The sequence below is a fragment of the Micromonospora sp. NPDC005194 genome (assembly GCF_040608335.1).
Classification (GTDB): domain Bacteria; phylum Actinomycetota; class Actinomycetes; order Mycobacteriales; family Micromonosporaceae; genus Micromonospora.
The window spans coordinates 1-54537 of sequence record NZ_JBEXIA010000040.1; the positions used below are offsets into that span (position 1 = coordinate 1).

Annotated in this window: 45 protein-coding genes and 1 tRNA gene; 25 read left to right on the top strand and 21 right to left on the bottom strand. The window is 72.2% G+C overall.

Annotated features, from left to right (window positions below):
* Positions 1-115: 115 nt before the first annotated feature.
* On the bottom strand, positions 116-988 hold the full coding sequence (locus ABZU53_RS26590) for an aldo/keto reductase (RefSeq protein ID WP_354862534.1): 873 nt from the start codon (positions 986-988) through the stop codon (positions 116-118).
* 213 nt (positions 989-1201) lie between these two features.
* On the opposite strand from ABZU53_RS26590, the gene ABZU53_RS26595 reads away from it, so the two are divergent.
* Positions 1202-5308: a CHAT domain-containing protein gene (locus ABZU53_RS26595; RefSeq protein ID WP_355068170.1), complete on the top strand. Its 4107-nt coding sequence runs from the start codon at positions 1202-1204 to the stop codon at positions 5306-5308.
* 48 nt (positions 5309-5356) lie between these two features.
* Here the strand turns inward: ABZU53_RS26595 and ABZU53_RS26600 are convergent, their stop codons facing one another.
* On the bottom strand, positions 5357-5869 hold the full coding sequence (locus tag ABZU53_RS26600) for a hypothetical protein (RefSeq protein ID WP_355068172.1): 513 nt from the start codon (positions 5867-5869) through the stop codon (positions 5357-5359).
* The gene (locus tag ABZU53_RS26605; protein ID WP_355068174.1) at positions 5866-6180 is read right to left on the bottom strand and encodes a hypothetical protein; all 315 of its coding nucleotides are present in this window, start codon (positions 6178-6180) and stop codon (positions 5866-5868) included. Before ABZU53_RS26605 ends, ABZU53_RS26600 begins: the two co-directional genes overlap by 4 nt.
* A gap of 298 nt (positions 6181-6478) precedes the next feature.
* Here ABZU53_RS26605 and ABZU53_RS26610 point away from each other — a divergent pair, with 298 nt between their 5' ends.
* From ABZU53_RS26610 to ABZU53_RS26625, 4 genes are all read left to right on the top strand, one after another.
* Complete coding sequence (locus tag ABZU53_RS26610; RefSeq protein ID WP_354862527.1) at positions 6479-6844, top strand: YciI family protein; 366 nt, start codon at positions 6479-6481, stop codon at positions 6842-6844.
* A gap of 131 nt (positions 6845-6975) precedes the next feature.
* Complete coding sequence (locus ABZU53_RS26615) at positions 6976-8358, top strand: FAD-binding protein (protein ID WP_355068176.1); 1383 nt, start codon at positions 6976-6978, stop codon at positions 8356-8358.
* Positions 8359-8557: 199 nt separating this feature from the next.
* Positions 8558-10006 (top strand): pyruvate kinase, encoded by a 1449-nt coding sequence (pyk, locus tag ABZU53_RS26620; RefSeq protein WP_354862523.1) that lies wholly within the window; start codon positions 8558-8560, stop codon positions 10004-10006.
* Positions 10003-10887, top strand: a complete 885-nt coding sequence (locus tag ABZU53_RS26625) for an acyl-CoA thioesterase II (protein ID WP_355068178.1) — start codon at positions 10003-10005, stop codon at positions 10885-10887. The genes pyk and ABZU53_RS26625 overlap by 4 nt, the downstream gene beginning before the upstream one ends.
* 61 nt (positions 10888-10948) lie before the next feature.
* Here the strand turns inward: ABZU53_RS26625 and ABZU53_RS26630 are convergent, their stop codons facing one another.
* Entirely contained in the window at positions 10949-11611 is a 663-nt protein-coding gene (locus tag ABZU53_RS26630; RefSeq protein ID WP_354863371.1) for a YceI family protein, read from the bottom strand.
* A 234-nt stretch (positions 11612-11845) separates the two neighbouring features.
* Between ABZU53_RS26630 and ABZU53_RS26635 the strand changes: the two genes are divergently transcribed.
* Both ABZU53_RS26635 and ABZU53_RS26640 read left to right on the top strand, forming a co-directional pair.
* A complete protein-coding gene (locus ABZU53_RS26635) occupies positions 11846-12310 on the top strand; it encodes an Rrf2 family transcriptional regulator (RefSeq protein WP_238647043.1) in 465 nt (154 codons plus the stop codon).
* Positions 12311-12774: 464 nt separating this feature from the next.
* Positions 12775-13782 (top strand): sulfite exporter TauE/SafE family protein, encoded by a 1008-nt coding sequence (locus ABZU53_RS26640; protein ID WP_355068180.1) that lies wholly within the window; start codon positions 12775-12777, stop codon positions 13780-13782.
* 14 nt (positions 13783-13796) lie between these two features.
* On the opposite strand, the gene ABZU53_RS26645 is transcribed toward ABZU53_RS26640, so the two are convergent.
* The gene (locus ABZU53_RS26645; RefSeq protein ID WP_355068182.1) at positions 13797-15236 is read right to left on the bottom strand and encodes a pyridoxal-dependent decarboxylase; all 1440 of its coding nucleotides are present in this window, start codon (positions 15234-15236) and stop codon (positions 13797-13799) included.
* Between the two features lie 250 nt (positions 15237-15486).
* Between ABZU53_RS26645 and ABZU53_RS26650 the strand changes: the two genes are divergently transcribed.
* Positions 15487-17772: a cellulose binding domain-containing protein gene (locus tag ABZU53_RS26650; protein ID WP_355068184.1), complete on the top strand. Its 2286-nt coding sequence runs from the start codon at positions 15487-15489 to the stop codon at positions 17770-17772.
* A 199-nt stretch (positions 17773-17971) separates the two neighbouring features.
* Here ABZU53_RS26650 and ABZU53_RS26655 read toward each other — a convergent pair whose 3' ends face one another.
* Both ABZU53_RS26655 and ABZU53_RS26660 read right to left on the bottom strand, forming a co-directional pair.
* A complete protein-coding gene (locus ABZU53_RS26655) occupies positions 17972-18994 on the bottom strand; it encodes an LLM class flavin-dependent oxidoreductase (protein WP_354861432.1) in 1023 nt (340 codons plus the stop codon).
* 33 nt (positions 18995-19027) lie between these two features.
* Positions 19028-19507: an Lrp/AsnC family transcriptional regulator gene (locus ABZU53_RS26660; protein WP_354861434.1), complete on the bottom strand. Its 480-nt coding sequence runs from the start codon at positions 19505-19507 to the stop codon at positions 19028-19030.
* An 83-nt stretch (positions 19508-19590) separates the two neighbouring features.
* Between ABZU53_RS26660 and ABZU53_RS26665 the strand changes: the two genes are divergently transcribed.
* A complete protein-coding gene (locus ABZU53_RS26665) occupies positions 19591-20769 on the top strand; it encodes an aminotransferase class I/II-fold pyridoxal phosphate-dependent enzyme (protein WP_355068185.1) in 1179 nt (392 codons plus the stop codon).
* Here ABZU53_RS26665 and ABZU53_RS26670 read toward each other — a convergent pair whose 3' ends face one another.
* The 3 genes from ABZU53_RS26670 to ABZU53_RS26680 form a co-directional block, all read right to left on the bottom strand.
* Positions 20770-21420: an NAD-dependent epimerase/dehydratase family protein gene (locus ABZU53_RS26670; protein WP_355068187.1), complete on the bottom strand. Its 651-nt coding sequence runs from the start codon at positions 21418-21420 to the stop codon at positions 20770-20772.
* A 153-nt stretch (positions 21421-21573) separates the two neighbouring features.
* On the bottom strand, positions 21574-22341 hold the full coding sequence (locus ABZU53_RS26675) for a transcriptional regulator (protein ID WP_354861440.1): 768 nt from the start codon (positions 22339-22341) through the stop codon (positions 21574-21576).
* 18 nt (positions 22342-22359) lie between these two features.
* Positions 22360-22434: transfer RNA gene (locus ABZU53_RS26680), tRNA-Leu, on the bottom strand.
* Positions 22435-22531: 97 nt separating this feature from the next.
* Between ABZU53_RS26680 and ABZU53_RS26685 the strand changes: the two genes are divergently transcribed.
* The 8 genes from ABZU53_RS26685 (at position 22532) to polA (ending at position 32588) form a co-directional block, all read left to right on the top strand.
* Positions 22532-23155, top strand: coding sequence for a response regulator (locus ABZU53_RS26685; protein WP_234584542.1), 624 nt, complete (start codon positions 22532-22534; stop codon positions 23153-23155).
* Positions 23156-23212: 57 nt separating this feature from the next.
* A complete protein-coding gene (locus ABZU53_RS26690; RefSeq protein WP_355068189.1) occupies positions 23213-24400 on the top strand; it encodes a hypothetical protein in 1188 nt (395 codons plus the stop codon).
* A gap of 365 nt (positions 24401-24765) precedes the next feature.
* Positions 24766-25917 carry a branched-chain amino acid ABC transporter substrate-binding protein gene (locus tag ABZU53_RS26695; RefSeq protein WP_354861444.1) on the top strand — a complete coding sequence of 384 codons (1152 nt, stop codon included), beginning with the start codon at positions 24766-24768 and terminating at the stop codon, positions 25915-25917.
* A gap of 64 nt (positions 25918-25981) precedes the next feature.
* Positions 25982-26965, top strand: a complete 984-nt coding sequence (locus ABZU53_RS26700) for a branched-chain amino acid ABC transporter permease (RefSeq protein WP_354861446.1) — start codon at positions 25982-25984, stop codon at positions 26963-26965.
* Complete coding sequence (locus ABZU53_RS26705; protein ID WP_355068191.1) at positions 26962-28119, top strand: branched-chain amino acid ABC transporter permease; 1158 nt, start codon at positions 26962-26964, stop codon at positions 28117-28119. Before ABZU53_RS26700 ends, ABZU53_RS26705 begins: the two co-directional genes overlap by 4 nt.
* Positions 28112-29053: an ABC transporter ATP-binding protein gene (locus ABZU53_RS26710; RefSeq protein WP_354861448.1), complete on the top strand. Its 942-nt coding sequence runs from the start codon at positions 28112-28114 to the stop codon at positions 29051-29053. The genes ABZU53_RS26705 and ABZU53_RS26710 overlap by 8 nt, the downstream gene beginning before the upstream one ends.
* Complete coding sequence (locus ABZU53_RS26715; RefSeq protein WP_354861450.1) at positions 29040-29753, top strand: ABC transporter ATP-binding protein; 714 nt, start codon at positions 29040-29042, stop codon at positions 29751-29753. Before ABZU53_RS26710 ends, ABZU53_RS26715 begins: the two co-directional genes overlap by 14 nt.
* A gap of 135 nt (positions 29754-29888) precedes the next feature.
* Entirely contained in the window at positions 29889-32588 is a 2700-nt protein-coding gene (polA, locus tag ABZU53_RS26720; protein ID WP_355068193.1) for a DNA polymerase I, read from the top strand.
* Between the two features lie 170 nt (positions 32589-32758).
* Here polA and ABZU53_RS26725 read toward each other — a convergent pair whose 3' ends face one another.
* The 4 genes from ABZU53_RS26725 to ABZU53_RS26740 form a co-directional block, all read right to left on the bottom strand.
* Positions 32759-33106: a DUF3140 domain-containing protein gene (locus ABZU53_RS26725; RefSeq protein WP_354863268.1), complete on the bottom strand. Its 348-nt coding sequence runs from the start codon at positions 33104-33106 to the stop codon at positions 32759-32761.
* Entirely contained in the window at positions 33093-33311 is a 219-nt protein-coding gene (locus tag ABZU53_RS26730; protein ID WP_354863267.1) for a DUF2945 domain-containing protein, read from the bottom strand. The genes ABZU53_RS26725 and ABZU53_RS26730 overlap by 14 nt, the downstream gene beginning before the upstream one ends.
* A gap of 36 nt (positions 33312-33347) precedes the next feature.
* Positions 33348-33899 carry a Uma2 family endonuclease gene (locus ABZU53_RS26735; protein ID WP_354863266.1) on the bottom strand — a complete coding sequence of 184 codons (552 nt, stop codon included), beginning with the start codon at positions 33897-33899 and terminating at the stop codon, positions 33348-33350.
* Between the two features lie 108 nt (positions 33900-34007).
* Positions 34008-34814 carry a class I SAM-dependent methyltransferase gene (locus tag ABZU53_RS26740; RefSeq protein WP_355068195.1) on the bottom strand — a complete coding sequence of 269 codons (807 nt, stop codon included), beginning with the start codon at positions 34812-34814 and terminating at the stop codon, positions 34008-34010.
* A 470-nt stretch (positions 34815-35284) separates the two neighbouring features.
* On the opposite strand from ABZU53_RS26740, the gene rpsA reads away from it, so the two are divergent.
* Entirely contained in the window at positions 35285-36784 is a 1500-nt protein-coding gene (gene rpsA, locus ABZU53_RS26745) for a 30S ribosomal protein S1 (protein WP_109819865.1), read from the top strand.
* A 439-nt stretch (positions 36785-37223) separates the two neighbouring features.
* On the top strand, positions 37224-38408 hold the full coding sequence (coaE, locus tag ABZU53_RS26750) for a dephospho-CoA kinase (RefSeq protein WP_354861403.1): 1185 nt from the start codon (positions 37224-37226) through the stop codon (positions 38406-38408).
* Positions 38409-38439: 31 nt separating this feature from the next.
* Here the strand turns inward: coaE and ABZU53_RS26755 are convergent, their stop codons facing one another.
* Positions 38440-40023: a hypothetical protein gene (locus tag ABZU53_RS26755; RefSeq protein WP_355068197.1), complete on the bottom strand. Its 1584-nt coding sequence runs from the start codon at positions 40021-40023 to the stop codon at positions 38440-38442.
* A gap of 398 nt (positions 40024-40421) precedes the next feature.
* Here ABZU53_RS26755 and uvrB point away from each other — a divergent pair, with 398 nt between their 5' ends.
* Both uvrB and ABZU53_RS26765 read left to right on the top strand, forming a co-directional pair.
* Positions 40422-42530, top strand: a complete 2109-nt coding sequence (uvrB, locus tag ABZU53_RS26760; protein ID WP_354861406.1) for an excinuclease ABC subunit UvrB — start codon at positions 40422-40424, stop codon at positions 42528-42530.
* A 152-nt stretch (positions 42531-42682) separates the two neighbouring features.
* Complete coding sequence (locus ABZU53_RS26765; protein WP_355068199.1) at positions 42683-43540, top strand: helix-turn-helix transcriptional regulator; 858 nt, start codon at positions 42683-42685, stop codon at positions 43538-43540.
* 113 nt (positions 43541-43653) lie between these two features.
* On the opposite strand, the gene ABZU53_RS26770 is transcribed toward ABZU53_RS26765, so the two are convergent.
* Positions 43654-43947 carry an antibiotic biosynthesis monooxygenase family protein gene (locus ABZU53_RS26770; protein ID WP_354861409.1) on the bottom strand — a complete coding sequence of 98 codons (294 nt, stop codon included), beginning with the start codon at positions 43945-43947 and terminating at the stop codon, positions 43654-43656.
* 387 nt (positions 43948-44334) lie between these two features.
* Between ABZU53_RS26770 and ABZU53_RS26775 the strand changes: the two genes are divergently transcribed.
* Positions 44335-45333 carry a TerC family protein gene (locus tag ABZU53_RS26775; protein WP_355068201.1) on the top strand — a complete coding sequence of 333 codons (999 nt, stop codon included), beginning with the start codon at positions 44335-44337 and terminating at the stop codon, positions 45331-45333.
* Between the two features lie 37 nt (positions 45334-45370).
* Here the strand turns inward: ABZU53_RS26775 and ABZU53_RS26780 are convergent, their stop codons facing one another.
* Together ABZU53_RS26780 and ABZU53_RS26785 are read right to left on the bottom strand one after the other, a co-directional pair.
* Positions 45371-46288, bottom strand: a complete 918-nt coding sequence (locus ABZU53_RS26780; RefSeq protein ID WP_355068203.1) for an NlpC/P60 family protein — start codon at positions 46286-46288, stop codon at positions 45371-45373.
* 59 nt (positions 46289-46347) lie between these two features.
* Positions 46348-47445 carry a dipeptide epimerase gene (locus tag ABZU53_RS26785; RefSeq protein WP_354861414.1) on the bottom strand — a complete coding sequence of 366 codons (1098 nt, stop codon included), beginning with the start codon at positions 47443-47445 and terminating at the stop codon, positions 46348-46350.
* Positions 47446-47489: 44 nt separating this feature from the next.
* Here ABZU53_RS26785 and ABZU53_RS26790 point away from each other — a divergent pair, with 44 nt between their 5' ends.
* Entirely contained in the window at positions 47490-48287 is a 798-nt protein-coding gene (locus tag ABZU53_RS26790; protein WP_355068205.1) for a tyrosine-protein phosphatase, read from the top strand.
* On the opposite strand, the gene ABZU53_RS26795 is transcribed toward ABZU53_RS26790, so the two are convergent.
* From ABZU53_RS26795 to typA, 3 genes are all read right to left on the bottom strand, one after another.
* On the bottom strand, positions 48256-48957 hold the full coding sequence (locus tag ABZU53_RS26795) for a lysoplasmalogenase (RefSeq protein WP_355068207.1): 702 nt from the start codon (positions 48955-48957) through the stop codon (positions 48256-48258). The genes ABZU53_RS26790 and ABZU53_RS26795 overlap by 32 nt on opposite strands.
* 55 nt (positions 48958-49012) lie before the next feature.
* Positions 49013-49864: a serine hydrolase gene (locus ABZU53_RS26800; protein ID WP_355068209.1), complete on the bottom strand. Its 852-nt coding sequence runs from the start codon at positions 49862-49864 to the stop codon at positions 49013-49015.
* Between the two features lie 113 nt (positions 49865-49977).
* Complete coding sequence (typA, locus tag ABZU53_RS26805; protein WP_354861421.1) at positions 49978-51846, bottom strand: translational GTPase TypA; 1869 nt, start codon at positions 51844-51846, stop codon at positions 49978-49980.
* 133 nt (positions 51847-51979) lie between these two features.
* Here typA and ABZU53_RS26810 point away from each other — a divergent pair, with 133 nt between their 5' ends.
* Together ABZU53_RS26810 and ABZU53_RS26815 are read left to right on the top strand one after the other, a co-directional pair.
* A complete protein-coding gene (locus ABZU53_RS26810) occupies positions 51980-53395 on the top strand; it encodes a DedA family protein (protein WP_355068211.1) in 1416 nt (471 codons plus the stop codon).
* Between the two features lie 33 nt (positions 53396-53428).
* The gene (locus ABZU53_RS26815) at positions 53429-54313 is read left to right on the top strand and encodes a lytic transglycosylase domain-containing protein (protein ID WP_355068213.1); all 885 of its coding nucleotides are present in this window, start codon (positions 53429-53431) and stop codon (positions 54311-54313) included.
* Positions 54314-54537: the final 224 nt, after the last annotated feature.

Consider the following 54537-nt stretch of genomic DNA (forward strand, 5'->3'; position numbering starts at 1 on the left):
CCCTCTTTCCCCCCCCCCCGCTCTCCCCGTCCCCCCCCCTCGCCGTGGCGTTTTGTGGGGCGTCGGGGTGGTCCCGGCCGGGACCACCCGCACGGCCTCGCTCAGCTCGCCTTGGTCAGCTCGCCTTGGTCAGCGCCTCGAACTCGTCGTCGGTGAGCCGCACGTCGGCCGCGGCCACGTTCTCCTCCAGGTGCGCCACCGAGGACGTGCCGGGGATCGGCAGCATCACCGGCGAGCGGCGCAGCAGCCAGGCCAGCGCGAGCTGCGCGGGCGTCGCGCCGTGCTCGGTGGAGATCGCGTCCAGCGGGCCGCCCGGCCGGGCCAGCTCGCCGGTGGCGATCGGGAACCACGGGATGAACGCGAGGTCGTTGCGCTCGCAGTACTCCAGGACGTCCTCGGCGCTGCGGTTGGCGAGGTTGTAGAGGTTCTGCACCGAGGCGATCGTGGTGATCGCGCGGGCCTGCTCGATCTGCTCGACGCTCACCTCGGACAGCCCGATGTGGCGGATCTTGCCCTCCTGCTGCAACAGGGCCAGCTCACCCAACTGGTCGGCCAGCGGCACCTGCGGGTCGATCCGGTGCAGCTGGTAGAGCGGGATGCTGTCCAGACCCAGGTGACGCAGGCTCAGCTCACACTGCTGACGCAGGTACTCCGGCCGGCCCACCGGACGCCAGTCGCCCGGGCCGGAGCGGGTCAGCCCGGCCTTGGTCGCGATGACCAGGTCGTCGGCGTACGGGTGCAGAGCCTCGCGGATCAGCAGCTCGGACACGAACGGGCCGTACGAGTCGGCGGTGTCGATGAACGTCACGCCCAGCTCGACCGCCCGGCGCAGCACCCGCAGCGCCTCGGCCGGGTCCTTCGGATCACCCCACACACCCGGCCCGGTGATCTGCATCGCCCCGTAACCGAGCCGGTTGACCGTGACGTCGCCCCCGATCCGGTACGTACCGGACGCCTTCGCGGGCTGCTTGCTGATGTCGGTGGCCATACGCGCATCCCCAATCGTCTTCGTCGCGGCGGGCAAGACAGACAACCCACCACCTCGTGATCATCCCCCGGGAGCCGGCCATCATGCCGCCGCTCGCCCGATTGTGTGCGCCGACACGGCAGCACGCGATCACTGTCGTCCTGCCGCTAGCGCCCGTCCTGTCCGGTCTGCTACGCCTGATCCGAGTCGGTGCGGCCGGCCGGGGGAGGCGCGATGTGGCGACGGTTCAGACCCGACCCGGTCGGTCGGCTGCGGGAGCGGCTGGACCGCTTCGACACCACCCGCGACCACCGGGCGGTCCTCGACTCCGGCGCGATCCGCGACGCCGAGGCCGTCGTCGACCTGGTGACCGCGACGCCCACGGACGGGCCGCTGCCCGAGCGGGTCGCCGAGGGTGTGTTCCTCCTGGCCTGCCTGCACTGGTACCGATACCAACTGCTGCCCCCGGGCGAGGACGCCGACGACCTCGGCCAGGCGCTCGGGCTCACCCAGTTCCTGCTGCGCTGCGCCCCGCAGCGGGTGTCGCCGGCAATGCTGGCCCTGCTGCACGCGCACCGACCGCCAAGCGGCGGCGGCCCACACGCCGACGCGCCGCCGACCCGGTCCGGCCCGCGGTCGGCCGGGTCGGGTGCCGACGCCGCCGGCGCCCGCTACGTCGAGGCCGTCATGCTGATGGCCGCCGCGGAGACCAGCCGCGACTACCGGGCGGCCGACCGGGCCGAATCGCTGCTGCGCCAGGCCCTCGACGGTACGCCGGCCGGTGCGCCGGAGCGGCTGCACTACCTGTCCGCCCTCGGCAGGGTCCACCGTGACCAGTTCCAGCACCTCGGCCGACGAAGGGCCCTCCCGGCGGCCGTGACGGCGCACCGGGAGAGCCTGGAGGCCACCGGCCTCGGGGACCCGGAACGTCCCGTGCGGCTGTTCAACCTCGGCAACGTCCTGGGCGACACGTACGAGGTCGACCGCGACCCGGCCGCGCTGGACGAGTCGATCACGGTGCTGCGCGACGCGGTCCGGGCCGCCGCGACGGGCACGCCGGTGCGCACGATGGCGCGGATGAACCTCGGCCAGCGGCTGCGCGACCGGTGGCGGCTGCACCGGCGCCCGGGTGACCTCGACGAGGCGATCGACGCCTTCGCCGCGGCTCGGGGCAGTGCCGATCCCCGGGTCGCCGCGCTGCACGGCGCGGCGCTCGCCGAGCGGTTCCTGCGCGACCGGACGCCCGCCGACCGGGACTCCGCGATCGAGGCGTACCGGTCGGCGCTGACCGGGTTCGGCGGGCTCGACCCGGAGCTGGCCGGCACCGCGCAGGTCGGGCTCGCCACCCTGCTCGCGGACCGGCACCAGGCCGTCGCCGATCCGGTCGACCTCGACGCGGCGATCGACGCGTACCGGGCCGCGGCCGGTTCCGGAGCGACACCCGGCGGGACGGATCGCGAGGAGCTGCGCCACGCCATGGCCGGTCTGCTGGCGACACGGTACGAGTTGCGGCAGCGGGCCGACGACGTCACCGAGGCGGTACGGGTGCTGCGCGCCGGCGTGGCCGCCGCCCGGGACCCCGGCCAACGAGCGCGTCGGCTCGCCGACCTCGGCTACGCGCTCGCGCTCGGTCACGCCGACCTCGGCGGGGTGAGCGCGCTGCGCGCCGCACGGGACGGGCTGACCGAGGCGGAACGCCTGCTTCCCCGCACCGACCCGCTGCGTCACCACGTGCTCAACAACCTCGGCAACACCCTGCGCGAACTCTCCGACCTGGCCGGAGAGCCGGCGCTGCTGGAGCCGGCCGCGGTTGCGCTGCGCTCGGCCGTGGCCGCCGCCGGGCCGGACGCCGCGTCCCTGCCCCGGTACCGCTCGAACCTGGGCCTGGTGCTGCAGGCGCTGTTCGCCTCGACCCAGGACCTGGCGACCCTGACCGAGGCGATCCAGGTGCTGGCGCAGGTGATCGACACGACGCCACCCGGGCACCCGGACCGGTTGCCGGCGCTGACCAACTACGGGGCCGCCCTGAACCGCCGGGTCGAACTCTTCCTCGACGGCGCGCTGCCCGCCGGCGGCGAGCCCGCCGACCAGGTCGCGGCCGGCGTCGCCCGGGACTCCGACGCCGCGGTGGCCGCCCTGCGCGAGGCCGCCCAGCTGGCCGAACAGGAGGCCACCCCCAGCGAGTACGCCCAGACGCTCGGCACCCACGCGCTGGCCCACCTGCTGCGGCACCGCCTGCACGGCGACCTGCCGGCGCTCGACACGGCGATTCGACTGCTCCGGCGACTGAGCGAGCGACAGTCGCTCGGCGCGGACCGCTACCGGATCCTCACCAACCTCGCCAACGCCCTGCTGCTGCGCTACCGCGCCGGTCACGCCGATGCCACCGCCACCGCGATGCTGGCCGCGTACCGTGCAGCGGTCGACGAGCTGACCCCCGAGCACCCGGCGCGCACCATGTGTCTGAGCAATCTCGCCACCGCCCTGGAGGCGGTGGCCGACGCCGCCACCTCCGACCCCGGCTCCGCCGCGACGGCGACCGCCGGTGTGGGCGGCTCCGCCGCGCTCGCCGAGGCGGCGGCCGCGCTGCGCGCCGCCGCCGACGTCGAGTCCGCCCCGTCGCTGTTGCGGGCGGTGGCTGCCAGCAGGTACGCGGCGCACGTCGCCCAGGCCGGCGACCTTCCGGCCGCGCTCGACGGGTACGCCACCGCGATCGAGCTGATCGATCTGGTGGCCTGGCACGGCATGGACCCCGACGACCAGACCCGCCTGCTCGGGCGTTTCCCCGGGCTGGCCAGCGACGCCGCGGCGGTCGCCGTCGCCCTCGACAACCCGGAGCGCGCGGTCGAGCTGCTGGAGTACGGCCGCGGGGTCCTGCTCACCCGCGCCCACGACGCGGGCGCCGACCTGGCCGCGCTGCGCGCGCAGGCCCCCCGGCTGGCCGCCCGCCTCGCCGAACTCCAGGACGCCCTCGACGACTTCCCCGCGCCGGCCGGGGTGGCATCGGCGGCTGGGCTGACAGCGACCGCCGGACCGACCCCGGAGCAGCGGTACGACCTCGCCACCCGCCGTCGCCAGCTGCTGACCGAGATCCGCGACCGGCCCGGCTTCGCCGACTTCCTCCGTCCACCGCCCTTCGACGAGCTGGCCCGGGCCGCCGCCGACGGTCCGGTGGTGCTGGTCAACGTGGCTGCCCGGCGCTGCGACGCGCTGGTCGTCGCCAAGGGCCGGGTCAGCGTGGTGCCGCTGCCGGAGCTGACCCTGGACGAGCTGGTCGTCCGGACGGCGAGCTTCCTGGCCGCGATCGCGCTGCTCACCGGGCCGGCGGCGCCGGACGTCCCGCAGCCGCAGGTGCAGCGTCGTCGATCGGCGGCCCGCGCCGAGGTCGCCCAGACACTGGACTGGCTGTGGCGGGTCGTCGCCGCACCCGTACTCGAAAGGCCTCTCCCCACCCCGCCGTCGGCGGACGCCGAACCGTCCACCCCGCCGTCGGCGGACGCCGAACCGCCCGCCGTGCCGTCGGCGGACGCCGAACCGCCCGCCGTGCCGTCGTCTGGCGTGGGCGGGTCGGCGGGGGAGTGGCCTCGGTTGTGGTGGTGTCCCACCGGGGTGCTCACCCTGCTGCCGCTGCACGCGGCCGGTCCGATCGAGGGTGGCGACGGGGTGCTGGACCGGGTGGTCCCGTCGTACACGGCGTCGCTGCGGGCGCTGGCGCACGCGCGCCGGGGCGTCCCGGCCCGGCCCGAACCGGTCGACTCGGCGGTGTTCGTCGGCATGCCCCAGACGCCCGGCCTCGCCGACCTGTCCGGCGTCGCGCGGGAGGAGGAGATCGTCCGTCAGCACGTGCCGCAGGTCCGCTCACTGCTCGGCCCGGTGGCCACCCCGGCGGCCGTGCTCGCCGCCCTGCCCGACCAGCCGGTCGCCCACCTGTCCTGTCACGGCACGCAGGACCTGCGCGCCCCGGCCTGGGGTCGTCTGGAGCTGGCCGGCGGCGCGCTGCACGTCCGGGACCTGTGGCGGCCGGCCGGCAACCCGGCGGCGCTGGCGGTGCTCTCGGCCTGCGAGACGGTACGCGGCGGGGCGGCCCTGCCCGACGAGGCGCTCACGCTCGGTACGGCCTTTCAACTGGTCGGCTTCCGGCACGTCATCGGCGCGCTGTGGTCCATCTCGGACACGCTGACCGTGCGGCTCTGCAAGGACCTCTACGACGGATTGTCAGTGCCCGGAGGGATCGCGCCGGACCGCGCGGCCGTGGCCCTGCACGCGGCGGTCCGCCACCTCCGCGAGGACCTGCCGGATCACCCGGACACCTGGGCCGGCTACGCCCACCTCGGCCCCTGACGGCCGCCCGCCGGACCGCCAGGCCAGGGGCGCTGGGTACACCGCGCGCTAGCGAGCCGACGGTGGGGAGCTGACGGCCGGGGAGCTGACGGCCGGGGAGGCGGGGCGGGCGGGGGCGTACCAGGTCACGCCGACGGCCGCGACCAGCAACGCGGTGCAGAGCAGCACCAGCCCCACTCCGGTCCGCAGGGACCGGACCGCCGCCAGGGCCTCCAGGTGGTCGCCGAGCGGGGCCGGCGGCAGAGCCGCCACCGGGGTCACCGTCAACCGGCCGTGCGCCGCGCGGAGCAGCGCGAGCGCCCCGGCCACGCCCGCGGCCAGCGCGGCGAGCAGCAGGACCCCGACCAGCGCGCCCCAGCCCGCCGCGAGCGTGGTCACGTCGGTGCGACCCCGGATCAGGCTGAACCCGACCAGCGCCACCAGCAGGCCACCCAGCCCGTTGCGCCAGGCCACCGCCGCCGCGCGGACGCGCTCCAGCTCGCCGCGCAGCAGGCCGGCCAGCTGCTGCGCGCGGTGCAGGTCGGCGACGGTCGCGGGCGGCCCCGGGCGAAGCCGGATCACGCCTCGACCTCCAGCCACAGCGTCCAGTACGCCCCACAGCCGCGCATCCCGGCGGGACGCCCCGGGTGCTCGGCCTCGCACTCGCACAGCAGCGTCCGGTAACCGGGATCCGGGGCCCCGGCGTCCTTGCGGTACACCTCGTCGACGAGCGTCGTGGTGCTCGGGTGGCCGCACCGGGGGCACCGCCCACTGAGCACCACCGCGAACTCGAATTCCTGCGGCCGGAAGCCCGCCGCGGCCTGCGTGGCGTACGCCTCGTCGGTCACCTCGGCGTACGACAGTGGGCTCGACACCGGCTCGTCGTCGCGCATCCCGACCTCCCACCACCGACACCCGGACCGTCCACCGTAGTCGGTGTCGGCACCCGCGCCGACCGACGTGCCGGGTCGCCGCCGGCCGGGGATTCCGGCAGGCGGGGCGGCGGACTGCCGCCCGGCCACGCCACCACCGACCGTGGCCGTGGCACCGTCGACCCGTGGACTGACCGGGGGGCAGTTGCGCGGAGCGACCGGTACCGCCGTCGTCGGCGTGCGACGCTGGGCGCGTGCCGGTGACGCCGGCTCGGGCGGCCGGGCCGGTGCGTGCCGGCGCGACGGCGGAGGGAGCACCATGGCGGGAGTGCCGCAGGTCGACTTCGCGCTCGACACGTACGAGTGCATCGTGATCTATCCCGGCGCGGCCGGACGGGCCCTGCCCCCGGAGACCGTGCAGCGGTTGCAGGCCGAGCACACCGAGCACATGCAGGCGTTGCAGCGCAGCGGAATCATCCTGGTCGCGGGCTCGGTGGACGGCCCGGCCCGTACGCCGGAGCCGCCGATCGGCTTCGGGCTGGCCCGCACCGGCAGCGTCGACGACGTGCGCAGCGTGCTGGAGGCCGACCCCGCGGTGCAGGCCGGCCTCTACCGGGTGGACGTGTTGACCTTCCTCTGCCCGGCCGGCTCGTTGGAGTTTCCGCTGGTCAAGGCCCAGAGCTGACGGTCGGTCCAGCGACAGGTGTCGTGATGGTGACGGCGTTGCGGCGTCCGCCGGTGCTACGGTCGCGCGCACCGAGGATCGCGGTCGGGGCGCACCCGGCGTCATCGGCCGGGCCCGGTCGAGGAGACGCCATGAGCTCCGCCGCCACCCCCGATGTCGCGTCCGCCGCCGCGCGGCTGCGTGCCCTGCTCGGTGACCGCGTCCACGAGCCGGGCGAACCCGGGTTCGACACCGCCACCCGCCTGTGGAACGCCGCCGTCGACCGTACGCCCGCCCTGGTCGCCCACTGCCTGGACGCCGACGAGGTGGCCGCGGCGATCCGTGTCGCCGCCCGGTGTCACCTGCCGGTGTCGGTCCGCTCCGGCGGGCACGACTGGGCCGGCCGGGCATTGCGCGACGGTGGCCTGGTTCTCGACCTGACCGGCCTGCGTACCGTCCGGGTCGATCCGGACCGGGGCACGGTGACGGTGGCCGGCGGTGCCAGCGCCGCCGACCTGCTCGCCGCCGCCGCCCCGTACGACCTGGTGGTGCCCACGGGTGTGGTCCGCGACGTGGGCATGGCCGGGCTGACCCTGGCCGGCGGGTACGGCCCGCTCTGCGGGCGGTTCGGCCTGGCCCTGGACAACCTGCTCGGCGCGGAGGTCGTCCTCGCCGACGGTCGTCGGGTCACCGCCGACCCACGCCACGACGCGGAGTTGTACTGGGCGCTGCGCGGCGGCGGTGGCAACGTCGGCGTGGTCACCGAGCTGCGGTACCGGGCGCACCGGCTGCCCGCCGTGCTCGCTGGCATGATCATGTTCGCGCTGGCCGAGGCGCCGGCCGTGCTGCGCGGCTACGCGGCGCTGCTCGCCGACGCCCCGGACGAGTTGACCGTCATGGCCGGGTTCCTGCCCGGCCCGGCCGGCGAACCGGTGGTCTTCGTGTGCCCCTTCTACAGCGGCCCGGACCTGGACGCCGGCCGCCCGTGGCTGGACCGGCTGCGGGCGCTGGGCACCCCGTTGGTCGACCAGGTCGACCCGCTGCCGTACGCGGACGCGTTGCGGATGTTCGACGGCGGGATGGTCGACGGAAACCACTACCTGCTGCGTACCCGCTGGCTGCCACCGCTCGCCGACGGCGCGGTGGACGCGCTGGTCGACGCCGCCCGGCAGGTCACTTCGCCGTTCTCCGCGCTGGCCCTGCACCACTTCCACGGCGCGGCCACCCGGGTCCGGCTCGGCGACACGGCGTTCGGTCTGCGCGCCGAGCACCTGCTGACCGAGATCATCGCGGTGTGGGCGCCCGGCGGGGAGGCCGCACCGCACCTCGCGTGGGCCGAGCAGACGTCGGCGGCGCTCGCCCCGCTCGCCCTGCCCGGGGGCTATCCGAACCTGCTCGCCCCGACCGAGACCGAACGGGTCCGGCTGGCGTACGGCGCGAACTGGTCGCGTCTGCGCCGGGCCAAGCGGCACTACGACCCTCGTGACCTGCTCACCGCCGTGCCCACGCTGCCCCCGTCGGAGCACCCGGAGTGAGCGTGCGCCGGGAGCGCCCCGACACCGCCCGCCGCGACAGGCGTACGATTCCCGGCGCGCGGTCGCCGTTGCCCGTCGCCACAACGTTCCCGGTGCGGCTCCGCCCGCCGGTCCGACGCGCACCGCGCGTTGTTGGACACCTGTTCCGCTGCCTGCAAGGGGTCGGCCCCGAGTCCGACCTGAAGGAGAGACTAGCCTGATGGGCGTGACACGCCGCGCGAAGATCGTCTGCACTCTTGGTCCCGCCACCTCGTCCCCGGAGCGCATCCGGGGCCTCGTCGAGGCCGGTATGAACGTGGCGAGGCTCAACTTCAGCCACGGCAGCCACGCCGACCACGAGGCGGTCTACCGACTGGTCCGGGAGGCGTCCGAGGCGTCCGGCAAGCCGGTAGCCGTCCTCGCCGACCTGCAGGGGCCCAAGATCCGGCTGGGCCGGTTCGCCGACGGCCCGCACGAGTGGCGCACCGGCGACTCCGTCGTGATCACCGGTGACGACATCCTCGGCAGCAAGGAGCGGGTCTCCTGCACCTACCGCAAGCTGCCGCAGGAGGTGAAGCCCGGTGACCGCCTGCTGATCGACGACGGTCGGGTTGCCGTGGAGGTCACCGACGTCACCGGCAACGACATCCGCTGCCTGGTCACCGAGGGCGGCCCGGTCTCCAACAACAAGGGCGTGTCGCTGCCCAACGTGGCGGTCAGCGTGCCCGCCATGTCGGACAAGGACGCCGAGGACCTGCGCTTCTCCCTGGGGCTCGGCGTCGACCTGGTCGCGCTGTCCTTCGTGCGCTCGGCCGAGGACATCAAGCTCGTCCACAACATCATGGCCGAGGAGGGCGTGTTCCGGCCGGTGCTGGCCAAGGTCGAGAAGCCGGAGGCCGTGGATCACCTGGAGGCCATCGTGCTGGCCTTCGACGGCGTCATGGTCGCCCGTGGCGACCTCGGCGTGGAGATGCCGCTGGACGAGGTCCCGCTGGTGCAGAAGCGGGCCGTGCAGCTGTGCCGGGAGAACGCCAAGCCGGTCATCGTGGCCACCCAGATGCTCGACTCCATGATCGAGAATTCCCGCCCCACCCGGGCGGAGGCCTCCGACGTGGCCAACGCGGTGCTCGACGGCGCGGACGCGGTGATGCTCTCCGGCGAGACCAGCGTCGGCAAGTATCCGGTGCTCACCGTCAGCACCATGGCCAAGATCGTGACGACCACCGAGGCCGGCTCGATCGGCGTGCCGCGGTTGCAGCACGACCCGCGTACCCACGGCGGCGCGCTCACCGTGGCCGCCTCGTCGATCGCCCGGGCCATCAACGCCAAGGCGCTGGTCGCCTTCTCGCAGACCGGCGACACCGTCCGGCGGCTCTCCCGCCTGCACTGCGACCTGCCGCTGCTGGCGTTCACCCCGGTCCCCGAGGTGCGTGACCAGCTCGCCCTGACCTGGGGCGTGGAGACCTTCCTCATGCCGTTCGTGCAGCACACCGACGACATGTTCCGCCAGGTCGACCAGGCGCTGCTCGGCCTCGACCGGGCCAACCCGGGTGACTACGTGGTGATCGTGGCGGGCAGCCCGCCCGGCACCCCCGGCTCGACCAACACTCTGCGCGTCCACCAGCTCGGCTCGCTGGTCGACGCGGCGTCGGCGCGGGCGCTGCAGTGAGCGACGATCGGGTCGCGGTCGGCCAGGCAGCGGTCGACCAGCTGCTGGAAGTGCTGGACCTCGACCCGACCGGGGAGATGACCTTCCGGGGGATGAGCCCCCCGGTCGGCCCACAACGGGTGTACGGCGGCCAGGTTGCCGGTCAGGCGCTGGTCGCCGCCGGCCGCACGGTGGACCCGGAGCGGTTCGTGCACTCGCTGCACGGCTACTTCGTCCGCCCCGGCGACCCGGTCGAGCCGATCGAGTACCAGGTGGAGAACATCCGCGACGGCCGGTCCTTCTCGGTACGCCGGGCGGTCGCCCTCCAGCACGACAAGCCGATCTTCTTCATGTCGGCGTCGTTCCAGCGGGCCGAGGAGGGGTTGGACCACCAGGCCCCCGCGCCGCTGGACGTGCCTGCCCCGCAGGACGTGCCGACGATGTCCGACCGGCTCTCCCGCTACCCCGAGCGTCTGGGCATCTGGGGGCAGATCCCCCGCCCGATCGACGTGCGCTACGTGGGGGAGCCCGGCTGGGTCCGCCCCGGCGACCGGCCGGCCGACCCGCACCAGCGGGTCTGGATGCGCATCGACGGCAAGCTGCCCGACGACCCGCTGCTGCACGCGTGCGCGCTCACGTACGCCTCGGATCTCACCCTGCTCGACTCGGTGCTCTCCGTGCACGGTGAGGTGTGGGGGCCGGGCGGTGTGGTCGGCGCGAGCCTGGACCACGCGCTGTGGTTCCACCGGCCGTTCCGCGCCGACGAGTGGTTCCTCTACGACTGCTGGAGCCCGTCGGCGTCCGGCGCGCGAGGGCTGGCCACCGGCCGGATGTTCACCACCGACGGCCGGCAGATCGCCAGCGCCGTGCAGGAGGGTCTGCTGCGCCGCGTCGGCGCCTGATCCGCCGGCCCTCGGGCCGCCGGCCCTCGGGCCGCCGGCCCCCCTCGGGCCGTCGGCCCGGTCACGCCGCGTGGATGGCCTCGCCGGCGATTTCGATCTGCACGGTCTTCCCGACCAGAACGCCGCCGCTCTCCAGCGCGACATTCCAGAGCAGGCCGTAGTCCTCCCGGTTGATCTCGGCGGTCGCGCTGAATCCGAAGATGTTCTGCCCGTACGGATCACGACGGGCGCCGCCGAAATTCACCTGAAGGTCCACCGCGCGAGTGATCCCCTTTACCGTCAACTCGCCGGTGAGCACAAATCGATTGGGCTCGGACTGCGGCGGGGGATTGTGACTTCTGCCTCGTCCGCCGAATCGGTGGTTTCGCAGGCGGGCCCAGTGGAAAATCGGGTCCTCGTCGCTCTGCCAGTTAATGCCCGTGCTTCGATATTCGAGCGTGGGATAACGCTCCACGTCGAGGAAGTCGGCGCTTTTCAGGTGGGTGTCCCGGTCGACGCTCCCGGTGGAGATGCTCGCCGCCGCGATGGTGGCGGTCACGCTGGAGCGCAGCGGATCCTCCGCCAGGAAGATCTCCGCGCTCGCCTCGGCGAACTCGCCGCGGACCGGGCTCACCATCATGTGGCGGGACAGGAAACCGATCCGCTTGTGCGCCTGATCGAGGCGATAGGTGCCGGCGATCGGGATGGTCATGCCATCCCAGGTGCGTGTGGCGACATCGGTCATCGTGTTGCCTTCCCCCCGGGTGGAGCCGGGTGTTTATCAATGTCCTGCCGAGCCCCCGTAACCGGTCCGGCAGTAATACCGCCCGCCCAGCATAAGGACGCGCCGAATCAGCATTCCGGGCCCCACCGGGTAGTGGATCACGGCGTCCGACGTTATTGGCTAATCGTCGATGCGTGACCGATCGGCCGAGGGTCGCCGACCCGGCCGGATGACCTGCGGGCTAACCTTGCCGGCATGCGTCTCTCCGCCCGGGTCGACTACGCCCTCCGCGCGGCCGCCGAGCTCGCCGCGACGGCCAGTGGCCCCGGGCGGGGCCGGCCGGTCACCGCCGACCAGATCGCGCGTGCGCAGGAGATCCCGCCGAAGTTCCTGGAGAGCATCCTGCTGCAACTGCGCCGGGGTGGCATCGTGCACGCCCAGCGCGGCCCGGAGGGCGGCTACTGGTTGGCCCGCCCGGCCGAGGAGATCTCTCTCGCGGAGGTGATCCGGGTGATCGACGGGCCGCTCGCGCACGTCCGGGGGCAGCGCCCCGAACAGCTCGGCTACCACGGCCCGGCCCGTGCCCTGCAGGAGGTCTGGATCGCGCTGCGCGCCAGCGAGCGGGAGATCCTCGAACTGGTCAGCGTCGCCGACGTGGCCGCCGGCACGTTGCCGGCCCGCGTCACCGAGCTGGTCGCCGACCCGCGCGCCTGGATCTGAGTTGGCAGCGGGCACCCTGCCCGCCCCGCGTCACCGAGCTGGTCGCCGGCGCGCGCGCCTGGATCTGAGTTGGCAGCCGGCGCGTTGCCGGCCCGCGTCACCGAGCTGGTCGCCGGCGCGCGCGCCTGGATCTGAGCGCCGGCCGATGCCCGGCCTGATACCCGCTGCGACGCCGCGGCGCGGCTTCCGCGAGATCTTGGACAGTTTCCGTCCGCGCCGAACGGAAACTGTCCAAGATCTTGCCGTGGTGGAGGAGCGTGCGCGGTCGCGACGCCCCGCGGGGGCGCGTCCGGGCGGTTGGTCTGCGGGAATGCGTCGCATTGCCGGGGTACGGCGCGTCGCGGTCCGGCCCGGCCGCGCCTCGCGGTGGCGTCCCACCCCCCGGTCGAGGGCTTGACCCGGGCAGCCTCGTGCCGCATTGTCGACCAAGTTGATAGGAGATACCGAAAAGTCAGGGGGCGCTCGTGCGCAAGCTGCTGGTCCTCGCTCTGGTCGGGCTCGTCGCGCAGTTGATCGATGGTTCGCTCGGTATGGCGTACGGGTTGACCTCGTCCACGTTGCTGCTGGTCGTCGGGGTCGCTCCCGCTGCCGCATCGGCGTCGGTGCACCTGGCCGAGATCGGCACCACGCTCGCGGCCGGGGTCGCGCACTGGCGCTTCGGCAACGTCGACTGGCGGGTGGTGACCCGCATCGCCCTGCCGGGCGCGATCGGCGCGTTCGCCGGGGCCACCCTGCTCAGCTCGATCTCCACCGAGTCAGCCGCGCCGTGGATGGCCGCCATCCTCTTCACTTTGGGCGCGTACCTGCTGCTGCGCTTCGCCCGACCGCTGCGTACCGGCCGGGTCGGCGGACGGCTGCGCGGACGCTTCCTCGGCCCCCTGGGCCTGGTCGCCGGCTTCGTCGACGCGACCGGCGGTGGCGGGTGGGGCCCGGTCGCCACCCCGGCGCTGCTGGTCTCCGGTCGGATGGAGCCCCGCAAGGTGATCGGCTCGGTCGACACCGCCGAGTTCGTCGTGGCCGGCGCCGCTAGCGTCGGTTTCCTGATCGGCCTGGGCACGGAGGGGTTCCTTCTCCCCACCGTCGTGGCCCTGCTGATCGGCGGGCTCATCGCCGCCCCGCTGGCCGCCTGGCTGGTGCGCATCGTGCCCGCCCAGCTGCTGGGCGCGGCGGTCGGTGGCGTGATCGTGCTGACCAACGCCCGCACCCTGATCCGGTCCGCCGAGCTGGACGGCCCGCTCCGCCCCACCCTGTACGCCCTGCTGGCCGCCGCTTGGCTGACCGCGCTGATCTTCGCCGTGCGGGCCCTGCGCCGCGCCCGCCGCGCCCGCGCCACCGTCGCCGCCGCCCCGACCGTCACTCCCGCCGCCCCGAGCGTCGCTCCCGCCGTCGCTCCCGCCGCCCCGGCCGTCGCTCCCGCCGCCGACGTGGTGCCGGCGGATCTGGCCACAACGGGTACGCCCAGCCCGCGCTGACCGGCGGGCGAGGGTCAGCGGGTGGGGAGGTCGTCGGCCGCGCCGGCGAGCAACGTCCACGCCTCGTCGACGTGTGCCTCGGTGGTCTGCGGTGCGCCGACGGCCAGCCGCAGCGTGTAGCGGCCGGCCACGCGGGTGTGGGTCAGGTGTGCCCGCCCGGTGCCGTTGACCCGGGCCAGCAGCTCGGCGTTGGTGTCGTCGTCGGCGCGCAGCCGGAAGCAGACCAGCGAGAACGGGTGCGCCGCGGCCAGCTCGAACCGGTCGTCCTCGCGGACTCGGTCGGCGAACCGGGCGGCCAGTGCCACGCCGGAGCGGATGTGCGCCCGCAGCCCCTCGGCGCCGTACCAGCGCAGCACGAACCACAGCTTCAGGGCCCGGAAGCGGCGACCCAGGGGCACCTGCCAGTCCCGGTAGTCGATCACCGCCCCGGATTCGGAGGCGGCGTTGCGCAGGAACTCCGGGAGCACGGTCAGCGCTTCGATCAGTTCGGCGCGGTCGGCCACCCAGAACGCGTCGCAGTCGAAGCCGGTGAGCAGCCACTTGTGCGGGTCGAAACAGTAGGAGTCCGCGTACTCCAGGCCGGCGTGCGACCAGCGCAGCTCGGGGCAGACGGCGGCGGCGCCCGCGTACGCCGCGTCGACGTGCAGCCAGATCCCGTACTCGGCGCAGATCGCCCCGATCTCGGGCAGCGGATCGACGGCGGTGGTGGAGGTGGTGCCGATGGTGGCGACCACCATGGCGGGTACGTCCCCGGCGGCCAGGTCCGCCTCGATCGCGGCCCGCAACGCGTCGGGGCGCAGCGCCTGGGTGTCCGGGTCCACGTCGATCGGCCGGATCCCGTCGCCGCCCAACCCGGCGATCCGTGCGGCCTTCTCGATCGAGGAGTGCCCGTGCACGGAGGTGTACGCGCGATAGCGCCTGTCGATTCCGGTGACGCGCCAGCGACCCGCGCTGGCGCGGTGCAGCGCGGCGAGGGTGGCCACCAGGGTCGCCGAGGAGGCCGAGTCCTGGATGACGCCGCCACCGGCGCCGGTCGACCGGAAGCGTTGCGGCAGGTCGAGCAGCTGGGCCAGCCAGTCCATCATGACCGTCTCCAGCTCGGTGCAGGCCGGGCTGCTGGCCCACAGCATGCCCTGCACGCCGAGGCCCGAACTGACCAGGTCGCCGAGCAGACTCGGGCCGGAGGTGTTCGCGGGGAAGTAACCGAAGAAGCTCGGGTGCTGCCAGTGGGTCAGCCCCGGTAGGACGATCGCGTCCAGATCGGCGAGGACCGCCTCGACCGGCTCGCCGCCGGTGGTGGGCGGCACGCTCGGCAGGGCCTTGGCCACCGTCCCGGGTGGGTCGGCCGGGGCGACCGGCCGCTGGTGCAGCGTCGTCCAGTAGTCGGCGATCCAGTCGACGACGGCGTGGCCGGCGCGGCGGAACTCGTCCGGGTCCATGTGCGGGGCGCTCACCCGTACGAGTTGATCAGGCATCCCACCGCGGGGCAAGAGCACACGGTTCACGGCGGGGTGTGACATCCGTCGATATTGCGGAGCGGAAAGCGCTTGCCTTACGATGCGGCTGAGCCGGATCCGCGAGTTCCAGGGCGTTTCACCCCGACCAGATCGCCGTTCGTCGCTGCGGCGGCGGGCCGTTCACCGTGCTTCCCGGGCAGGGCAGGTGGACCACAGCGGTCATCACCGGATCCTCCGGAGGCAGTTCATGCACCCGTCCAGACAACGGCTGATCCTGCTGGCCGCGTCGACGGCCACCGCCGTCGTGGCCGGCGCCGTCGGCACGGTCGTCGCCTCGGCCGCCGCCGTCGGCTGTCGCGTCGACTACCAGGTCACCAACCAGTGGCAGGGCGGCTTCGGCGCCAACGTCACCATCACCAACCTCGGCGAGGAGGTCAACGGCTGGGCCCTCACCTGGTCGTACGCCGCCGGCCAGCAGGTCACCCAGGCGTGGAACGCCACCGTCACCCAGTCCGGCGCCCAGGTGACCGCGCGCAACGTCGACTACAACGGCGCCCTCGCCACCAACGGCATCGCCTCGTTCGGGTTCAACGCCTCGTGGACGAGCAGCAACCCGGTGCCGGCCAGCTTCGCGCTCAACGGCGTCACCTGCACCGGGGCGCCGGCCACCGACGGCCCGACCACCCCGCCACCGACCACCCCACCGCCCACGACGCCACCGCCCACGACGCCGCCGCCGACCACTGCGCCGCCGACGACGCCGCCACCCACCACGCCTGGAGCCGGGGCGAAGCAGATGGAGAACCTGGACCGAGGGTTGATCAGCGTCCGCTCCGGCAGCGGCAACCTGGTGTCCTGGCGGCTGCTCGGCACCGAGACCTCCGGCGTGGCGTTCAACCTCTACCGGGGCTCGACCAGGGTCAACGCCACCCCGATCACCGGCGCCACCAGCTACCTCGACAGCGGCGCGGCGGCCGGGTCGGCGTACACCGTGCGGGCCGTGGTGGGCGGCGCCGAGCAGGCGGCGTCCGCGCCCGCCCTGCAGTTCGCCAACGGCTACCTGGACGTGCCGTTGCAGGTGCCGGCCGGCGGGACCACCCCCAGCGGGGAGAGCTACACCTACAGCGCCAACGACGCCTCCGTCGGCGACCTCAACGGCGACGGCACCTACGAGATCGTGCTCAAGTGGGATCCGTCGAACGCCAAGGACAACTCCCAGTCCGGCTACACCGGCAACGTCTACGTCGACGCGTACACCCTGACCGGCACCCGGTTGTGGCGGATCGACCTGGGCCGCAACATCCGCGCCGGCGCCCACTACACCCAGTTCCAGGTGTACGACTACGACGGCGACGGCCACGCCGAGGTGGCCATGAAGACCGCCGACGGCACCCGCTCCGGCACCGGCCAGCTCATCGGCTCGTCGTCGGCGGACTACCGCAACTCCAGCGGCTACGTGCTCTCCGGCCCGGAGTACCTGACCATGTTCAACGGTCAGACCGGCGCGATCGCATCCACCGTGAACTACGACCCGCCGCGCGGCACCGTGTCGTCCTGGGGCGACTCGTACGGCAACCGGGTGGACCGGTTCCTCGCCGGCACCGCCTACCTGGACGGGCAGCGCCCGTCGCTGATCATGGCCCGGGGCTACTACACCCGGGCGGTCATCGCGGCGTGGGACTTCCGCAACGGCACGCTGACCAAGCGCTGGACGTTCGACTCGAACGCCTCCGGCAACGGCGCCGCCGCGGGTCAGGGCAACCACCAGCTCTCCGTGGCCGACGTCGACGCCGACGGCCGCCAGGAGATCGTCTACGGCGCCGCCACGATCGACGACAACGGTCGGTTGCTCTACTCGACGGGCAACGGGCACGGCGACGCCCTGCACGTCGGGGACCTCGACCCGGGCCGCGCCGGCCTGGAGGTGTTCAAGGTCGACGAGGACGCGAGCAAGCCCAGCTCCTGGTTCGCGGACGCCCGTACCGGTCAGATCCTGTGGTCCACGCCGGCCTCCGGCGACAACGGCCGGGGCGTCTCCGCGGACATCTGGGCCGGCAGCCCCGGCGCGGAGTCGTGGTCGGCGGCGGTGTCCGGCCTGGCCAACACCCGTGGACAGAACATCGGGCGCAAGCCGTCGTCGACGAACTTCCTCGCCTGGTGGGACGGCGACCCGGTCCGCGAGCTGCTGGACGGCACGAAGATCGACAAGTACGGCACCAGCGGCGAGACCCGGCTGCTCACCGGCGACCAGGTGGCGTCCAACAACGGCACCAAGTCCACGCCGGCGCTCTCCGGCGACATCCTCGGCGACTGGCGCGAGGAGGTGATCTGGCGAACCACTGACAGCCGGGCGCTGCGCATCTACAGCACGCCCACTCCGACCAGCACCCGGATCCACACCCTGATGCACGATCCGCAGTACCGCGTGGCGATCGCGTGGCAGAACACCGCCTACAACCAGCCGCCACACCCGGGGTTCTTCATCGGCGACGGAATGGCCAGCCCACCCACCCCGAACATCTACCTACGCTGATCTGACCCTGGCGGTCCTGATCGGGTTCGCCTAGGGTGGCAGGCACCGGGCCGCAGCCGCGGAATCCGCACAGCTCCGGCCCGGTGCTCCACACCGCGGCATTCCCGACCCGTCCCGACCGGGAATGCCTTACCACCACCGGCACCAACATTAGGCACCGTCCGGGTCGCGGGGGTGACGCTGACGTGAAGATCGTGTTTCACGCGTCCCGGCGCAGACCCCCCGCCACCTGCTCGGCGATCAACTCGTACGACCGCACCCGGTCGGCGACGTCGTAGACCAGGGTGGTGAGCATCAGCTCGTCCGCGCCGGTGCGCTCCTGCAACTCGGTCAACTGCCGGCGCACCGTCTCCGGCGAGCCCAGCGCCTGACCGTCACGGCGCTGCAGCACGAACTCCCGCTCCATCTCGGTGTACGGGTACGCCGCCGCCTCGTCGGGCGTCGACAGCGGCTCCGGTCGACCGGAGCGCAGCTTCAGAAACGACAGCGCGCTCGGCCCAGCCAGCCACTCGGCCCGCTCGTCGGTCTCGGCGCAGACCGCGTTGACGGCCACCATCGCGTACGGCTTGTCCAGCCACTGCGACGGCCGGAAGTTCTGCCGGTACAGCGCCAGCGCCGGCAGCGTGTTCGCCGAGCTGAAGTGGTGCGCGAAGGAGAACGGCAGACCCAGCAGGCCGGCCAGCTGGGCGCTGAAGCCGCTGGAGCCGAGCAGCCAGACGGCCGGCTGCTCACCCCGACCCGGGGTGGCGATGATCTGCCCCGGCTTCTCCCCGCTGAAGTAGTTCATCAGGTCCGCCAGCTCACGCGGGAAACCCTCCGCCGACAGGCCCTCCATGGTGCGCCGCAACGCCAGCGCGGTCACCTGGTCGGTGCCCGGGGCCCGCCCGATGCCCAGGTCGATCCGACCGGGGTGCAGCGCCTCCAGGGTGCCGAACTGCTCGGCCACCACCAGCGGCGCGTGGTTGGGCAGCATCACCCCGCCCGAGCCGAGGCGGATCGTCGACGTGTTCGCCGCCAGGTGCGCCAGCAGGACCGCCGGCGCGGAGCTGGCGATCGCCGGCATGTTGTGGTGCTCGGCCACCCAGAACCGGTGGTAGCCCAGCTCCTCGGTGCGTCGGGCCAGCTCGGTGGTGGCCTGCAGGGCCGCTCCGGCGGTGGTCCCGCGAGCGACCGGGGCAAGATCAAGAACAGACAACGGTACGGTGATCACACGCAGTGCCAACTCCCTGGCCTGCCCATTCATTCCGGCTGCCGCTCACCCCACCCCGCGGGCCTGCTCGAAGATCAGGCTGGTCTGCGTGTGCTGCACCACCGGATCGACCGCGAGATGATCCAGCACGAAGTCCCGCAGCGCGTCACCCGACGCCGCCCGCACGTGCAGCACGTAATCCTCCGCGCCGGCCACGTGGAACACCGACACCACCCCGGGCAGGCGCACCGACCGGGCCCGGAACGCGTCCACCGCCGCCCGCTCGTGCGCGGTCAACCGCACCGACACCAACGCCTGCAACGGCAGACCCAGCGCGGCCGGATCCACCTCCGCGTGGAAACCCCGGATCGCCCCGCGCTCGCGCAACGCCCGCGTCCGTGTCAGGCACGTCGACGGCGCCACTCCCACCCGCTCGGCGAGCGCGTTGTTCGGCAACCGGCCGTCCGCCGCCAACTCGGCGAGGATCGCGCGGTCCACCTCGTCCAGGGCCGGATACGGCCGCACTTCGTTCGGCTCAGGGGGCATCCGAGCATCCTCCACCGAATATCCCGACGAAGCCAGCCCTCATCTCAGAATTATTCACCAAACCATTGCCCTCTCGGCACCGGATGTTCGACGCTACCGCCATGACGACGGTGGACACCCGGGCCGTACACGCCGGCCGCGACGACCTGCGCACGCTCGGCGTGCACGTGCCACCGATCGACCTCTCCACCACCAACCCACTGCCCTCGGTCGACGACGGCGGCAACGCCTACGAACAACTCGCCACCGGCGGCACCCTCCCCGCCGACGGCAGCGCCGTCTACCAGCGGCTCTGGAACCCCACCGTCGCCCGCTTCGAGACGGCCCTCGCCGAACTGGAGGGCACCGCCCAGGCCGTCGCCTTCGCCAGCGGCATGGCCGCCCTCACCGCCACCCTGCTCGCCGCCACCCGCGACGGCCACCGCCACATCGTCGCCGTCCGACCCCTCTACGGCGGCACCGACCACGTCCTCGCCACCGGCCTGCTCGGCACCACCGTCACCTGGGCCCACCCCGACCAGGTCGCCGCCGCCATCCGCCCCGACACCGCGCTGGTCGTCATCGAGACGCCCGCCAACCCCACCCTCGACCTCGTCGACATCGCCGCCCTCGCCACCGCCGCCGGCGACGTACCCCTGCTCGTCGACAACACCGTCGCCACCCCCGTGCTCCAGCAACCCGCCCGGCACGGCGCCACCCTCGTCCTGCACAGCGCCACCAAGAGCATCGGTGGGCACGGTGACGTCCTCGCCGGCGTCGTCGCCTGCGACGCCGACTGGGCCGTCCGACTGCGCCAGGTCCGCGCCGTCACCGGCGCGATCCTGCACCCCCTCGGCGGCTATCTCCTGCACCGCGGCCTGCAGACCCTGCCGCTGCGGGTCCGCGCCCAACAGGCCACCGCCGAGAAACTCGCCGGCTGGCTCGTCGACCACCAGGCCGTACACCGGGTGCACCACCCCTCGGTGTACGACCCGGCGGCGCTGGTCGGCCGGCAGATGGCCGGCCCCGGCAGCCTGCTCGCCTTCGAGGTACGCGGCGGCGCGCCCGCCGCCGCCACCGTCGCCGCCGCCTGCCGACTCATCACCCACGCCGTGTCCCTCGGCGGCGTGGACACCCTCATCCAGCACCCCGCGTCGCTCACCCACCGGCCCGTCGAGGGCGACGCGAAGCCCGACGGCGCGCTGCTGCGCCTCTCCGTCGGCCTGGAAGACCCCGACGACCTGCGCGCCGACCTCGCCCAGGCGCTCGACACGATCGCCTGATCAGCGCAGCTCGCGGTTGCCCAACACCCGGGTCGGCGCGCCCTCCCGGGCCACGCGCAGCATCGCCCGACCAATCCCGTCCGTCGTGGTGACCTGGTTGGGGAAGAGGCGCCGCAACAGCGGGAACAGCGGACGGGTGACCGCGTACCCCAACCGGTACCACCGCGTCTTCGACACCGCCCCGTGCGTCGGCTGGATGAAACCCGGTCGCGCCGCGTACCCGTTGGGCAGCAGTTCGATGATCGCGTTCTCGGCACGGCCCTTGACCCGCGCCCACATCACCCGACCCCGCTCCGACGAATCGGTCCCCACACCCGAGACGTAGACGAACGTGACACGCGGACTCACCTCGGCCAACACCCGCGCCGCGGCGAGGGGATAGTCGTAGCTGATCCGGGTGTACGCCGCCTCGTCCAGACCCAGCGACGAGACGCCCAGGCAGTAGAAGCAGGCGTCGACGCCGGTCAGCTCCGCGCGTACCGCCTCCAGGTCACCCACGTCGGGGACCGTCAGCTCCCGCAGCTTCGGATCCTGCCGACCGGTCGACCTCCGGCCGACGGTGAGCACCTCCCGCACGTCCTCGGCGAGCAGACACTCCCGCAGCACGCCCTGGCCGACCATCCCGGTCGCACCGAAAATGACCACCCGCATCAGAACCCGCCCTCTGTCGTCGACCCCCGCACAGGCTCCCACGCACGCGATGCCGCTGCCCCATCCACCGGTCGATCATGAAGTTATCGCCTTCGATGTCGGCGTGTCGGCGCAATAACCTCATGATCACCAGGGTTGGGCGGCCTGGCGGGGTCAGGACTTGGGGCCGACGTGCCGGTCGAGCGCGGCTACCGCGTCGCGCCGCGCCACCGACAGCGAGTTGCGACGGTTCATCCGCCAGGCGATGCCGAGCAGGTCGAGGCCCCACTGGCAGAGCCCCATGATGTCCGTCGACTCGTTGACAAACATGTAGCGCGGGTAGACGTACGCCCTGCCGCGCATGGTCACCCGGTTGGCGATGCGGCAGCCGTCGGAGTGGAACAGCCCTCTCAGGAAGTCGCCGGGGTGCTGCTCCATGATCGGCCTTTGCCAGTCGGCGAGGACGATCGGTCGCTCGTGCTTCTTGCCGGGACCGTGCTGCGGGAGCAGGCAGGGCCAGTGGAGGCCGTAACTCTGCACGCCCACGCAACCCTGCTTCTGGACCCGTTGCACCTTCGAGGCCAACACGGCTCGCATGGCCACATCGCACGCCTCGATCAGCCCGGGCCAGGCATTGGAACAGTAGATGCGCAACACCGGAACACGCGCCGCCGTCACCAGGTGGCCGTCGCCCAGGTAGAGACCGAGCAGGTAGGCGTAGGCCGCGGGGTCTGTCGGACTATCGACACCTTCACGGCAGCGGAAACACCGGAGCTGGGTGCCCTGGAACTTCGCTTCCGGCCGGTCGTTGCACCAGTGCCAGACCGTGCGATATGGCAGACCGACAGCCCGAGCGGTGTCGGCGACAGTGCCGCCCGCGAGGAAGAACTGGCGTGCACGAGCACGGATCTCAGGTGGATGCACGGGACCATGCTCGAACATCCGTACGACATTAATTTGTGCCCTCGGTGGGATTCGAACCCACACTGTATGGAGTTTGAGACCATTGCCTGCTGCCAGTTGGGCTACGAGGGCGCTTCCCTGATTCAGCCCTGACAGGATACCCACTACGCTGAGGGCGGTGACACCCGGCTGGGCGGGTGTCGGGTTCGAACTGGTGGGGGTAGGGCTGGTGGCTGAGATGCCGACGGATGCCGAGCGCAGGCGCGTACTGATCGCCGAGGACGAGGCGCTGATCCGGCTGGACCTCGCCGAGATGCTTGTCGAAGAGGGCTACGAGGTGGTGGGGGAGGCCGGCGACGGCGAGACCGCCGTGCGCCTCGCCGAGGAGCTGAAGCCCGACCTCGTCATCCTCGACATCAAGATGCCGATCATGGATGGGCTGGCCGCCGCCGAGCGGATCGCCGGCGCCCGGATCGCCCCGGTGATCATCCTGACCGCGTTCAGCCAGCGGGACCTGGTGGAGCGGGCGCGGGCGGCGGGCGCGATGGCGTACCTGGTGAAGCCCTTCCAGAAGAGTGACCTGGTCCCGGCGGTGGAGATCGCGCTGTCGCGCTACTCGGAGGTCGCGGCCCTGGAGGCGGAGGTCGCGAGCCTGACCGACCGCCTGGAGATCCGCAAGACGGTCGAGCGCGCCAAGGGCGCGCTGATGACGACGTACGGGATGACCGAGCCGCAGGCGTTCAAGTGGATCCAGCGCACGGCGATGGACCACCGGATGACCATGAAGGAGGTCGCCGAGCGGATCCTCGCGGAGACCGCCGGCGGCGAGGTGGCGCAGCAGCCGACCGTCTGAGTGGGTCTGCCCTGCTCGGGGTCACCGCGCGCGGCGGGTGCTGGTTAGCATCGACGGGTGTCCGTCCGACGGGTGATCGCGGTGTTCGGCCTCTTCGCGCTGCTGCTCGCCGGCTGTGACGGGCCGGCCGCGTCGACCGGTGAGCGGCTGTCCGCTGCCGCCGCGCCCGCGCTGCGGCCGGCATGGCAGGCGTTGACGCTGCCGGCGCCGCCGGGTGGCGCGGGCCGCCTGTTGGTACGCGACGTGGCGGCGTGCGCGGGCCGGTGGTTCCTGGTCGGCGGCGTCGCGGACGCCGCTGGCGGCACGCGCCCGGCGGTCTGGACCAGCGTGGACGGTACGGCGTGGACGGTCCTGCCGGTGCGGGCGGATTCGTTCTACGGCAAGCAGAACGTGCTGTCGTCGGTGGCGTGCCGCGACGGCCGGGCGGCGGTGATCGGCGCGAAGGTCGGCGGGGCGCACGGCTATCCGCGGGTGAGCACGTGGCGGCAGGTGGCCGACGGCGCGCTGGTCGAGGTGCAGGCGTCCTTCGAGACGTACGGCGGGCCGAAGGCGGTGAACGTGTCCCGCCTGGCGGCGGGTTCCTCGGGCTGGTTGATCGTGGGCAACCGTTCGGCGGGTGCGGCCTCGTGGGTGTCGTCGCCGGAGGCGGCCGAGTTTGCGCTGGTGGAGGGCGCGCCGGGGCTGGCGAGTGACACCACGGGGGTGACCTGGGCGTTCGACGCGGCGGCGACGTCGTCGGGTTGGCTGGCCGTGGGTGGTCTGCTGCCGGCCGGCCGGATCGACCGGGACCCGGCGGTGTGGTCGTCGCCGGACGGGCGGTCGTGGCAGCGCACGGTGTTGCCGGGTGGCCCGGAGTACGAGGAGTTGCAGCGGGTGGCGCTGGCCGGTGGGGTGCCGGTGGCGGTCGGGCTGCGGGGTGCGACGTTCGGCGCGTGGCGTCAGGAGGCGGCGGGCTGGGTGGCGGCGGGGACGTTCGGGCGGCGGTCCGCGGCGGGGGTGCCTCAGGTGGCGTCGCTGGTGGCCTCCGGTGATCGGCTGTTCGCCGCGGTGACGGACGGTGCGCGTTACTCGGTGTGGGTGTCGACCGATCGGGGTGGATCGTGGCGGGAGGCCGCGATGCCGCTCGATGTGGCGGCGGGTGCCGACCGGGACGTGGCGCTGGTCGCGGTGGGTGAGCGGTGGTGGCTGGCGGTGGACGACGGTTCGCGGTCCGGGCTGTGGTGGGCGGGCGGGGTGGGCGCCTGAGGGTGGGGCCTGGTGGTCCCGTGGCCGGGCGGCCGACTGTCCGGATTGTTTGCGCAGGTCAGATCGTCTTTTCGGTGGGCTCCGTCGGTCCGGGTGGGTGGGCGGGCGCTCAGACCGACCGTGGGCTTAAGGACCGATCGACGGATTCACCTGTTACGGGCATCGACAGGATTGCCCGCGTCTTCGTAACGGTTTCGCAGACCCCGCGTTCAGGCCTTCCGGGACGGTATGCGGTGTCGGTACGCTCCGCCATCACGAGCCGTTACGCAGGGGGCGTCCCTGCGGGGTGGGTGGATCTGCGGTCCGCGTGCTGTCGCCGTCACTACGGGTCAGCCGCGTCCGCATCTGGAGGAGGTCAGGAAGCCGTGAGGCGAAGCTATGTACGGGCGCTGGGCACTGTTGCGCTCGCCGCGACCCTGGTGGTCGCGGCTGGTTGCCAGGATTCCGGTGGCGGCGACGGTGGGACCGCGTCCGGTGACTGCGGTGGCAAGATCGCGATCTTCGGCGCGTTCACCGGTGACAACGCGGGTCTGGTGATCCCGTCGCTCAACGGCGCGAAGCTCGCCGTGAAGCAGTTCAACGAGGCGAACCCGAACTGCAAGGTCGAGATGCAGCCGTTCGACACCCAGGGTGACCCGGCTGTCGCGACCCCGTTCGCGAACCAGATCGCGGGTGACAAGTCGTTCCTCGGTGTCATCGGTGGCCACTTCTCCGGTGAGTCGGACGCCACCATGCCGATCTACCAGGCCGCTGGCCTGGCCATGATCAGCCCGTCGGCGACCCGTACGGACCTGACCCAGAAGGGCAACACGTCCTTCTACCGGGTCGTCGGCAACGACGGCACGCAGGCCGGCGCGGTGGCGAGCTACCTGAAGGCGCAGAACGCCGCCAAGGTCTTCATGATCGACGACGGCAGCGCCTACGGCGCGGGCATCACCGCCGAGCTGGGCAAGAACCTCGGCCCGGCGCTGGCTGGCAGCGACAAGATCCAGGAGAAGCAGTCGCAGTTCGACGCGACCATCTCCAAGATCAAGGCGAAGCAGGCCGACTTCGTCTTCTACGGCGGTTACACCCGTGAGGCCGCTCCGCTGGTGAAGCAGATGCGCGCCGCCGGTGTCCAGGCCAAGTTCGTCGGCCCGGACGGCCTGTACGACCCGGCGTTCCCGGCGGGTGCCTCCGGCGGCGCCGAGGGCGCGATCATCACCTGCCCGTGCCTCCCGGCCGACAAGGCCGGCGGCACCTTCGCCGCCGACTACCAGAAGGAGTACGGCATCGCGCCGGGCTCCTACGGCGCTGAGGGCTTCGACGGCGCGCAGATCTACCTCGACGCGTTCAAGGCCGGCAAGAAGACCCGGGCCGACATCCTGGCCTTCGTGAAGTCCTACGACAAGCAGGGCGTGTCGAAGTACATCAAGTTCGACGACAAGGGCGACGTCGACCCGTCGAAGGTCGTCATCTGGGCCTACCAGATCAAGGGCAAGGAGATCACCGCGCTGCAGGAGCTCAAGCTCAGCTGACGGCACGGCAAACGGGGTGCGGCCGGGGTTTCTCCCCGGCCGCACTCGATTCAAGGAGACCCCGGTGAATTTCGACGAACTCTTCGGCCACCTCGGCCAGCACACCGTCGACGGGTTGTCCAAGGGGGCGATCTACGCCCTGATCGCCCTGGGCTACACCCTCGTCTACGGCGTCCTTCGCCTGATCAACTTCGCTCACTCCGAGGTCTTCATGGTCGGCACCTTCGCGGTGCTGGGCGTGTGGAGCGCCTTCGGTGTGCAAAATAACCCGCCGGTCGGACAGGCCGTGCTCTTCCTCGTACTCGGTCTGGTGGCCGCGGCGGTCGCGTCGGGCGGCACGGCCCTGGCGATCGAGCGGATCGCCTACCGGCCGCTGCGCCGCAAGAACGCCCCGCCGCTGATCTTCCTGATCACCGCGATCGGCCTCTCCCTGGTGCTGGTCGAGGTCTTCGGCCTGCTGCTGCCCGACACCGTCGGCGGCACGTTCCCGGACCTGTTCGGCCGGCCGCGGCAGATCGTCGGCATGCCGACGATGATCAAGCAGGAGACGCTGTTCTCCATCGGCGGCACGAACATCACCAACATCCAGGTGATCGTGTTCGTGTCGGCCGTGGTGATGATGGCCGCGCTGGACTGGTTCATCAACCGCACCCGGTACGGGCGGGGCGTGCGCGCCGTCGCCCAGAACCCGGAGACGGCGGCCCTGATGGGCGTCAACCAGGAGCGCGTGATCATGCTGATCTTCGTGCTCGGCGGGATGATGGCCGGCGCGGCCGCGCTGCTGTGGAGCATGCGCTTCGGCTTCACCCAGAACAGCATCGGCTTCGTGCTGGGCCTCAAGGCGTTCACCGCCGCCGTTCTCGGCGGTATCGGCAACCTGCGCGGTGCCCTGGTGGGCGGCCTCTTCCTCGGTCTCGTCGAGGTCTATGGAGCCACCCTCTTCGCGTCGAACTGGGAGGACGTCATCGCCTTCGTGGTGCTGATCGCGGTGCTGATGTTCCGGCCCACCGGTCTGTTGGGTGAGTCGCTGGGGAGGGCCCGCGCATGATGAACTCCATTCGCGGCGCCGACCGGCGTCGGGTCAGCCTGCTTACCGGCGTCGGCGACCGGTTCCGGGCGCTGCCGAAGTGGCAGCGGGCCGCGGCCTTCCTGGCCTTCGTGGCGTTCCTCTACTACCTGCCGCTACTCGGTATCCCCGGCCTCACCTGGCTGCGGACCGACTCGATCGCCGGCGGCAACAACTGGGCCGGTGTGCTCTTCATCTGCGCCATCTACGTGCTGGTCGCGATCGGCCTGAACGTGGTGGTCGGCCTCGCCGGTCTGCTGGACCTGGGTTACATCGGCTTCTTCGCCGTCGGGGCCTACAGTGTGGCGCTGTTCGGTTCGGTGAACTCGCCGGTGGTGAAGTGGATCCAGCAGAAGTTCGAACTGCCGCCGACCTGGGCGGTCACCTGGGCGATCTGCCTGTTCATCGCGATCGTCCTGACGATGATCTTCGGGGTGCTGCTGGGCTGGCCGACGCTGCGGCTGCGCGGCGACTACCTGGCCATCGTGACCCTCGGCTTCGGTGAGATCATCCGGATCGTGGCCCGCAACGCCACCAGCATCACCAACGGCAACCAGGGCATCTCCGCGATCCCGGGGCCGGAGGGCCCGCCGTCGGCCGACAACCAGATCTTCGGGCTGATCGACGCGAAGCCCTGGTACTGGCTGGCAATCACGGTGGTGCTGCTGATGGTCTTCGCGGTGCGCCGGCTCGAGCACAGCCGGGTCGGCCGAGCCTGGCTCGCCGTCCGGGAGGACGAGGACGCCGCGGCGGTGATGGGGGTCTACCCGTTCAAGTTCAAGCTCTGGGCGTTCGCCATCGGCGCCGCCCTGGGCGGGCTCTCCGGGTTCCTCTTCGCCAGCCGTAACGCGTTCATCGACCCGACCCAGTTCAACGCGAACCTCTCCATCCTCTTCGTCGCCATGGTCGTGGTCGGCGGCTCGGGGAACATGATCGGGGTCTCGCTCGGCGCGGTGCTGCTCGCCTACCTGCCGGAGCGGTTCCGGGAGGTCGCCGACTACCGGTGGCTGGCCTTCGGCCTGGCCATGGTCGTGGTGATGATCCTGCGTCCGCAGGGCCTGATCCCCAGCCGGCGGCGGGCCCGCGAGCTCAAGGACCGCGCGGCGGCGGCAGAGGAGGCGCCCGCTCATGTCTGACCAGACGACCGACACCGTGACGCCGAAGATTCCGACCCAGCCGGGGCCTCGGCAGGTGCTTCTCGAAGTCGACGACGTCACGCTCCGCTTCGGCGGCGTGGTCGCCCTCGACAAGATCAATTTCCAGATCTACGAGGGCGAGATCCTCGGCCTCATCGGGCCGAACGGCGCCGGCAAGACCACCAGCTTCAACGTGATGACCGGGGTCTACAAGCCGACGTCGGGCGCGGTCCGGTTCCGGGGCCAGAAGGTGACCGGCCGCAAGCCGCACCAGATCAGCCAGTTGGGCATCTCCCGGACGTTCCAGAACATCCGTCTCTTCCCGGAGATGACGGCGCTGGAGAACGTCATGGTCGGCACGGACTCCCGGCACAAGACCAGTGTGCCGGGGGCGCTGTTCCGGCTCTACCGGGTGCGACCCAAGCCGGAGGAGCTGCCGCAGGTCACCGCCGCGTCCGGGATCGTCCGGACCTGGCAGCAGGTGCGCCTGAAGGCCGCGAAGATCTTCGGCCTGTCCCGGCACATCCTGGAGGAGCGGGCGGCGGAGGCCAAGGCGCTCGAGTTGCTGCGCTTCGTCGGGATCGCCGACCGGGCCAACGACGAGGCGCGCAACCTGCCGTACGGCTACCAGCGCCGGTTGGAGATCGCCCGCGCGCTGGCCACCGAGCCGAAGCTGATCTGCCTGGACGAGCCGGCCGCCGGCTTCAACCCGGCGGAGAAGGAGGAGCTCCTCACCCTGATCCGCAAGATCCGTGACATGGGCCTGACCGTCCTGCTCATCGAGCACGACATGCGGCTGGTCATGGGTGTCACCGACCGGATCGTGGTGCTGGAGTTCGGCCGCAAGATCGCCGAGGGTGCGCCCGCGGAGGTCAGCCGCGATCCGAAGGTGATCGCCGCGTACCTGGGGGAGCCCGCCGATGACGCTGCTTGAGCTCGAGAACGTCGCCGTCGCGTACGGCCGGATCGAGGCGTTGCACGGGATCAGCCTCACCGTCAACGAGGGTGAGGTGGTGGCCCTGATCGGCGCGAACGGCGCCGGCAAGACCACCACGATGCGGGCCATCTCCGGGACCAGGTCGCTCAGCACCGGGAAGATCACGTTCAACGGTGAGGACATCAGCAAGCTCCGGGCCGACCTGCGGGTGGTGCGGGGGTTGTGTCAGTCGCCGGAGGGGCGGCAGATCTTCCCCGGCATGACGGTCATGGAGAACCTGGACATGGGGGCGTACACCCGGCGGGACTCCGCCGGCATCGCCGCCGACCTGGATCGGGTGCTGACCCTCTTCCCACGGCTGGCCGAGCGGCGCAAGCAGGCCGGCGGCACCCTCTCCGGTGGCGAGCAGCAGATGCTCGCGGTCGGTCGGGCGCTGATGAGCCGTCCGAAGCTGCTGCTGCTCGACGAGCCGTCGATGGGTCTGGCCCCGCTGGTGATCCGGCAGATCTTCGACATCATCACCGAGATCAACCAGCAGGGCACGACGATCCTGCTGGTGGAGCAGAACGCCCAGCAGGCGCTGTCGCGGGCACACCGCGGCTACGTGCTGGAGACCGGTCAGATCGTGAAGGAAGGGTCCGGTCAGGACCTGCTGCACGACCCGTCGGTCAAGGAGGCGTACCTCGGCGTGGCCTGAGCCACCGCATCCGGCGGCCGGTCGTCCCCTCGTGGGCGGCCGGCCGTCGGCGTGCGTGCCGTGGGTTGTGTTTTCGCGCCCGTGGCGCGGTGCCGCCACCCTGGGTTGTCCGTGCGACGGACTAGAGTCGCTGCCGTGACAGCTACGACGCCGCGCCTGCTCCTCGTCGACGGACATTCCCTGGCATACCGGGCCTTCTTCGCCCTGCCGGTGGAAAACTTCTCCACCACGACGGGTCAGCCGACCAACGCGGTGTACGGCTTCACCTCAATGCTGATCAACGTCCTGCGCGACGAGCAGCCCACCCACATCGTCGTCGCCTTCGACGTCTCCCGCCGGTCCTTCCGCACCGAGAAGTACGCGGAGTACAAGGCCGGCCGCAGCGAGACCCCGACCGACTTCAAGGGCCAGGTCAGCCTCGTGAAGGAGGTCCTGGCGGCGCTGCAGATCCCGGTGGTCGAGATGGAGGGCTACGAGGCCGACGACGTCATCGCGACGCTCGCCTGCCAGGCCCGCGACCAGGGGATGACGGTGCTGATCAGCACCGGCGACCGGGACGCCTTCCAGCTCGTCGGTGACCAGGTCACCGTGCTCTATCCCCGCAAGGGCGTCTCCGACCTGGCCCGGATGGACCCGGCGGCGATCGAGGCGAAGTACGGCGTCGGGCCCGAGCGCTACCGTGACCTCGCCGCCCTGGTCGGCGAGACCAGCGACAACCTCCCCGGCGTGCCGGGCGTCGGCCCGAAGACCGCCGCCAAGTGGATCACCATGTACGGCGGCGTGGAGGGCGTGATCGCCCGCGCCGACGAGATCAAGGGCAAGGCCGGCGACAGCCTGCGGGAACGGCTCGCCGACGTGATCCGCAACTACGAGATCAATCGCCTGGTCTCCGACCTGGAGCTGCCGCTGCGCCCGGAGGACACCCGCTGGGCCGGCTGGGACCGGGAGGCCGTGCACCAGGTCTTCGACACGCTGGAGTTCCGCATCCTGCGCGACCGCCTCTACCAGTATCTGGAGGCCGTCGAGCCGGAGGCCGAGTCGGGCTTCGACCTGACCGGTGAGGTGCTCACCGAGCCGGGTGGGCTCGCCGCCTGGCTGGGCACGCACGCCCCGACCGGCACCCCGGTCGGGCTCGCGGTCAAGCTCGACACCGGCCCCAACCGCCGGCACACCGCCTCGATCACCGGTCTGGCGCTGGCCAGCGCCGGGGGCGCGGCCGCCTGGGTGGACCCGACCGGGCTCGACGCCTCCGACGAGAGCGCCCTCGCCGCTTGGCTGGCCGACGCGCAGCGGCCCAAGGTGCTGCACGACAGCAAGCCGGCGGTGCTGGCCTGCGCCGCACACGGCTGGGAGCTGGCCGGCATCGTCCGCGACACCCAGATCGCCGCGTACCTGGCCCGTCCCGACCAGCGGTCCTACGACCTGACCGACCTGGCCCTGCGCTACCTGCACCGCGAGCTGCGGGTGGACGTGCCCGAGACCGGGCAGCTCACCCTCGACGGGCTGGGCGACGAGGGCGTGGCCGAGCAGAACCTCATGCTCCAGGCCCGCGCCACCCTCGACCTCGCCGACGCGATCGACGCCGAGCTGTCCCGCGACGGTGAGCAGTCCGCGCGGCTGATGGCCGGGGTGGAGCTGCCGCTGATGCGGGTGCTCGCGGGCATGGAGCGCACCGGCATCGCCGCCGACAACGACTACCTGCACGAGTTGGAGGCGCACTTCGCCGGCGAGGTCAAGACCGCCGCGCAGGGCGCGTACGAGGCGGTGGGCCGAGAGTTCAACCTCGGCTCGCCCAAGCAGTTGCAGGAGATCCTCTTCACCGAGCTGGGCCTGCCGAAGACCAAGAAGATCAAGACGGGCTACACGACCGACGCCGACGCCCTGCAGTGGCTCTACGCGCAGCAGCCGCACCCGGTGCTGGCCCACCTGCTGCGCCACCGCGACGTCGCCAAGCTCAAGTCGACGGTGGACGGCCTGCTCAAGTCCGTCTCCGACGACGGCCGGATCCACACCACCTTCAACCAGACGGTGGCGGCCACCGGGCGCCTCTCCTCGACCGAGCCCAACCTGCAGAACATCCCGATCCGCACCGAGGAGGGCCGGCGCATCCGCCGGGCCTTCGTGGTGGGTGAGGGGTACGAGTGCCTGCTCACCGCCGACTACAGCCAGATCGAAATGCGGATCATGGCGCACCTCTCCTCGGACGACGCGCTGATCGAGGCGTTCAACTCCGGGGCCGACTTCCACGCCGCCACCGCCTCGTCGGTCTTCGGCGTGCCGGTCGACGAGGTCACTCCGGACCAGCGGCGCAAGATCAAGGCGATGAACTACGGCCTGGCGTACGGGCTCAGCGCGTTCGGCCTGTCCCAGCAGCTCAACATCAACACCGAAGAGGCGCGCGGCCTGATGGAGAACTACTTCGCCGGCTTCGGCGGAGTGCGCGACTACCTGCACCAGGTCGTCGCCAAGGCCCGTCAGGACGGCTACACCTCGACGATTCTGGGTCGCCGCCGCTACCTGCCCGACCTGGTGAGCGACAACCGGCAGCGCCGCGACATCGCCGAGCGGATGGCTCTCAACGCCCCCATCCAGGGCTCGGCCGCCGACATCATCAAGGTGGCGATGCTGCACGTCGACACCGCGCTCGCCGACGCCGGCCTGCGCTCCCGGATGCTGCTACAGGTGCACGACGAGCTGGTCTTCGAGGTCGCCCCGGGTGAGCGGGAGGCGTTGGAGGCGCTGGTGCGGCGTGAGATGGGTGGGGCGTACCCGCTGTCGGTGCCGCTGGAGGTGTCGGTCGGCGAGGGCCGGGACTGGAACAGCGCTGATCACTGATCTGGTTGTTGGTTGCGGTGGGGGGTTCCGGGGCAGCCCGACCCGCTCCGGGCGGTCAGGCTTGATCCCTGCGCGGGTCGGGCTGCCCCGGAACCCCGACCGGGTCGCCCTGGTCGGGGTCGCCGGCCTCGCCCTTAATGTGATCTTGAAAGTGATCCTTGGTCGCTGGGTTACTTCATGGGGTCGTGGCCCCAGTTCATGAGGGACCAGCGCCACTTGGTGTCGCGGACGTCGCCAGAGGGGCGCTGGGCCATGTGCCGGCGGACGTAGCCGACCACCTTGCGCATGTGCTTGTAGTCGCCCTCGGACAGGTCGGCGCGCTTTCGACGCAGCAAGTCGACGATCTTCCGACCCGAGTCGTGGCCGACGGACTCGCCACCGCCGGAGCGGCCACCCTTGTGCCAGCCGACCTGCTTCGACTCGTCGGTCTCCAGCCAGGTCGACAACTCACGGGGCTTCATGTTCACCGCCTCGGTGAACTCCCGGTAGGTGTCCCGGCCGTCGTCACCTCTGCTCATGGCGCAACGCCTCCGGTCGGTGGGCCACGTCGCGGCCCGTACCGTCACTGCGGACCCGGTACTGCGGGTCGTCGGGAGCCGCGTTCACGGCCCGCCCCCGGATCCGAATCCGGTCGGTGATCTCCTCCTGCACCACGCCGTACGCGCGGCTTCCGTGGGCCGACCAGGAGACGTGGTCGCCCGTGTGGAACCTCTGCTCGGCCATGCGCCTCGGCTACCCGACCCGGTCGGGGTGAAACGGCTACGGGGTGATCTCGGCGATGGGCAGCTTGATGTCGAACGGCTCAGTCAGCTCGATCACGTCAGGCCCGTCGGCGACCAGCTCGTACTGCCGCTCACCGCCCGGCCCGACCCGGTCGCCGATCCGGTACGCGTACACGTGCACCGGGTCCTGCTCGATCCGCCAGTAGAACGCGATGCCGGCGGCGGCGTACTCCCCGGGCTTGGCGAACCGGTCGATCCGCCGCGTGCCCGGCGAAACGACCTCGACGGCGAGCACCACATCCTTCGGTTGCAGGATGGAATGGACGGACGCCACGCCGGCACGGTGCAACAGCACGTCGGGCTGTCGGCTCGTGTTGTGGCTGAGCTTGACACCGATGGCTTGGGCGGCGCCGAGGTGCTGCGGTGCGTGGCTGTGCAGCCAGAGCCACAACAGGCTGGAGATGTTCTGGTGGCCCAGGGTGGGGGAGGGGGTCACCTGGATAACTCCGTCGACGAGTTCGACGCGGGGGGCGTCGTCCGGCAGGGCGAGCAGGTCCTCCAGCGTGTAGTCGGCACGCTGCTGCCGCATCGGATCCGGACACCAGGGGGCAGGTGATGTCGGGATGGGCTCGGCGCTCATGCAGCCGAGCCTACCGGCGATCGATGGTATGCAGGTCGGACCACGGGTGCGACGCGGTCAATCGAGCGGCTTCTCGGTGACGAAGATGGCGGTGCCGGGGAAGAGCCGTCCGCGCAGCGGGCTCCACTGCCCCCAGATCCCCTCGTGTCCCTCCGGCCACTCCGGCTCGACCAGGTCCAGCAGCCGGAACCCGGCGCCGACCAGCTCGCGGATCCGGTCGCCGAGGGTGCGGTGCTGCTCGACGTAGGTGGCGACGCCGGTCTCGTCCTGCTCGACGTAGGGGGAGCGGTCGAAGTACGAGTGCACGGCCGTCAGACCGCCCTCGCCGGGATCGTCGAGGAAGATCCAGCGCATCGGGTGGGTCACGGAGAACACCCACCGGCCGCCCGGGCGCAGCACCCGGTGCACCTCGGCGAGCAGGGTCGCCGAGTCGTCCACGAAGGGGATCGCGCCGAACGCCGTGCAGGCCAGGTCGAACGAACGGTCGGCGAACGGCAGGGCGAGCGCGTCGGCCTGCACCAGCGGTACGCGTACCCCGGTGCGGTCGGCGGCCTGCGCGGCGTGCCGCAACATGCCGGCGGACAGGTCGAAGGCGATCGGACGCGCGCCCTGGGTGGCGAGCCAGCGGGCGGCGGCCGCGGCGCCGCAACCCACCTCCAGCACCCGCCGCCCCGACACGTCGCCGAGCAGGCGGGCGTCGGCCTCGCGCAGCCCCTCCGGACACCAGACGAAGTCCACGTCGCCGAGGAACCCCCCGTGCTCGGCCTGGTAGTCGTCGGCGTCGGTGTCCCACCAGCCGCGGTTGGCCCGCCGGGCCTCGGCGTCACCCACCCGGCGCCGGGTCACCCGGCTGTCGTCATCCACGCGCCCACGCTAGGCCCCGGTCAACCCGATGGGGGCGGCGGCGCGGCCTGATCGACTCGGTTTCCGCGAAGTCGTGGTGCCCGGGCCGGTGGGAAGCGCTGATTTTCCGGAAACCACGTCGATGAGGCGTGGCGCGCGGCCCGTCCGGCCGGCCCGCCCAGCGGGGCGCCTGGGGCCCCTGTGACGTACGAGACAGGAGGGGTCGTTTCCGGGCGATTGTTCGGCTTTCGCAGGTCATGGTGCGGCGACGAGTCGGGAGGGCTTGCACGCTGTGGTAATGCGCACGGTAGGCTAGACGATGCGCTCGCGGATCGTGTGTCTCGGCAGGGAGCAGGTGCGCGGTCGACGGAGCACATCATGATCCCACTAGGTGATCGTTCGGTGTGCCCGGCGACGGATCCGCTGGCGCGAACAGGTCACCGCGACACCAGCCTGCTGTGACAACCCATCCGACCGGAGCAACCGCCCACATGACGAGCAGCATCGAGGCCCCCTCGAGCGCCACCCGGGTCACCCACGACGATCTCGGTTCCGAGGAGGCATTCCTCGCCGCGATCGACGAGACCATCAAGTACTTCAACGACGGCGACATTGTCGAAGGCACCGTCGTCAAGGTCGATCGGGACGAGGTCCTGCTCGACATCGGCTACAAGACCGAGGGTGTCATCCCCTCTCGGGAGTTGTCGATCAAGCACGACGTGGACCCCGCCGAGGTTGTGACGGTTGGTGACCACATCGAGGCCCTGGTCCTCCAGAAGGAGGACAAGGAGGGTCGTCTGATCCTCTCCAAGAAGCGGGCGCAGTACGAGCGGGCCTGGGGCACGATCGAGAAGATCAAGGACGAGGACGGTGTCGTCCGCGGCTCGGTCATCGAGGTAGTCAAGGGTGGCCTCATCCTGGACATCGGGCTGCGCGGCTTCCTGCCCGCGTCCCTGGTCGAGATGCGGCGCGTGCGCGACCTGCAGCCGTACGTCGGGCGTGAGCTCGAGGCCAAGATCATCGAGCTGGACAAGAACCGCAACAACGTGGTCCTGTCCCGCCGGGCCTGGCTGGAGCAGACGCAGTCCGAGGTGCGCACCGAGTTCCTCAACAAGCTGCAGAAGGGCCAGGTCCGCAAGGGCGTCGTGTCCTCGATCGTCAACTTCGGCGCCTTCGTGGACCTCGGCGGCGTCGACGGTCTGGTGCACGTCTCCGAGCTGTCCTGGAAGCACATCGACCACCCGTCCGAGGTCGTCGAGGTCGGCCAGGAGGTCGAGGTCGAGGTTCTGGACGTCGACCTGGACCGCGAGCGCGTCTCGCTGTCGCTGAAGGCGACGCAGGAGGACCCGTGGCGGCAGTTCGCCCGCACCCACGCGATCCAGCAGATCGTGCCGGGTAAGGTCACCAAGCTGGTGCCGTTCGGCGCGTTCGTCCGGGTGGACGACGGCATCGAGGGTCTGGTCCACATCTCCGAGCTGGCCGAGCGCCACGTGGAGATCCCGGAGCAGGTCGTCCAGGTCGGCTCCGAGGTCATGGTCAAGGTCATCGACATCGACCTGGAGCGCCGCCGGATCTCGCTGTCGCTCAAGCAGGCCAACGAGGGCTTCGTCGAGGGCGAGGAGCACTTCGACCCGACCCTCTACGGCATGGCCGCGACGTACGACGCCGAGGGCAACTACATCTACCCGGAGGGCTTCGACCCGGAGACGGGCGAGTGGCTCGAGGGGTACGACAAGCAGCGCGAGACCTGGGAGAACCAGTACGCCGAGGCCCGTCAGCGTTGGGAGGCCCACACCAAGCAGGTGCAGACCTCTCGCGCCGCCGACGCCGAGGCCGCTGCCAACCCGACTCCGGCCGTTCCGGCCGCCGGTGGCGGCACCACCTCCTCGTCCAGCCCGGCCCCGAGCCGGCAGGCCGAGGAGCCGGCCGGCACCCTGGCCACCGACGAGGCGCTCGCCGCTCTGCGGGAGAAGCTCGCCGGCGGTAAGTGACCCGCTGAACGACGACGGGCCCCGTCCCCGCGATCTTTCCGATCGCCGGGGGCGGGGCCCTCGCCATACCCGCCCCCGCTCAACGCTGGCCGCCCGCGCCTCGCGCCCGCGCCCGCGCGTCGCGCTCGTGCCCGGCACCCCGCGCTGTAGTGGCCTTGCGGCTAGATCGCGCTCGATCGTGGATGTAGGGGCCTCTGAGCGGTCGGGATGCCACTACTTCCTGGATCGAGCGCGATCTTGCGGGGGGCGGGCGGCGGGCACACGGCCGGGACGGCCGTGTGGGAAGCACGGGGGCGCGTGGGCCGCGCGTCGGTGACACGGTGCGCGCGGGCGGCGTTGGCGCCGGCGATGCGGGCCATACCGGCCTACGGGGGCCGTGGGCTGGGGACGGGTGCGGGTGGGCTTGGCGGGGAGGCTCGTGATCCGGTTGACTGGTCGGGTGCTGAGGGTGGGTTTGACCGGCGGAATCGGGTCGGGCAAGAGCGCGGTGGCCGCGCGGCTGGTGGAGTTGGGCGCGGTGCTCGTCGACGCGGACCAGATTGCCCGGGAGGTCGTCGCGCCGGGCACGGAGGGCCTCGCGGAGATCGTCGCCACCTTCTCGGAGAAGGTGCTGGGCGCCGACGGCGCGCTGGATCGCGCCGCGTTGGGCGCCGTGGTGTTCTCCGACGAGGCCGCCCGCCGCCGGTTGGAGGCGATCACCCATCCCCGGGTGCGGGCGCGTACGGCCGAGCTGGTCGCCGCGGCGGCACCGGACGCGATCGTGGTCAACGACGTACCGCTGCTGGTGGAGGTGGGGCTCGCGCCGACGTACCACCTGGTGGTCGTGGTGCAGACGGCCGTGCCGACCCGGCTGGAGCGGCTGATGCGCGACCGGGGGATGGACCGCGCGGAGGCCGAGCGGCGGATTGCCGCGCAGGCCGACGACGCCCGTCGGCGTGCCGCGGCGGACGTGGTGTTGACCAATGACGGCAGTCTGGTGGCGCTGCACGCCGCGGTGGATTCGCTGTGGCGGCAGCGGCTGCGACCCTACGAGCACAACCTGCGGCAGCGGCGGGTCGTGCCGCTGCCGAGCCGCGGCGACGGGGTGGATGCGGATCCGAGCTGGCCCGAGCAGTACGCGCGGCTGGCCGCCCGGATCCGTCACGCGCTGGCCCCGGCGGATCTGCGGATCGACCACATCGGTGCGACCGCGGTACCCGGGCTGGCCGCCGACGACGTCATCGACGTGCAGGTGGCCGTGCCCAGCATCGCCGACGCCGACGGGCCGCTGGCCGACCGGCTGGCGAACGCGGGGTTTCCCCGCGTGCCGGGGCACTGGTGGGACGATCCGCGCCCGGCCGGCCGAGGTCGGTGGGAGAAGCGGCTGCACGGCAGCGCCGACCCGGATCGCCCGGTGCGCCTGCACGTGCGGGAGGCCGAGTCGCCCGGCTGGCGGTATGCGCTGCTCATGCGTGACCACCTCCGCGCCGACCCGGATCAGCGGGGCAGGTACCTGCTGTTCAAGCGGGATCTGGTCGACGCGGCGCCGCACGTCGGTGGCTCCGGCACGGCCCGCGATCCCTGGTTCGACGAGGAGTACCTCCGGGCCGAGCAGTGGGCCGCGCGGACCGGCTGGCGACCCTGAGAGCCGTGCCACCACACCCGAGTGCGTGTGGTCAGCGTGCTCCGGGTCGGGGCGGTCGGCTCGGTGCTGTGGCGCGCGGCGGCGGGCTGAGGCGGGGCACCACTGTGGGGCTGAGGTCCACCTGCGCCCACGCGCCGGGGCCGGTGTGCAGTTCCACCCGGCGCAGCGACCCGTCGCGGTCGATCCAGTAGCGCAGGCGCGCGTCGGCCGTGCGAAGTTCCACGACGTCCACGGTCCGTCCGGCGGCGAGGTCCTCGCGTACCCGCACGGCCGCGCCGCGCCGCGTCACCGGTCCGGCGGCGGCCACTGCGGCGTCGACCAGCAGATCGAGGTCGTCGCGGGGGGACCGGGTGGGCCGCCACGACCCGGCCGGGACCGGAAACGGCGGCCGGCCCGGGGCCTCGGCGGTGCCACCGCCACCGGTCTCGGCCGGCACGTCCGTCCGGGACAGGCCGGCGGCGTCGCGGTGCAGCAGGGTCCGGCGGCCCGGTACGCCCAGGTCGGCGACCGCCACGTACGCGGTGCGGGCGGCCCAGCTCAACCAGCCGGCACCCCGCAGGTTGGTGTCCGTGCCCACCGGCGCGGTCAGCGTCAGCGTGGCACCGCCCTGGCCGCGCAGCCGGGCGGCCAGCCGGTCCAGCCGGCGCTGCTCCGCGTCCGTGAGCGCGCGCGGCAGCCCGGGTCGGCCGCCGAGCGCGTCGACCGGGCGCAGCGTGGGACGGTCGATCCGGTTGAGGAGGACCGTGACCGGCCCGACGCCGGGCAACCGGGTCACCAGTTTGTGCAGTCGGCCGTCCCGGTCGAGCCAGTAGCGGGTCGACCCGTCCGGACCGGTCGCCGCCGTGCCGCCCGTTGCGGCGCTGCCGGGGGTGGGCGGGGTCGGGGCGGGAAACGGCGCCTGCAGGACGTCGACCGGCCCGGCCGCGACCACGTCCCGGGCGACCCAGCGGGCGTCGCCGCCGTCCATCGCCGGGGTCGGGTCCGGCCGGTCGGCGGCGAGGCCGAGGAGCAGGTCGAGGACCGGTGCCAGGCCCGCGCCGGGCGTCAGGTGGTGCAGGCGCCAGCGGTCCGCCGGTGGCACCAGAGGCGGCGCGGCCGGGGTGGGCACGGCCGCCGGGTCCGGTCGGGTGACCAGCACCGACCCGGCGCTCTGCAGCAGGCCACGCTCGGCCCCCGCCCCAGGCCCGCCCACATCCAGGTAGAGCAGGGGCCGCGACCAGTCCACCCACCCCACCAGCTCGGTACGGGTGGCGCCGGCGCCGACCGTGACCTGGACGCCGGCGCGCAGGTCCCGAAGGTTGGTGACCCGCATGGCGGCCAGCCGCTCGGCCTCGGAGAGGGTCAGCGGTCGGGCCGGAGCGGGTGGGTCGGGAGTCCAGCTCAGCAGCCCGGCCACCAGCGCCGTCGCGGACGTCACAGCGGTCAGGGCGAGCAGCAGCAGCACCGTACGCCGACGACGGCCAGCTCGGGAGGGTCGGGCGCTGCCGGTGTCGGGGGCGGCCGTCTCGCGCGGGTGCCCGTCGGGGTCGGAGGACGGCCCGCCGGCGCGGACTGCGTTGCCAGCGCGGGTGGTGCTGGGGGAGGGGCCGCGCGCCGGGGCCGGAGAGGTGTCCACGGATGTGAAACGGGCGGGACGGCACGGGGTGACGAGCTGGGGGTGACGAGCTGGGGGTGACGAGCTGGGGGTGACGAGCTGAGGGTGACGAGCTGAGGTGACGCGGCAGGGGGTGATGCGGCAGGGGGTGATGCGGCAGGGGCGCTCGCGGCGGCCGGTCTGCGCCTCGAGCGCGACCACACGGGTGCGCACGCCGGACGAGCCGGGTGCTGCGACCGCTGTGCCGGGGGCGGCCGGCCGTGATGACGGCCTGGCCTCCGGCCCGGTCGGCCGCCGCGAGCGGCCTACATGAAGAGGGTAGCCCCGGTGACATGGGCCACACAATGGGAATATCGAAGCCGATCACGCACCATGCGCGACGGCCGAACCTGTCGGACCTGCGGCGTACCGTTGAGGTCATGGCGCTCGACATTCCCCGGCTCGACGGCCGCTTCCAGGTCGTCAGTGAATTCCAGCCGGCCGGCGACCAGCCGGCCGCCATCGACGACCTTGAGCGCCGGGTGCGGCGCGGCGACCGCAACACGGTGCTGCTCGGCGCGACCGGCACCGGCAAGAGCGCCACCACCGCGTGGCTGATCGAGCGGCTGCAGCGCCCCACCCTGGTGCTCGCCCCGAACAAGACGCTCTGCGCGCAGCTGGCCAAGGAGTTCAGCGAGCTGCTGCCGCACAACGCGGTCGAATACTTCGTCTCGTACTACGACTACTACCAGCCCGAGGCGTACATTCCGCAGACCGACACCTACATCGAGAAGGACTCCTCGATCAACGAGGAGGTCGAGCGGCTGCGGCACTCGGCGACGATGTCGCTGCTCACCCGCCGCGACGTGATCGTGGTGGCGACCGTCTCGGCGATCTACGGTCTGGGCACCCCGGAGGAATACCTCAACCGGGCGGTCCGGGTCGAGGTCGGGCAGGATCTCGACCGCGACCAGCTGCTGCGCCGACTGGTCGACATCCAGTACACCCGCAACGACATGGCCTTCCAGCGGGGCACCTTCCGGGTCCGCGGCGACACGCTGGAGATCATCCCGGCGTACGAGGAGCTGGCGGTCCGCATCGAGCTGTTCGGCGACGAGGTGGAGAAGCTCTACTACCTCAACCCGTTGACCGGTGACGTGGTCCGTGAGGTCGACCAGCTGGTGATCTTCCCGGCGACGCACTACGCGGCCGGCCCGGAGCGGATGGAGCGGGCGATCCGCGACATCGAGGCGGAGCTGGCCGAGCGGCTGGCCGAGCTGGAGCGCCAGGGCAAGCTGCTGGAGGCGCAGCGGCTGCGGATGCGCACCACGTACGACATCGAGATGATGCGGCAGGTGGGCTTCTGCTCCGGCATCGAGAACTACTCGATGCACATGGACGGGCGGCTGCCCGGCAGCCCGCCGCACGCCCTGCTCGACTACTTCCCGGACGACTTCCTCACCGTGGTCGACGAGTCGCACGTGACGATCCCGCAGATCGGCGGCATGTACGAGGGTGACGCCTCTCGCAAGCGGATGCTCATCGACCACGGGTTCCGGCTGCCCAGCGCCGCCGACAACCGGCCGCTGCGTTTCGACGAGTTCCTGGAGCGGGTCGGCCAGATGGTCTATCTGTCGGCGACCCCGGGCACATGGGAGCTGGAACAGGCCCAGGGTGAGTTCGTCGAGCAGGTCATCCGCCCCACCGGGCTGGTCGACCCGCAGGTCGTGATCAAGCCGACCAAGGGGCAGATCGACGACCTGATGCACGAGATCAAGCTGCGGACCGACCGCGACGAGCGGGTGCTGGTCACCACGCTGACCAAGAAGATGGCCGAGGACCTGTCGGACTACCTCCTGGAGAACGGCGTCCGGGTGCGCTACCTGCACTCCGAGGTCGACACCCTGCGCCGGGTGGAGCTGCTGCGCGAACTGCGTAAGGGCGAGTACGACGTGTTGGTCGGCATCAACCTGCTCCGCGAGGGTCTGGACCTGCCCGAGGTGTCGCTCGTCGCGATCCTCGACGCCGACAAGGAGGGCTTCCTGCGCAGCGGCCGGTCGCTGATCCAGACCATCGGGCGGGCCGCCCGGAACGTCTCGGGCCAGGTGCACATGTACGCCGACAAGATCACCCCGTCGATGGCGGCGGCGATCGACGAGACCGACAGACGTCGCGCCAAGCAGATCGCGCACAACGAGGCACACGGGATCAGTCCGGAGCCGCTGCGCAAAAAGATCCACGACATTCTGGACGACATCTACCGCGAGGCGGAGGACACCGAAAACTCCCGGGTCGGCGGCGCGGCGCGTCAGCTGTCCCGGGGCAAGGCGCCGGTCAAGGAGACCCGCAGCCGCAGTCGGTCCACCGCCACCACCCCGTCCCGGGAGGGGATGGCCCGCGCCGACCTCGCCCAGCTCATTCAGGAGCTCAACGACCAGATGCTGGCCGCCGCCCGCGAGCTGCAGTTCGAGCTGGCGGCGCGGATCCGCGACGAGGTCGCCGACCTGAAGAAGGAACTACGCGGCATGGACGCCGCAGGCGTGAAGTGAGGGCGGCCCGGCCGGCGCGGGCCGGGCTGCCCGAACGGCAGGTGTGGGGCGTCCTCGCGCGGCCCGCCGGCCGACCGTTCGATTGCGGTGCGCAAGCGAAGTATTGCACTGGGTGATCGTCCTGCGTACGCTCCCTCGATGGGGAGGCCGGGATGCCGTTGCCAACAAGTCCTGTCATTCGACGCGCACGGCTCGGCGCCGAGCTGCGCCAGTTGCGTCGGCGCGAGGCGCTGACCCTGGAGCAGGTCTGCGACCGGCTGGGCTGGGCGTCGACGTCGAAGCTGTCCCGCATCGAGCTGGGGCAGAGCCGTCCGGATCTCGCCGACGTGCTGGACCTGCTCGACATCTACCAGGTGCCGGCGTCGGCCCGCGACGCCCTGATCGTGATCGCGCGGGATGCGGCCACCAGCCGCGGCTGGTGGAAGACGCTCGGCGAGATGAGCGAGCGGCAGCGCATCTACGCCGAGTTGGAGGCGGGCGCGGCCGACATCGTCGAGTACCAGCCGGCGGTCGTGCCGGGGCTGCTGCAGACGCCGGCGTACGCCCGCTCGCGGGTCGCCGCCGGCGTTCTGCTCGCGCCGGAAATCGACGTGGAGGCGGAGGTGCGCGCCCGGGCGCTGCGGCAGGAGGTGCTGCGCCGGGCCGAGCCGCCGCGCTACACGGCGGTGCTCGCCGAGACGGTGTGCGACCCGGCTGACCTGCCGGTCGAGGTCTGGCGTGAGCAGTTGCGGCACCTGGTGGCGGTGACCGGGTTGGCCCACGTGACGGTGCGACTCCTGCCCCGCGGGGCGGCCGGCAGCGGCCTGCACCCGCTCACCCCGTACTCCTGGTATGCCTTCCCCGACCCGGCGGATCCGCGGACGGTGATGCTGGAGGCGTTGACCACCGACGTCCGGCTGGCGACCGTGCTCGACGTCGACCGGTACGAGCGGATGACGGAGGCGCTGCTGGCGGCCGCCCTGTCACCGGAGGAGACGGTCACCGCGCTGGCCCGCCGCGTCGGCGAGTGAGGGCCGATGCGGTGCCGCCCGCGCGGCCCCCGGACCCGGCGCCCCCGAGCCCGTCGGGGCCGGCGACCGGCGCGTGCGCAAGGCACGATAACCGCGGGGTACGACAGCTTCCGTCAGGCCGGTACGTCGTGGAAGTGCTCGACCAACGGTGGCCCGGCGAAGTGCGGCCCGATCAGCGCCCGCCACTGGGCGAACCGTTCGGTGTCCCGGAAGTTCTTCTCGTGCGCCTCGACCGAGTCCCACTCGACCAGCAGCACGAACCGGGTCGGGGACTCGATGCCCCGGGTCATCCGCACCGACCGACAACCGGGCGTCCCGGCGAGCACCGGGTGACCCTGGGCGTACGCGGCGACGAAGGCGTCCTCGTGTCCGGGCAGTACGTCGATCAGCGCGACTTCAAGCACCATGCCGCACAGCCTCCCACGGGCCAGGAGCGCAGGGGCGTGCGGGTGTAGCGGCGTCCACACACTAGCCTCCTAGGACGCCGGAGGGGGTGTGCCGGTATTCCCGGCGACCCGGGTGCGCGTTCACACCCGGTGCCCGGGGTGTGATCACGGCGAGTGGTGGGCAACAATGGTCATCGAGGAGGGGAGTATTCCCCCGCGACGAAGTCGTCAGCACGGACGATCGCCGGCACCTCGGCGTTCGACCCGGCTTCGTCGGTCGCCGTCCCGTTCGCGGGTCGGGGGCGGAAGAGACCTCCGACAGTCACCAGAGTGAGCGACAGCGGCACGCCAGCCCTCATGGGGGCGTACGGTGTGCCCGACGCCGCGTGTCTGCCGGAGGAATGAACGTTGGACGTGTCCGGATTGGTGTGGGCGGGGACCCTCGTCGCACTGACTGCGGTGCTGCTCGTCGACCTGTTGATCATTGGTCGGCGCCCGCACGAGCCGAGCGTGCGCGAGTCGAGCCTCTGGGTCGCCTTCTACGTGGGCCTCGCTCTGCTCTTCGGCGTCGGCGTCTGGCTGACCGCCGGGGCCAGTTCGGCGGGGCAGTTCTACACCGGCTGGCTCACCGAGTACAGCCTCTCGGTGGACAACCTCTTCGTCTTCGTGATCATCATGGCCCGCTTCGGGGTGCCCCGGCAGTACCAGCAGAAGGTGCTGCTCATCGGCATCGTGCTGGCGCTGGTGATGCGCGGTGGCTTCATCGCCGCCGGCGCGGCGTTGATCTCGCAGTTCTCCTGGGTCTTCTACATCTTCGGCGCGTTCCTGATCTACACGGCGGTCAACCTGGCCCGCCAGGGTGAGCCGGACGAGGACGAGTTCTCGGAGAACCTGCTGATCCGGTGGAGCCGCCGGGCGCTGCCGATCTCCAAGGGCTACGACGACGCGAAGTTGATGACCCACGAGAACGGGCGTCGGCTGTTCACGCCGATGCTCATCGTGATGATCGCGATCGGCACCACCGACCTGATCTTCGCGCTGGACTCGATCCCGGCGATCTTCGGCATCACGCAGGAGCCGTACCTGGTCTTCACCGCGAACGTCTTCGCGCTGATGGGCCTGCGGCAGCTCTACTTCCTGCTCGGCGGCCTGCTCGACCGGCTGATCTACCTGAGCTACGGGCTGGCCGTCGTGCTGGGCTTCATCGGCGTCAAGCTCGTGCTGGAGGCCCTGGCCGACAACAACCTGCCGTTCATCAACGGCGGGGAGCACGTCGGGTGGGCGCCGCACATCCCGATCTGGCTGTCCCTGCTGGTCATCCTCGGCACGCTGGGCATCGCCACCATCGCCAGCCTGGTCAAGTCCGCCCGGGACCGGCGCCGCGAGCTGGCCGGGGTCCGGCGCTGAATCACCGCCGGTCGGGCCCGAAGAGGGGCCCGACCGGTCAGACCCGGTGGACGCCGACGAGGGTGGCGGCCCGATCGGCCGGTAGCTGTTCCTCCAGCACCCGTCGCCGCCGGTAGCAGGCGTGCAGCATCCGCCGGTCCGTCGGGTCGTCGGCGACGGCGGTGACGATGCCGATGTGGTGGATCTTGCGGCCGGGGCGGGCGAAGAAATAGAGGTCGCCGGGGCGTTCCGCGCCGAGGGGCAGCGGGGTCGTGGCGACGGCCTGGTCGTCGGCGTCGCGGGGCAGCAGCACGCCGAACCGGCGCCAGGCCAGGTGGACGAGGCCCGAGCAGTCGATGCCGTACGCGGAGAGCCCGCCCCAGATGTAGGCGACGTCCAACAGCCGCTGGGCCACCGCGAGCGCGTCGGCGGCGGTGGGCGGCTCAGTCGGCACCGGGACGAGCTGCCCGTCGGGCAGCCAGAGCGGCGTGGCCTGGCCGGGGACGTGGACTTCTCGCCAGCCGTCGCGGGCCGGGCCGGCCGGGATGAGGCGCGTGCCGACGACGACGCCCGCCAGCGCCACCGGCCCGCCCGGGGCGGCGTGCAGCCCGGTGACTGTGGCGTCCACGACCAGCGGGTCGCCGCTGACGGTGGGATCCACGGTGGTCAGCTGATCGGCGGGGAGCCAGCCCGGGTAGCCGCGGGGATCGAGCTTGGCGGCCGGCTGCTCGACGGCGACGACCCGTGCCCAGCCGTCCGGGCGCAGCTCGTCGATCAGCACCCGTTCGCCGAGCAGGAGCTGGCTCAGCACGCAGTCGCCGACCTGCTGGTCGGTGTCCATGCCGCGAACCCAGGTCGGGATGTCGGCGCCGGCGGTGAGCGCGGGACCGTCGACCGGCCGGACCGCCTCGGGGGAGGACCACAGCGTCGCGACGGCGACCCGGACGATGGCCTCGCGGCCCGGTTGCAGCTCCACGTCAACCCCCAGCTCGTGTCGGCTGTTCAGGGGAACCCTATGAAAGAAACCAACGGTCATCAACCGCGGGCCTGCATCTTTACTTCAGCCAGGCCGGAGATGCCCAGGCCAGGCGCATCCGGCAGCACCACGGTCGGCCCCTCGTAGCGGATTCCCCCCTGGACCGGCGACCAGGCCAGCCACCAGGCGGCGTCCAGGTCGGCGACCGCCGTGGTGCCGTACGCGGCGACCAGGCTCGCCGCCGCGCCGATGCCGACCTGACTCTCCATCATCGACCCGACCACCGTGCCGAGCCCGTGCGCGGTGGCCAGCTCGAGCAGGGTGCGCGCCGGTTGCAGGCCGCCGCACTTGGCCAGCTTGACGTTGACCAGGTCGGCGGCCCGGCGACGGATCACCTCGACCAGGTCGCGGACCCCGAAGACCGCCTCGTCGGCCAGGATCGGCACGGACACCCGGTCGCTGACCCACGCCAGCCCGTCCAGGTCCCAGCGGGCCACCGGCTGCTCGACCAGCTCCACGTCCAGCCCGGCGTCCTCGATGCCACGGATCACCCGGACCGCCTCGCGTGGCGTCCAGCCCTGGTTGGCGTCGAGTCGGATCCGGACCCCGGCGCCGACCGCCGCGCGGACCGCCCGTACCCGGTCCAGGTCGCCGGCCGCGTCCGTGCCGACCTTGAGCTTCAGCACGCCGAAGCCGTCGGCCTGCCGCTGGCGCGCGGCCGCCGCCAGGTCCACCGCGTCGCCCGCGGCGAGGGTGACGTCCGTCGGAACCCGCAGGGTGGTGCCGCCGAGCAACCGCACCAGGGGTACGCCCAGCCGCTGCGCGGCCAGGTCGTGCAGGGCCACGTCCATGGCCGCCTTCGCCGCCTCGTTGCCGACCACCGCGCGCTGCACCTCGGCGCAGCGGGCCACCAGGTCGTCCGGGTCACGTCCGGTGAGCAGCGGGCCGAGCAGTTCGCGTACGCACGCCTGCGCGCCGGCGACCGACGCTCCGGTGACCTGCCACACCTGCGGCGCCTCGCCGAAGCCGGACCGACCGTCGGCATCGACCAGTTCGACGATCAGGGTGTCCACGGTGGTGGTACTTCGCAGCGCGGTGACGAACGGGGTGTGTAAGGGGGCAGAAACCCGGTGGGTGCGTACCGCCGAGATCGTCATGTGGGGCACCCTATACGCAGGCACGCGGCGAGAGGGGACACCGGATGGTCGTACGGGACTGGGAGCTGGTGGGCGCGCCGAACGCCCGTGACCTGGGCGGGCTGCGCGGCGTCGACGGCCGGAAGGTGCGCGCCGGACGGCTGATCCGCACTCCGGCGCTGGGTCGGCTCACCGACGAGGATCTGCCGGTGCTCGCGAAGCTGGGGCCGGCCTGCGTGCTCGACCTGCGCGCCGCCGCGGAGATCGCACTCGCCCCGACCGATCGGCTGGCGGGCGAGCCGCGGGTCGTGCATCTGCCGGTGCACGACCCGGAGCACCCGGTCTTCACGTACGTCTCGGCGGTGCTGCTCGGCCACGACCTCGACGCGTACGCGGAGCTGGCCCGGCAGGGCACGGCGGGGGCGATGGCCGAGATCTACCGATGGTTCGTCACCGGCGAGTCGGCCCGGGGCAACTTCGGCGCTGCGGTGCGGCTGGCCGCCCGGTCGGAGAACCTGCCGCTGCTCTACCACTGCTCCGCCGGCAAGGACCGCACCGGCTGGCTCACCGTCATCCTGCTCACCGCGCTCGGTGTGGACGAGGCCGCGATCCGCGCCGAGTACCTGCGCAACAACGCGCTGACCGACAGCCTCCGCGCGGTGATCATCGAGGCGATGCGACGCCGGCAGCCCGGCCTGGACGTCGACGCGGTGCTGCCGGTGCTGGAGGTTCGCGCCGAGTACCTCGACGCCGCCTATCAGGAGGTGCGCCGGGTGCACGGCTCGTTCGACGGCTACCTGCGCGACGGGTTGGGGCTGACCGACGAGGTCCTCACGGCGCTGCAGGCGCAACTGCTGGAGTGACCGCCACGCCGGGCGGCACGTCGGCGCGGGCGACCCGCCCGATGACGATCAACGCCTGGCCGGCCGCGTACGTCGCCATCACGAGCACCGGCGCGCCGGGCGGCTGGGCCACGTCGGCCACCCCGGCGGCGATCAGCAGATCGGAGCCGAGGAACAGCGCGGCGCCCACACCGACCCGCCAGCCCTGGGTCACGGCGGTGGTGGCCATCGCCGCCAGCGCGACGGCGTAGCCGGCCACCGGCACGGCCAGCCCGGCCTCGGTCAGCCCCGCCCACATCCAGGCCAGCGCGGCGACGGTCAGCACCGCGTACACCAGCGGCATTGCGACCAGCGGCGGACGGCGCAGCCGCGTCGCGGCGCCGTGCCGGGTGAAGGCCACGAGGTAGCAGACGTGGGCGGCGAGGAAGCAGACCATGCCGGCCATGAACCAGCCGGTGCCGGAGGCCAGCAGCGCCACGTCGCCGGCCGTGGAGCAGGCCAACGCGGCGAGCACCAGCCGGTCCGGCCGGGCGCCGCGTTCGGTGGCCGCCCGCCAGAGGTACGCGGCCAGCAGCGGCATCAGCAGCGGCTTGGTGAGCAGCTCGGCCACTGGACTGTCGACGGCGTTGGCCAGCAGGTTCGCCGCCGTCACGACCAGGAAGACGACGAGCAGGGTACGGCTGCGAGGCATCAGCGGCTCCGAGGTGGGGGTGGCAGCAGCCTAGCCGGATCGGCGGGCGCCGGCCTCAGAGCCGGTGGCGGGCGGCCCAGACCTGCGCCGAGACGTGCGCGATCAGGCGGCAGGCGTCGTCGACGACTCCCTCGTCGCTGTCGGCCAGGTCGGTGGTGGTGCACACGGCGATGACGTACGGCGGGGCGTCGTCGGGCAGCACCACGCCGACGCTGTGGCGCACGCCGCGCACCCAGCCGTTCTTGAGCGCGACGCGGGTGCCCTCGGGCAGGCCGGCGGCCAGGTCCTCGCGGTGCTCCTGGGCGAGCAGCACGTCCAGCATGGCGGCGCAGCCGGCCGGCGAGGCGAGGCGGCCGGGAGTCGTGGCGCCGCTGGTCAGCGCGCCCAGCAGGGCGGCCAGGTCGGCGGCGGTGACGGTGTTGGTGATGCCGGCCTCGCGGGCGGCGAAGTCCTCGATGCCCCGGCCGGTGACGCTGTTGCGGGCGCCGGCGAGCCTCCACACCTCGGCCACCGCGGGCAACCCGACGTGCCCGATGACCAGGTTGGTGGCCAGGTTGCTGGACCGCACGATCATCCGTTCGGCGAGCCAGCGCAGGGGCGCGGTGCCGCCGAGCCGGTCCCACACGGCGTCGTCGTTGTCGTAGTGCTGGGCGCAGGAGAAGCGGGGCGCGCCGGGTTGAGCCGAGTCGAACTCGTTGACCACCGGGACGTCGGCGTCCAGCTCCAGCGTGCCGGCCTCGGCGGCGCGGTGCAGCGCGGTCAGCACCCCCACCTTCATGGTGCTGGCGGCGTAGTGGCCGGCGTCGGCGTGGCGGGTCCAGGTCGGGGGCGCGTCGAGTCGACAGACGTACGCCGAGACGGTGCCCGGCACCCGGTCCAGATGGGCGTCGAGATCATCCCAGGTCATGCCGGTGACCGTAGCTGATCACGGGGCGGGCGGGCCCGCGTACCCCCGCCGGAAAGCGGACGGGCGCGCCGGCCGCAAGCGGCCGACGCGCCCGGTGCCGGGTGCTGGTGTCCTCAGCCGGCGTGCTTGCGGCGGGCGGCGGCCCGACCGCGCTGCTGCTGGTCGAGCACCACCTTGCGGATGCGCACCGCGGTCGGGGTGACCTCGACGCACTCGTCCTCGCGGCAGAACTCCAGCGCCTGCTCCAGCGAGAGCTTGCGCGGCGGGATCAGCTTCTCGGTCTCGTCGGAGGTCGAGGCCCGCATGTTGGTGAGCTTCTTCTCCTTGGTGATGTTGACGTCCATGTCGTCGGAGCGCGAGTTCTCCCCGACGATCATGCCCTCGTACACCTCGGTGGTCGGGTCGACGAAGAGCTGGCCGCGCTCCTGCAGGTTGATCATCGCGAAGGCGGTGACCGCGCCGGCCCGGTCGGCGACCAGCGAACCGTTGTTGCGGGTGCGCAGCTCGCCGAACCACGGCTCGTACGACTCGAAGACGTGGTGCAGGATGCCGGTGCCCCGGGTGTCGGTGAGGAACTCGGTGCGGAAGCCGATCAGGCCGCGCGCCGGGACCAGCCACTCCATCCGGATCCAGCCGGTGCCGTGGTTGACCAGCTGCTCCATCCGGCCCTTACGGGTCGCGAGGAGCTGGGTGATCGCGCCCAGGTACTCCTCGGGCGCGTCGATGGTCAACCGCTCGACCGGCTCGCAGGTCCTGCCGTCGATCTCCTTGGTGACGACCTGCGGCTTGCCGACGGTCAGCTCGTAGCTCTCCCGGCGCATCTGCTCGACCAGGATGGCCAGCGCCAGCTCACCACGGCCCTGCACCTCCCAGGCGTCCGGCCGCTCGGTGGGCAGCACCCGCAGCGACACGTTGCCGACCAGCTCCTTGTCGAGCCGGTCCTTGACCATCCGCGCGGTGACCTTGGAGCCCTTGACCCGGCCCACCAGCGGTGACGTGTTGGTGCCGATCGTCATCGAGATGGCCGGCTCGTCGACGGTGATCAGCGGCAGCGCGACCGGGTTCTCCGCGTCGGCGAGGGTCTCGCCGATCATGATGTCGGAGATGCCGGCGACCGCGATGATGTCGCCCGGACCGGCCGTCTCGGCCGGCTTGCGCTCCAGGCCCTCGGTCATCAGCATCTCGGAGATGCGGACCCGCTGGGTGCTGCCGTCGGTGCGGCACCAGGCCACCGTCTGGCCCTTGCTGATCGTGCCCTGGCGGACCCGGCACAGCGCCAGCCGGCCGAGGAACGGCGAGGCGTCGAGGTTGGTGACGTGCGCCTGCAGCGGAGCGCCATCCTCGTACGCGGGGGCCGGGATGGTGTCCAGCAGGGTGCGGAACAGCGGCTCCAGGGAGGTGCTGTCGTCGGGCACCGAACCGTCGGCGGGCTGGGTCAGCGAGGCGACGCCGTCGCGGGCGCACGCGTAGACGATCGGGAAGTCGATCTGCTCCTCGTCGGCGTCCAGGTCGAGGAAGAGCTCGTAGGTGTCGTCCACGACCTCCTTGATCCGGGCGTCGGGGCGGTCGACCTTGTTGATCACCAGGATGATCGGCATCCGGGCCTGCAGCGCCTTACGCAGCACGAAGCGGGTCTGCGGCAGCGGGCCCTCACTGGCGTCGACCAGCAGCACCACGCCGTCGACCATGGTGAGGCCGCGCTCGACCTCGCCACCGAAGTCGGCGTGGCCGGGGGTGTCGATGATGTTGATGGTGACCGGGTCGGAGCCGTCCGCCGGCAGGTAGCGCACACCGGTGTTCTTGGCCAGGATCGTGATGCCCTTTTCCCGCTCCAGGTCACCCGAGTCCATCACCCGCTCGGTGTTCTCGCCCCGGGCGCCGTACGCCCCGGCCTGCCGCAACATGGCGTCGACCAGGGTGGTCTTGCCGTGGTCGACGTGAGCGATGATGGCGACGTTGCGGAGGTCGGTGCGAAGCTGCATACCCTCTATCCTTCCGCCTGCGCGCGCGCAGGCTGCGTCGGGGTCACCCCCAGGTGCCCCTGATCTATGGTGAAACTGCTGTCCCGGTCGTTGCACCGGCTGGCATGCTGGCTCCCGTGTCCCGGGGGCCTGAGTGCACGACCTGCTGACCTGGGTGCAAGGTCTGCCCACCCTGTGGATCTACCTGGTCGCCGCGCTGATCGTGGCGGGCGAGACCGCGGTGATCTTCGGCCTGCTGGTGCCGGGTGAGGCTACCCTGCTGCTCGTCGGCTTCCTCACCTACAACGGTACCTTGCGGCTCGGACCGGCGTTGCTCGCGATGATCGTCTCGGCGTTCGTGGGCGATGCGCTGGCCTTCCGCGCCGGGCGGCGCTTCGGCCCGAAGCTGCGTGCCGGGCTGGGCCACCAGGTCGGGCCCGAGCGGTGGCGCCGGGCCGACGCGATGCTCGCCCGGCTGGGCGGCCGGGGCGTGTTCGCGGCGCGCTGGGTGGCCTTCGCCCGCACCCTGGTGCCCCGGCTGGCCGGGTCCGCCGGCATGTCGTACCGGCGGTTCGCGCCGTGGAACGTGGCCGGCATCGTCACCTGGGTCGGCTGCTCGGTGCTGCTCGGCCACCTCGCCGGTGAGTCGTACGACACGGTCTCCCGGCTGCTCGGCCGGGCCACCGGCGCCGCACTGGCGTTGCTGGCGGGGCTGCTGGGGGTGGTGCTCTCCGGGCGGTGGCTCGGCCGCAACCCCGACCCGGTACGCGCGCTGCTGTCCCGGGCCGCCGCGCTGCCGCCGGTGCGCTGGCTCAGCGCCCGCTACGGGGTGCTGTTCTTCCTGGTGGCCATGCGGATCGGGCCGGCCTGGACGCTGCTGCTCAACCTGGCCGCCGGGCTGCTGCTGCTCTTCGCCGCCGGGCTGGCCATCGCCGGCCTGCTCGCCGTCGTGGTGCGCAACAGCGGGCTGGCGGCGCTGGACGGGGCGATCGGTGCCTGGTTCACCGCCCGCCGGACCCCGGACGCCGCCGACGCCACACTGGTCGTGGTGTCGCTGGTACGCGGGTGGGTGCTGATCGTGTTGGTGGCGCTGGTGGCGGCGGTGCTGGCGTGGCGGAACCGCCCCTGGCGCGCGGATCTGCTCAGTGTGGTCGGCACCGTGGGCGCGTTCGTGCCGCTTGTGGTGCTGGCCGTGGTGGCCGAGTTGACGCCGACGCCCGGTGGCGGTCCGGGTGGGCACGAGGCCGTCCCCTTCTCGACCCAGAACGCCGTGGTCGCGGCGAGCCTGTGCACCCTGGCGTGGCTGGTGTCGCGCAGCGCCCACTGGCCGGTGGCGGTGGCCGCGTGGACGACCGCCGCCGCGGGCGTGCTCGGGGTCGGCGCCGCACGGCTCTACCTCGGCCTGGACACGGCGAGCGGCACTGCCGCGGCGGTGCTGCTCGGGGTGCTGTGGACTGTGGTGTTCATGGTCGCCTGGGCCACCAGGGACCGGGCGGTGGGCGACCGGGCGCAGCCGGCCGACCCGGCCCGGCCGCCGCAGGGGCCCCGTCGTCCGGTCGAACCTTGCTAATCTGCGGCGACTGTCAGACGGGGGAGGACCACCATGCGTGAACGGACCGGTCGGGTGGGCGCACTCGTGCTCGCCGGGCTCCTGCTCGCCGGCGGGGCGGTCGGCTGCGCCGGTAAGGGGGAACGCCCGCAGGACCAGGCCGCCCCCGTCTCGGTCACCGAAGCGCCGACGGAGGAGACCCCGGTCGACGAGGCCGCTGGCGAGCCGAGCCCCTCGCCGAGCGCGGTGGCGGCGATGGGTGCCGCCCCGAGCCGCAGCGCGTCGGCCTCCCCGACGCCCTCGAAGAAGCCGACCCGTACGACGGCGGCCCCGAAGCCGCGCGCGGTCGCCAAGCCGCCCACCGAGACGCAGGTCCCGCCGGCGCCGCCGAAGCCCGCCCCCTCGTCCTGCAAGCCCAGCTACAAGGGCACCCAGGCGAGCCGCGCCGACGTGAAGGCGGCGCTGACCGATGCCGCCAGCCGCACGTACTGGCCCGGCTCCGCACCGGAGCTCAAGATCCCGCTCAACCTGGTCAAGGCGACCGCCTGGCAGGAGAGCGGCTGGCAGTCCAACATCTACGCCTGCGACGGTGGCGTCGGGCTGATGCAGGTGATGCCGGGCACCGCCACCTGGATGAACCAGCGGTTCGAGCAGAGCTACGACATCGCCGACTACCGGGACAACGCGTACCTGGGGGCCAACTACCTGGCCTGGCTGACCAAGTACATCGGCGACATGTACTTCGAGTCCGACTTCCGACTCGACGCGGACCTGTGCACCGCCGAACTCGACTCCTGCCTGCTCAACGCCGTCATCTCCGCGTACAACTACGGGCACGGGGCGGTGGCGCAGGAGGGCGAGCCCCTCGCCATCCCCAATCCGTCGTACGTGCGCAACGTGCGGGCGTTGATGACCGAGTGCGTCTGCCTGGGGTACTGAACACGTCGACGGGGGCGGGGTCGGGTGGTTCCCGGCCCCGCCCCCGTCGCGTGGGCGGTCAGTCCCGCGCGGCCACCGGCTCACGCGTCGTCGGGACGTGGACGCCCGGGGGGGGGGGGGGGCGGGCCGGCCCCCCCGAAAGGGCCCCCACCCGACCCCCCGCGGGCGGTGGGGATTTAACACCGCTGTAAAACCATAACCGGGGTGTATATTTGGTTTTTGGT

Excerpts from the sequence above, each read along its gene's own strand:
- ABZU53_RS26670 (WP_355068187.1), bottom strand. The coding sequence starts at position 21,420 with ATGCGGGTGGTCATTTTCGGTGCGACCGGGATGGTCGGCCAGGGCGTG.
- ABZU53_RS26710 (WP_354861448.1), top strand. The coding sequence starts at position 28,112 with ATGTCTGACCAGACGACCGACACCGTGACGCCGAAGATTCCGACCCAG.
- ABZU53_RS26730 (WP_354863267.1), bottom strand. The coding sequence starts at position 33,311 with ATGGCCGAGCAGAGGTTCCACACGGGCGACCACGTCTCCTGGTCGGCC.
- ABZU53_RS26705 (WP_355068191.1), top strand. The coding sequence starts at position 26,962 with ATGATGAACTCCATTCGCGGCGCCGACCGGCGTCGGGTCAGCCTGCTT.
- ABZU53_RS26770 (WP_354861409.1), bottom strand. The coding sequence starts at position 43,947 with ATGGTGCTTGAAGTCGCGCTGATCGACGTACTGCCCGGACACGAGGAC.
- ABZU53_RS26630 (WP_354863371.1), bottom strand. The coding sequence starts at position 11,611 with ATGACCGATGTCGCCACACGCACCTGGGATGGCATGACCATCCCGATC.
- ABZU53_RS26610 (WP_354862527.1), top strand. The coding sequence starts at position 6,479 with ATGGCGGGAGTGCCGCAGGTCGACTTCGCGCTCGACACGTACGAGTGC.
- ABZU53_RS26795 (WP_355068207.1), bottom strand. The coding sequence starts at position 48,957 with ATGCCTCGCAGCCGTACCCTGCTCGTCGTCTTCCTGGTCGTGACGGCG.
- ABZU53_RS26735 (WP_354863266.1), bottom strand. The coding sequence starts at position 33,899 with ATGCGGCAGCAGCGTGCCGACTACACGCTGGAGGACCTGCTCGCCCTG.
- ABZU53_RS26605 (WP_355068174.1), bottom strand. The coding sequence starts at position 6,180 with ATGCGCGACGACGAGCCGGTGTCGAGCCCACTGTCGTACGCCGAGGTG.
- typA (WP_354861421.1), bottom strand. The coding sequence starts at position 51,846 with ATGCAGCTTCGCACCGACCTCCGCAACGTCGCCATCATCGCTCACGTC.
- ABZU53_RS26815 (WP_355068213.1), top strand. The coding sequence starts at position 53,429 with ATGCGTGAACGGACCGGTCGGGTGGGCGCACTCGTGCTCGCCGGGCTC.
- ABZU53_RS26785 (WP_354861414.1), bottom strand. The coding sequence starts at position 47,445 with ATGACGATCTCGGCGGTACGCACCCACCGGGTTTCTGCCCCCTTACAC.
- ABZU53_RS26665 (WP_355068185.1), top strand. The coding sequence starts at position 19,591 with ATGTTCGACGCTACCGCCATGACGACGGTGGACACCCGGGCCGTACAC.
- ABZU53_RS26765 (WP_355068199.1), top strand. The coding sequence starts at position 42,683 with ATGCCGTTGCCAACAAGTCCTGTCATTCGACGCGCACGGCTCGGCGCC.
- ABZU53_RS26590 (WP_354862534.1), bottom strand. The coding sequence starts at position 988 with ATGGCCACCGACATCAGCAAGCAGCCCGCGAAGGCGTCCGGTACGTAC.
- ABZU53_RS26675 (WP_354861440.1), bottom strand. The coding sequence starts at position 22,341 with ATGTTCGAGCATGGTCCCGTGCATCCACCTGAGATCCGTGCTCGTGCA.
- ABZU53_RS26635 (WP_238647043.1), top strand. The coding sequence starts at position 11,846 with ATGCGTCTCTCCGCCCGGGTCGACTACGCCCTCCGCGCGGCCGCCGAG.
- ABZU53_RS26725 (WP_354863268.1), bottom strand. The coding sequence starts at position 33,106 with ATGAGCAGAGGTGACGACGGCCGGGACACCTACCGGGAGTTCACCGAG.
- uvrB (WP_354861406.1), top strand. The coding sequence starts at position 40,422 with ATGGCGCTCGACATTCCCCGGCTCGACGGCCGCTTCCAGGTCGTCAGT.
- ABZU53_RS26615 (WP_355068176.1), top strand. The coding sequence starts at position 6,976 with ATGAGCTCCGCCGCCACCCCCGATGTCGCGTCCGCCGCCGCGCGGCTG.
- pyk (WP_354862523.1), top strand. The coding sequence starts at position 8,558 with ATGGGCGTGACACGCCGCGCGAAGATCGTCTGCACTCTTGGTCCCGCC.
- ABZU53_RS26715 (WP_354861450.1), top strand. The coding sequence starts at position 29,040 with ATGACGCTGCTTGAGCTCGAGAACGTCGCCGTCGCGTACGGCCGGATC.
- ABZU53_RS26650 (WP_355068184.1), top strand. The coding sequence starts at position 15,487 with ATGCACCCGTCCAGACAACGGCTGATCCTGCTGGCCGCGTCGACGGCC.
- ABZU53_RS26595 (WP_355068170.1), top strand. The coding sequence starts at position 1,202 with ATGTGGCGACGGTTCAGACCCGACCCGGTCGGTCGGCTGCGGGAGCGG.
- ABZU53_RS26790 (WP_355068205.1), top strand. The coding sequence starts at position 47,490 with ATGGTCGTACGGGACTGGGAGCTGGTGGGCGCGCCGAACGCCCGTGAC.
- ABZU53_RS26800 (WP_355068209.1), bottom strand. The coding sequence starts at position 49,864 with ATGACCTGGGATGATCTCGACGCCCATCTGGACCGGGTGCCGGGCACC.
- ABZU53_RS26660 (WP_354861434.1), bottom strand. The coding sequence starts at position 19,507 with ATGCCCCCTGAGCCGAACGAAGTGCGGCCGTATCCGGCCCTGGACGAG.
- rpsA (WP_109819865.1), top strand. The coding sequence starts at position 35,285 with ATGACGAGCAGCATCGAGGCCCCCTCGAGCGCCACCCGGGTCACCCAC.